Source organism: Lysinibacillus sp. NPDC093712 (genome assembly GCF_050280025.1).
In the GTDB taxonomy this organism is placed as follows: domain Bacteria; phylum Bacillota; class Bacilli; order Bacillales_A; family Planococcaceae; genus Lysinibacillus.
The window spans coordinates 1,133,247-1,190,917 of sequence record NZ_JBNNUU010000001.1 but is presented as its reverse complement, the minus strand read 5'-3'; the positions used below and the strand labels follow the sequence as shown (position 1 = coordinate 1,190,917).

Below are 57,671 nucleotides of genomic sequence, written 5' to 3'. Positions count from 1 at the left end.
AAAGATGCCAAACTATTCATTGGTGGCGATTATGTAGACGCCTTATCAGGTGAAACTTTCGATACGATTAATCCCGCTACAAATGAAATATTAGCATCAGTAGCAAATGGCGGACAAGAAGATGCAAAGCGCGCAATAGAAGTTGCACATAAAACATTTGCTAGTGGTGTATGGAGCAAGATGCCTGTTGAGGAACGCTCGCGGATTTTATGCAACATGGCTGATTTAATAATGAAGAATGTTGAAAAACTTGCCTATGTCGAAACGTTAGACGTAGGTAAGCCAATACGGGAGAGTCTTGAATTTGATATTCCGCGAGCGGCTGCTAACTTTCGTTTCTTCGCTGAGATGGCGAAATATATGACGCACGAGCATTATGATCAAAGCAAGCATTTTTCATATGTGCAATATGCCCCAGTCGGTGTGACAAGCTTAATTATTCCGTGGAACTTGCCGTTTATGCAAATGACGTGGAAGGCATCTGCTGCTCTTGCTGTAGGTAATACCGTTGTAATCAAGCCTGCTTCTTATACACCGCTAAGTGCCATCATGCTTGGAGAAATAGCGAACGAGGCGGGATTACCTCCAGGTGTGCTAAATATTTTGACAGGTCCAGGTGGTATTGTAGGAACAGAAATGGCGACAAACCCTGCTGTGAGGAGAATCTCCTTCGTGGGTGAATCAAATACAGGAAAAACGGTTATGCGTAATGCTGCTCAAAATTTAATCCCAGTTTCGTTAGAGCTTGGTGGGAAATCAGCTAATATTGTGTTTGAAGATGCTGATTTAGAAGAAGCAGTAGCAGGATCAATCGAAGCCATTTATCGCAATCAAGGAGAAATTTGCTTAGCAGGCTCCCGAATTTTAGTGCAAGAAAGTATTTATGATCTTTTTTTAGATAAATTCGTGGCTGCTGTGAAACAAATTAAAGTCGGAAACCCGCTCGATATGACAACAGATATGGGTGCTTTAGTTTCTAAGGGCCATTTAAAGCTCGTAGATGAGTATGTGAGAATTGGTCTAGCTGAAGGGGCGAAACTAGCTTACGGCGGTAAGGCTGTCGCTTCACTACCTGTAGGGAACTTCTATGAGCCGACTGTTTTGTACGATGTCAATAATCGTATGCGCGTTGCTCAAGAGGAAATATTTGGTCCTGTTCCTGTCATTATTCCATTTAAAACAGAAGAAGAAGCTATTCAGATAGCGAACGATTCTATTTATGGATTAGCAGGGGTCGTATGGACGAATGATTTACGGAGAGGACAGCGTGTGACAGCCCAAATTCATGCGGGCTTATTATGGGTGAATTGCTGGTATGTGCGGGATTTAAGAACCCCATTTGGTGGAGCTAAAGCTAGTGGTATTGGGCGCGAAGGCGGTCGTCATAGCTTTGAGTTCTATAGTGAAACAAAAACAATTACCGTAAAAAAATAAGGAATGAATAGACAAACAAAAGTTGGTATAGCACCCGCCTTTTGTTTGTTTTACTAAGGAGAGTGAATGGTGGTGTCAGAGAAAATTAAGCAATATGCCACACAATTACTGACAGCTGAAAAAACAATGCAAAGCATAGTTCCTTTAACAGAATCGGATGCAACCTTAAGCATAAAGGATGCTTATGAAATACAGCTTGAAACAGTAAAAATGAAGCTGGACGAAGGTCGACACGTAGTTGGTAAAAAGGTTGGTTTAACAAGCGAAGCTATGCAAAAAATGCTCCATGTAAACGAGCCAGATTATGGTCATTTATTAGATGATATGGTGTTTGAAAATGAAGCGATTGTAAAAGTCACTAGCATGCTCTCCCCAAAAATTGAGGCGGAAATTGGTTTCGTACTAGGAGAGGATTTAATAGGACCGAATGTAACCTTCCTCGATGTCATGATGGCTACTGACTACATCGTGCCGACAATTGAAGTAATTGATAGCAGAGTAGAGGATTGGCGCATTACATTAATTGATACAGTAGCTGATAATGGCTCGTCTGCAAAGGTCATCGTCGGGCATGAAAAGGCGAAGGTAAATGAAGTTGATTTACGGACAGCAAGTATGGCACTTTACAAAAATGGGGAGCTACTCGCGACAGGGGCAGGGGCTGCTGCACTGGGACACCCGGCACACGCTATTGCTTGGTTGGCAAATAAATTACATGAGTTTGGCATTACACTTAAAAAGGGCGAGCTTATTTTACCTGGCGCTTTATCTGCGGCAGTTGCAGTAAATGCTGGAGATAGTATTGAAGCAAAATTTGGGGGCATCGGTACAGTAACGGTTCACTTTGAATAATGTGAAAGGAGAGAAGGATATGGGCAAAATCAAAGCGGCTATACTAGGCACAGGAAACATAGGCACTGATTTGCTTTATAAATTAGAGCGCAGTGAAGTGATTGAAGTTGTGGCGATGATTGGCATAGATTCACAATCAGAAGGTTTGAAGCGTGCAGCAGAGAAAGGGTATTCGACATATTCAAATGGCATCGAAGCTATCGTTGCCAACCCTAACATGGCGACTATAGTGTTTGACGCCACATCAGCAAAAGCTCACGTACGCCATGCGAAAGTATTGAAGGAGCTCGGGATTTTAGCGATTGATTTAACCCCAGCAGCAAGAGGACCGTTCTTTTGTCCGGCAGTGGGGACTACGGAAAACTTACTCGATTTACACAATGTCAATATGATTACGTGTGGTGGCCAGGCGACGATTCCAATCGTCTATGCGGTCAACCAAGTTGCAGATGTACTATATGGGGAAATTGTGGCAACTATTTCAAGCTTAAGTGCAGGTCCGGGGACGAGGGAAAATATTGACGAGTTTACGATTACGACGCGCCGTGGAATCGAAGAAGTAGGTGGAGCAAATACTGGAAAAGCGCTCATTATTTTAAATCCGGCAGACCCACCTATCCTTATGCGAGACACGATTTATTGTGAAGTGAAAAATATGAAAGAAGAGGAAATTCGCGACTCTATTTATACAATGGTAGAGAAAGTGAAGGCATATGTGCCAGGCTATCGTCTAAGACAGGAGCCATTATTTGATGGCAATCGTGTAACAATCTTTATAGAAGTAGAAGGTGCTGGAGATTATTTCCCACCATATGCAGGGAATTTAGATATTATGACAGCTGCTGCGACACGTGTTGCGGAAGATTTTGCGCGGGCCATGTTAGAGAGAACGACATTAGAGGCGCATTAAGAAAGGGGGCAGAATACATGAATTCGCAAGTTAATAAACCAATTCGATTAACAGAAGTGTGCCTCCGAGATGGCAGTCATGTCGTGGCACATCAATTTACAGAGCAGCAAGTACGAGATGTTGTGAGAGGGTTAGATGATGCAGGTATGCATTATATAGAAGTAAGTCACGGAGATGGCCTTGGAGGATCCACTTTGCAGTATGGCAAATCACTCGTTAATGAGATGAAGCTCATTGAAGCAGCTGTTGCTGCATGTACTAAGTCAAAAGTTGCTGTGCTGTTAATACCAGGGATCGGAACTGTACACGAATTGAAGCAGGCAAATGACTTAGGTGCTCGCTTAGTGCGTGCTGCTACACATGTAACAGAGGCGGATGTGTCAGCACAACATATGAGCAAGGCACGCGAGCTAGGGATGGAGACAGTCGGTTTTTTAATGATGGCTCATTCTGCATCTGTGGAAAAGTTAGTGGAGCAAGCGAAGAAAATGGAAAGCTACGGTGCTGAAGCGGTCTATATAACAGATTCTGCTGGCGCATTGCTGCCGCATGAGGTGCGTGAGCGTGTGCACGCTTTACGACAATCGTTGCAAATAGAAGTAGGATTCCACGCTCATAACAATTTATCTATGGCAGTGGCGAACACGGTCGTTGCTATAGAGGAAGGAGCGACACGTATTGACGGGAGTGTGCGCTGTTTAGGAGCAGGTGCAGGGAATACTCAGACAGAAGTGCTATTAGCTGTGCTAGAGCGCATGGGAATCGATGTAAGTATTGATTTATATAAAATGATGGATGTCGCAGAAAATATTGTAGGCCCTCTCTTGCCAGGCTCGCAAGAAATTCGAAAGGGGAGCTTAGTGTTAGGGTATGCAGGAGTGTACTCAAGCTTCCTGCTTCATGCAGAGCGTGCGGGGAAGAAATTTGGTCTTGATCCACGCGATATACTTATTGAATTAGGTAAGCAAAAAGTAGTAGGTGGTCAGGAGGACATGATTATCGATGTCGCTGCTGAGCTCGCAAAAAAAAGGGGAATTGAGGTGTGAAAATGACGGTACAAATAAATCAGCAAAAAATGGTTGATTATTTATATGAGGCAGAGCGTGATGTAAAGGAAGTCATCAAGCTGACAGACGATTACTCACAGTTGACGATACAGGAGGCTTATCGTATACAGGATGCTTTACTAGCGCGCAAGCTAGAGGAGAATGGCACGAAGCAAGTAGGCGTGAAGCTAGGTTTAACGAGTAAAGCAAAGCAGCGGATGATGGGCGTCAATGAAGCGATTTATGGCTATTTACATAGTGATATGCTCGCACTAGAATGGGAAGCGATTGAATTTTCACAGCTCATTCATCCGAAAGTTGAGCCTGAGATTGCCTTTTTGTTAGGTGAGGACTTGGCGGGGGAGGCGGTTACAGAGGCGGATGTTGTAAAGGCAACGAAATACGTCGCACCTGCCCTTGAGGTAATAGATAGCCGTTATAAAGATTTTCGCTTTACATTAGCAGATGTTATCGCAGATAATTGTTCCTCGGCGAAATTTATTGTTGGTAGTAAGTGGGTTTCACCTCACATGCTTGATTTGGGGCAAATCGGCATGGTACTAAGTAAAAACAGCGCTGTTGAGCAAACAGGCTCAAGCGCTGCGGTATTAGGGCATCCTGCTACTGCCATTGTGTGGGCAGTGAAAGAATTAGCCAAGGTAGGAAAAGGCTTTAAAAAAGGCGATATTATTTTAAGTGGTGCGATGTCTGAGGCGATTTCTTTTCAGCCAGGGGATACAGTTGTAGCAAATTTCGATGTGCTTGGCAGTGTGACATTATCATGTAATTAAAGGTCAGTGCTTCTTTCTATTCAATTGGAAAAGACGATTGCAACCTCCTTTACTTTAAATGAGAGCATCTGGAAATGGAGTTTTATTTCCAGGTGCTCTTTTAACGGTTTATGAAAGGCAGAAAGGTAGCATTTAATAGGTGCATCCTTATACTAGAATAGAAGATGTAAGAAAAGAGTGGCACAGCACATAGGGAGTGTACATATGTTGAATGGGAATATATTTTTCCAATTTTCATTATCGTCATATTTTTCATTGTTATAGGCGCAATTATTAGTAGTATTTTCCCGTCTATTAAAAAGAAATAAAGATAATGAGTGTCAAGCATAGCAATCAAGAAATGAACCGTCTCTTTGACTATGAGAAGGACGGTCCATTTTTTATTTGGGAATGGACCTTTTACTAGAAGTAAAAGACCAGGATTCATTCGAGGATTACTTTGCTTACGTTTCGAATTTAAATAGTAATGAACCTAAATATAAATTAATTGTATTTTTGCAGCATTTCCCTGCACATAAAAAAGATTTCAAATTTAACTTTGGCAATCTATTTTTAATAACCCGTTACCAATTCTTATTAAGAATAAAACCAACCATTAAGCAAATGACCTTGCAACTAAAATTTATCGTGAGATTTATTATCTTACCAGTTTTTGTGTACATATTTTATAACAGATAATTAAACCAGGTAAGCATAGAAGAATGGCTGTAGCTTTTGGTGAAGATCAGCAACAGGTAATTGTTGCTTCTGGCGTAAAAGCTGAATATAAAAATGGGGAAATATATGTTCAAGGGCCTGGGTGACTATTTATCGTTTCAGGTATCTCTGCAATCATTTATAATCGAAAAAAGTCGAATTTTGTACCATTCTTCTCTATAATGAAAAGTAACGCCTGTTATACTAGAAAGGATGCTTTTTATGACACGTATTTTAGCCATTAGTGATATACATGGGGAATTAGAACTTTTAGAAGAATTATTAATAAAGGTAAAGTTCGATGCTACACAAGATAAACTATTTTTGCTAGGGGATTATATTGATCGGGGACCTGCTTCATGTGGTGTGTTGAATATAGTTGCTGAGCTACAAGCCACTGGGGCCCGTGTGCTACTGGGAAATCATGAGGCACTTATGCTAAAAGCATGTCGTTCAGGGACTCCAAAAGCTTGGAATCATTGGGCTGCACTCAATGGCGGGGATGCGACACTTGCTAGCTATGGCTATCATATGGAAGATTTTGAAGATGCTATTCTCACAAATACTTTACCTAGTTACATTCAAACATTACCGAAGCTCGAAGAACATTTACAGCTTATAGAAACTTTTGAAACGTATATAGAGTTAGAAGATGCAATTTTTGTCCATGGTGGTGTTGTGCCGGGCGTAGCGTTAGCGGACACAGACCCCTTACGACTTTTATGGATTCGAGAGGAATTTCATACTGGTTATAAAGGCGAGAAAACGGTGATTTTTGGGCATACACAAACATATGAGTTACATCAAGACCCAACAAATTACGATGTTTATTTTGGTGACAATAATATTATTGGCATTGATGGCGGTGCTGTATTTGGAGGGCGACTTCACGCACTCGAATGGCCGAATCGTCAAATTATATCTGTTGAAAGTAAAAATCCAACAAGCTTAGAATAACTTGTTGGATTTTCTTTTCGGTTTTACCTATATAACAGTTAACTTATAAACATGAAAGTGGCTATTCAGAAAAGCTGTTGTATAAAATACATTCAATACTCTGAAAAAGTAGGGTGAGTAAAATCAATACGTTTAATGGACTTATACTGAGCTACAAACTTAGAAAGAGAATTAAATGTTGAGAAAATTGAATTTTAAAGCACAGCGCTGCCCTCTAATGCTAATGGGCGCACAAAGCAATAAAAAACTACCATTATTTTATAGGTGGTTTTTATGTATGATTTAATTACATGCTGCAATTAAATCATAGTAGATTTGTATCTATCTTATTTACTCTTATTTAATTTGTTGATTTCCAACATAACGAAGTCCATCTTTACTTTGCGTTATTCGTTCTACAAAATTTAAGTCATCTTCTCAATTCGATACTATCATAACTTAGAGCAGATGATTCCCTCACTAATTTAATTCTCCTTTAATTTACAATTCGAAATTTTATTCCTACCGTCAAGTTAGAAATCCACTTGAGCATTTTACCTATATATCTCAGCAATGTTAATAAGAATGTATATCGGATTGACAACCCTTTTTCTTTATGTTAACTTTACCAACATACCAATCATCCTACAAATTTAAGGAGGCGTAATTATGATTCAAAAAACAAACCGAATGAACCTAGTAGAACAGGTTGCTTCTCAAATAGAGCAGTTAATTGAATCGGGAAGCTGGCAAGTAGGGGAAAGAATTCCTCCTGAAATGGAATTGATGGAAAAGTTTGATGTCAGCCGTAATACACTTCGCGAAGCAATTCGTGCCTTAGTACATGCAGGATTACTTGAAACGAAACAAGGCAGTGGAACAACCGTACGCTCTGCCAATTCTCTTGGAGCAGCAATTAAACGTTATGTAAAAAAATCAGCGTTGCTTGAAATCCTTGATGTGCGCTTAGCTTTAGAAAAACAGGCTGCCCAGTTGGCTGCTGAACATAGGACGGAAGCGGATTTAGCAAAACTTGAATCATATATTCAAGATTCGCTTCAAGCTGCTGAAAATAGTAATCGAGAACAATTTATAGAGTTAGATATTCGTTTTCATAAAGCCGTTGTAGTGGCTTCTAACAATCAGCTCTTAATTGATTTATACGAGCCACTTTTAGATATCATCTATTCGTTTGTGGAAGATTTACTGACAATGAATGCGCCTTTTAACTTTGAAGAAGAACTTCACATGGAGTTATATACAGCCATTCGTAGTCAGGATAAAGTAGCTGCTACAACCTATGTTGAAAACTATATGGAGGCATTAAGAAAAGTAATTGTTAAATTGATGGAGGAATAACAACATGAATAAGGAAGCCATATCATCCACAGTAAATAAAAATACAAGAAATAGTTGGTTATTACTTATTGGTATAATCTTAGTGGGATCTAATTTAAGAGTGCCTTTAACTTCTGCTGGGTCACTTATACCTTTGATACGAGATGATTTTGGTATCAGCAATGCTCTTATAGGAACAATTACAACCGTGCCTTTACTTGCCTTTGCACTGCTTTCACCGTTTGCTCCAAAAATAGCAAATCGGATTGGCATGGAATTAACGATTACTTTAGCCCTTATATTACTTATAATTGGTATTGCAGTTCGCTCATTTTCAGGAATTTTCGCTTTATTTTCTGGTACTATTTTAATTGGGGTTGCAATTGCAATGGGTAATGTACTTATTCCAGGGATTGTAAAAATGAATTTTCCACTAAAAATAGGTTTGATGACTGGAATATACGCTATATTTATGAATCTATTCGGTGCGCTTGGTTCTGGGGTAAGTGTCCCTATGGCTTCTATTGGTAATTTTGGATGGCAAGGTGCACTTGGCATATGGGGATTGTTGACAATCATATCTTTATTGCTGTGGCTACCACAACTTAGTAAACGACAAAAAGGTGAGAAAGTACAAGTTAATGTAAAAAACAAAAAAGGTAGTTTGTGGCGTTCTCCACTCGCTTGGAAGATAACAATATTTATGGGTGGACAATCACTAATGTTTTATACTTTAATCACATGGTTACCAGATATTTTAAATATGAAAGGGTATAACTCAAATACTGCTGGTTGGATGGTTTTTCTAATGCAATTTGCACTCATCCCTGTAACGTTCATTGTCCCAGTACTAGCGGAAAAAATGAAAAATCAAGTTGGTCTAAGTATTACAACAACAATCTTATTTATCATTGGATTTGCAGGGCTATTGCAAGGAAATTCTGTGCTAGTTCCTTTCTGCGCTATCCTTCTTGGAATTGCAGGGGGGAGTGCCTTCAGCCTATCCATGATGTTCTTCACACTAAGAACAAGTGATGGAAAAGAAGCAGCAGAAATGTCAGGAATGGCTCAGTCTTTCGGATACCTTTTAGCGGCAGTTGGACCAGTGTTGGTTGGCACACTGCATGATATAACAGATGGATGGTCAATCCCTCTTATTTTGCTCATTTTTATTTCGTGCGTTCTGTTAATTGTTGGTATTGGAGCAGGTAAAGAAGGATATGTTACAAATGATATAGATCAACATCATACTATGGTGAAGTAGTATTCCTGACACGAATGTTTGGTGTTGGAATTAGCTGTGAAATTATTGCCAATAAATTATAAAAAAGAACAATGATTTTTTCCATTTGAAAATAATAGTTTAATTGACTCGGGTATATCATAATTTTTCTATGGATAGAAAGGAGTATGTATTTTGGTCAAATTAATCATTAAAATACTTATTACGCTATTTGGTGCGATTGTAATTATGACAGACTTAAAAGAAAATACCACATGGTTATTTAGCTTTTTGATCGTACTCGCTTTGTATATGATTTTCGAAGGATTTTTTTCTAAAAAGAAAAATCTGCAATGATATTTATAGTGAACTTAAAAAGGTGTAGGATTTGATTTATAAATGTTTTAAAAGCCTTCCACATAATCTGTGGAGGGCTTTTCTTATATAAATAGGAAGAAGTGAAAGAGAAACAGACATATTATCGTATTAGTCGCTTATTTTGTTGGCTGGTTTGACCATTATTTTAAAACTTGGAGCTATGGCTTTTTATTATTGAAATTTACTTAATGTTGACTAGACATGTTTGCATGATACCCCGGGAATAAGAGATTTTTAATGGGATTTTGGTTTTTTACTTTAAAGGAATTAATAATAAATTACATATTGGATAGCTTAACAATAGTATCAATTAATTTTAACAACGAGGAGGATTTCGATTGGCTGATTACAATAACCTTAATAGCCCAAAATTTAAAAGAAAATCGAAACCAAAGTTGAAAAAAGAAGAAATTACTGTTGTTGACACGAGTTCCGCCCGAAAGGCTGTTATAGCAACTGCTGTTGGTAATGGAATGGAATGGTTTGATTTTGGAATTTACTCTTATTTAGCTGCTACAATTGGACAAGTATTTTTTCCTGAAGTAAGTGGTCCTATGCAATTAGTATTTTCTTTTGCGACGTTTGCTGTTGCCTTCATTGCTCGACCTATTGGAGGAATTTTCTTTGGGATGCTTGGGGACCGTTTAGGCCGTAAAAAAGTCTTAGCTATTACCTTAGTTATGATGGCGCTGGCGACCTTGAGTATTGGCTTGATTCCAGCTCATTCATCCATAGGGTATACTGCCACAGTACTTTTACTCATTGCACGTTTAGTTCAAGGATTTTCATCGGGTGGAGAATATTCGGGTGCTATGACGTTTATTGCTGAGTCCACGCCAGATAAGAAAAGAGGGTTTATGTCAAGTGGTCTTGAGGTTGGAACCTTAGTTGGCTATATTGCAGGAGCTGGTCTTGTTACTTTACTTACTTATATTTTAGGGGAGGAAACAATGTTAGATTGGGGTTGGCGAATTCCATTTTTCTTATCAGCCCCTATAGGTTTAATTGGCTTTTATTTGCGAAATAATTTAGAAGAAACACCTGCTTTTGAAGCAATGAAAGAAAAAAAATCAGAAGATGATAATCATATATCTGTAAAAAATATTTTACAATTTCATTGGAGAGCAATAGTTGTCGGAATGTTTGTTGTTTTCTTTTACATTGTTGTAAACTATATCGTTTTATCTTATATGCCATCTCATTTAACTGCTGTTCTTGGATATGGAGAAGCAGAAGGGCTTTTATTAATTGTCATTGTAATGGTTATTATGATTCCAATTGTTCTATTAATGGGGTATTTTAGTGACCGCATAGGAGCGAAAAAGATTATTCAAGGGGGGTTAATCGGGCTAATCTTTTTAAGTATACCTTCGTTTAATTTGATTGCTAGCGGAAACACATTACATGTATTTTGGGGGTTATTGATTCTAGCAGTATTTTCCGCTTCTTTTCAGGGAACAATGCCAGCACTATTGCCCTCCCTATTTTTTACAAATGTACGGAATGGGGCTTTGGCGATTACATTTAATATTTCTGCGTCATTGTTCGGTGGTACAACACCTTTACTTGTATCATGGTTAATTAGCAAAACGATGAATGAAATGGTACCTGCCTACTATGTCATATTTGCATCTGTTGTCGGTATTATTGTTGTTTCCATCTTTCTAAAAGATACTTCAGGCATGGCACTTCGAGGTTCACCACCAGCTGTTGAAGAGAAAGCTGAAATAAAAGAGATTTTAGAAGATCCCGAAGAAGCATTATGGTGGCATGAAGAAAAGAAAGTAATAGAAGAGCGTATTGAAGATCGTTTGGAAGATGGAAAGTGAAATTGGGAAACATATTGGATGTTTGTAGAGGCTGTTATTAAGAGTAGCTGATATAGCAAGGGTTATAACATGGCTAAAATAAGAAAAAGCAACCGACCAAAAGCGACCATTTTATAAAATGGCATTAAAGAAGTCGATTGCTTTTTTCTTTACATTTAATCTTTCGGTTAAGCATCAGAAAATTTATTGTCTAGGTGGAATTGCTTATAAGTTCTTCTATTAAGTCTTCGACATTTCTATGCTCGAAAATTGTTACCTAACTTGTTTCCAAGTGCAAAGTAATGACGGAAATTATAAATAAGTGGGCTCCATTTATTTGGATCTATATGATTTTCTTCAATAATAATTTCCGTATGTGCATGTACGTGTACTGCTTGTGTTTCGACAATGGCAAAATGAGGAGAATAGTCTGGGATACGTATGTGTTTAACCTTTGCCTCAATTTGAATGGGACATTCCATAATACGAGTAGGTTTTACAAATGTAGCCTTAATAGGCGTTAATCCACTAATATCATATTTCTCTTTTTTATAAGTATAGCCATTATGCTTTTTATATTCTGGAACTGGATTTTTCCCTGTAAAAGGGGCTAACTGTTCAACATTCTCCCAAAGTGAGGGGTCTGGTATATTAATGACACATTCAGGATGTCGTTCTAAATTTTCAATTGCCTTCCCACCAAGGCCAATACCTAATACAATATAGTCTCCTAATGCCCAAGAAGATGATAAAGGGCTAATATTCACTGTTCCATCCTCATTCAAAGTACTTAGTAAAATTACAGGGAATCCATAATATAAAATTTTAGGATTAATAATTTTTGTATGTTGGATGGGCTTTTGCTTTATTACTTTCATTTTCATTCCTCCCACTAATTATTCTTATTTTCAAAATTCATTGTAAAATATTAATATTTCGAGTTGTATCGAAGTGTCGATTACCTATAAAATTTTTTTTAACATTAAAGAGCTAAAAAATAACTAGAAATATATTACAATAAAAGTGTGATATGCCACTATAAAGGAGAATGACAATGCCTATTTATAATAAGTTAGTACGAGATCAGATTTTAGAAATTATTGAAGCAGATGGTTTAAAGTATAGTGCAAGAATTTTAGAACCACAGGAGCTTCTAGTAGAAGTAAAAGCAAAAATATTGGAAGAAGCGAAAGAGTTTCATGGGGCAAATAACGTTCAGGACAGTGTTGAAGAATTAGCCGATCTTTTAGAACTAATACATACAGCTATCAATGCGTTAGGTGTAAGTTATGAAGATTTAGAAGCGATTCGTAAGCAGAAGAAGGCTAAACGTGGTGGCTTTGAAAAGGCAATTTATTTAATTGATGTAGAGGATAGATGAAAATTGGAACTATTTGTCTAACCAAAACGTCTAAATGCTAATTAAATGGAAATTGTAAGCGTGAAGAGGGGGTTTTATAGTGATTGGTTTACTTAATGTTGGCAGTCTAGTGATTGGTCTCATTGCATGGCTACTTCCTGTCGTTGGACTTATGCAATCTAAAAACAACGACTTTAAAATATGGGGATTGCTTTCTAGTTTGAGTTTGAGTGCTTGTGCTATTTCTCTTATTTTTCAATTGTACTATCAATACCATCTCGTTAATATTGAGGATTGGAGTGCGCTTATGGACACTACAGGAGGTGTCATTTTTGCTGCATCAGTTCTTCTTGGCGTAACTGTTATTTTGAATATTTTAACGCTAATTGTATTTCGTAAAAGACTGCAAACTGCTAGCTAAATGTGCGAAAGGGGTGATTGGATGGTAAAAACCTTCGACACTGTTGTTAATTTTTGTTTTAGCAGTCGATTTGCTTATTTTTTAATTAAGTATTAATCATTATTATTTTGCATTTCTTAAATATTCAGGAATACCAATTCCAACAATAATAACGGTCATTGCTATTTTTTTGTTCGTTAGATCTTTTAAAATTAGTACTCTAGATGTACTCGGAATAGATAATGTCCAATGGTTAAAGGGGATAGGGGTTATTTTTAATTCAAATTATGCCAAAACAAAAGTGGGTTTTTTGGATATTAATTTCATTGAAAACAAAGGAAAGCGATTGTGTAAATAAGGGCAATCGCTACTTTTACAATCATCGCATATATATATACTAAGTGCATGAAAGTGGCACATTAACTTGCTTATTAAAAGTCTTCCACTTCTATAAGATGTGCATGAAAGCCATTTATGCATTGAACCTGAGAAGGTTGAGCACAGCGAAATTGATTGAAGGGAGCAGAAACGATGAAAAAATCGTATACGAAGTTTGAAAAGATAAGGATTGTTTTTGGTGTTGTACTTTTACTGCTTGTACTACTTGGCTTTAGATATGCTCATCTTAAGAATATCGCTATGACAATAGTAGCTATAATAATGCTAGTGACTAAAATACAAGATATAAAAAAAGGCAAAAAAACAATCTCGGACTATTTGCTACTTGGTTTATGGATATTATTAACCATCGCAATGTTCCTAACCACTGTTATGGAAATTATTAATTCTTAGGTTATAGAGTACAATCCTTCACTTACATCAGAAGTAAGAAAGGATAGTGTTCATTTTTTTGGAGAAAATATAGCAAAATATAATTTAGGAGCGATAAAAATGACGAAAAATATACTGCTTTCATTGTTTTTCGTAAGTATTTTCCTATATGGAACAATTAATGAATCAGTTTATGCAAATTTGAATGATCGTCCTCAACCGTTAGAGCAATTTCTTCCTCAAATAGGATACAAAACAATTGAAGCTGCAATTAAAGATTCAAGAACTTAAACTGCCACTTCGGGTTCCACCAATAACCTTTACACATCAGTTCGGAAGGTTTAATTCTGCTCATCATTTAGAAATAACGATGATAAGTGATGAATGTCCTCAAAACCATTGTTGTAAATGAAAAACAAAAAGTGGCTATAGCAATTTGGCAACTGTACATTGGTGATAGCTATTTAGTGGATGTCCTAAAATGGAATGGCGAAAAGTTAGTTTATGATGAAGCTTCCTATTTGAAATACTATCCGAAAATCGAAAAATTTTATCACGATAAAATTTCACAACTGGATGCTTGGTTTTATTGGTATTGCCTCGCAGATGCCCAAATGAAAGCAAAAAAATAGATGAGGCTTATCGTTCTATCCAAAAGGGAATTGAATTAGCTAAAAAATCTGCTGTGCAAGAAGCAGTCCAATACTTTGATGATTTAATAAAAAAGTTAATGAACAAGAAAAAATAATCGACTCATTCTAAAGCGCGTACGATAGATGGAACGCGTCTCTTTTTTGCAAATGAATCAAAATGTTCAATGGGGAGTCCCAAATTTTATGCATTTGTAAGCATGACAATCTTGCGCGAGGGATAGCGATAGCCATTAATTGCGATTTTTTTTAGAATAAAACGCGAACCAAATAAAATACAAAGTGGTAACAGCTGAAAGACCTAATGAAGCATATCGATTTTGTTCATAAGGCAAAATTATAAAAAGTACTATGGCAATAATTATTGCGGGAAAAACCGTGTAAAACCAAACCCTTACCGCTTTATTTTTAAATGAGACTTCAAACCTCTCCATACAATCACCCCTTCAAAATTATTGCTTCCCAAATTCCCCGATTTTATTAAGATAAAAAAGGACAGCTACTATAATGAAAAATCTAAGCCATTATAAGTGGACGGTCAGTAAATCATCACATCTTATCGTTAGATGAATAATACATGTATACTAAATGCTATTCACTAGCCATATTGAAAACAATACTATAAGAAATATTGAGTCTTGCATATACCCACGATTCAAAGATTTTATCTATGTCCATTTTCGTTTCTTCGTTATTCATCTTTTCGTCAATTCCTAATTGTGCAAAAGTAAATGTCTCTTGTATTTTTTCTTCATATTTAGTATTTACTGCAGAAGTGACTGTTCTGCTCATTTTGAATATCCTCCATTATGTATGTAATTACACTGGACTTACTTCTAGCCAATCAGTCTTAAACGCAAGTCCAGTATAAAAAGTAGAATCATTGTTTTACCATTTCGCTCTTCAAGGCTTCTTCATTACTATTTTGTTTCTTTTGGATACATAAAATAATAAGTGCTTGTACAGTCATTGCAAGGACGATAAAAATTAAATGCGTATTTTGATAGAACCATTTTGAAATGAAATAAAATATAGGTGCCGATGATAAATAGGAGATATATTGATTTTTAGTTGCAATAAAAATGATTGTTGCGATACAAGAAGTAACCAATAAAAGTTCTACTATAACACCGATTGAACTACTGTCTAGATAGAATTGTAAATCGTTCACATAGGACATGCCAGGTTCACCTCACTTTGTTATAAATAAACATTTACAAAAATTGTAACATAATAAAATGATACGTGGAAGTTAATTGGTAAAATACAAGTGAGTAAAATATATGTCATCAGCCCTGATTGTAAGACTTCATTAGATTTCACCTTTTCACCATGCCTAGTTGACCAAATTTCTACTTTGTCCTCTTCTGAAATAGATAACTGTATATAATGATGAATTGGAGAATTTCATGAGAATGCACCAAGTTATTGTTACACTCAATAAAATCCAAACCTCTAGCTATAGAGATTTGGACGGATGTTATATACGGATTTTCACAATTCACTATGGGAGCTTTAATTATGTAAATGGGTTAGATGCGTAGCTAAAGATATTTGACAATCAATGCTTGTATTTTATTTTAAATATTTTTTTATATGTTTTAATTCGGCTATTAAATAATCGATTTGCTTTTGCATATTTTCTGTCTGTTTTGTTTGATTCGGTAAGTCTTGGGAACTTTGGTTGCTTGCCTTTTTTAATGATTCTAAAGTGAGCCCCGCGGCAATTGTTTGAATGCCATCTCCTAATGTAGAAATGGATGTCCCTATATAGGCAAGCTTTGCAGCGTAAATATCGAGTGAATCCGTAGATTGGTTTGAATTGTTTTGATTGTTGTTCATTGTAAAGCCCTCCCTAATTCCTTTTAATTCTCGGTCATCTTATACCTATCTTATGCGCCCGAGACAAAAAAGGGGAATGGATATCATGTTTTCATGAGACATTCTGTTAAATAGTATTCGGAAGGGCATTAAAAAGAGCAACACTTGCCGATGATTTTGGTTCATGTCATTTCGAAAAAAATGATGTTCTGTAACAAAACCATCTTTTGAAATGACGCAAAAACAAATCAAAAAGGTGAGAAGCAATAGCTTTAGGCGTTTTACGTAATAGAGTGGATATAAAAACACAACTGAACTTGGCAATAGCGCATACTATAGAATTAAGCATCATTTCATATGGATATTACTAATGGCCAGTGACGAGACTAGCGCAATAAGTTAAACAAAAATGCTCGTTATTTGAAGCGATTACAATGTAAGTAGTCGGTTTTCTAATGAGTCACTATAAAGATATGAAACGTATTTTAATAGGAGGGGGGGTAATCGCGTGGTATCAATAAGACAAAAATTAGTATCAGCAAATCAAGCAGCCATGATTACGAATGGGAAAAACAATGCGAAAAAATATATTGTTGTCCATGAAACCGATAATACGAGCGTAGGAGCAGATGCAGATGCCCATGCTCGACTACAAATTAATGGTAATAGCAGAGCGGCAAGCTGGCATTGGCAAGTAGATGATCATGAGGCAGTACAATCTTTTGAGCACTATTGGGAATGCTGGGGAGCGGGAACTTATATAGGAAATACGCAAGGAATTCAGGTTGAAATATGTGTAAATAGTGATGGCAATTTTAATAAGGCTGTAGAAAATGCAGCAGCTTTAATAGCAAAAATAATGAAAGATGAAAATATATCAATCCAAAATGTCGTTCAGCATCATTATTTCAGTGGCAAAAACTGTCCGAGAAATATACGTGCGGGGAAAGTCTCCTGGACTAATTTTTTGAAAATGATAACAAATATTGATACGCCACAGCCCGAAAAACCGCCAACCGAGTCAATGAAGTACCGTATCATCACTGGAACATATAGCAATCGAAGTGCAGCTGTCAGCGTAGTGGATGTAATGCAGAAGCGTTTTGGCTGGGTTGCTTATATTGAACAGGATGGCGCGCAATATCGTGTGAAGACAGGAACATTTACAGGGTTATCTGCTGCCAAAAGTGCAGAAATTAAAATAAAAACAGCTAAATTAGCACTAGTAACATATATTGTAGAAGCTTAATTACTATAAAACAAAATCTATGAGTATTTTAGTTGACTGCATATAAGAAATGAGTAGAATAGAAAAGCAGTACTATTATATACTTTAAACTTAGCAGCTAAGAGCATTGATGTGCCTCAGGAAGGTATCTGAGGCGCTTTTTATTTATAAATTGTAAATAGAAAGCTTTTGTAGAAATGCTGTTCTATTCATAGAAAATTGTCTAGGAAAAACGACCTTTTTAATGTGCAATTTTGTGAAGTTAATAGAGGGACAAGAGCTGTCATGAAATTTTGACACGCTTTTTCTTTTCGTCTCCTCTATAACCTGTTAAGATGGTAATAGTGTGACAACAAGTTAGTGTATATGAGAGTGGTGACAATCAAGATGGATGAACAGAAAAAAGATGGTTTAGAACAACAGCAAGAGCAAACACAGCAAGTAGAGGTAAAACCAGCGGGACAATTTATTCAGATGAAACCGTTTAAATTTATTATGCTGATGTTCTTTACAATCTTAATTACCGCAGGCTTAACAATTTTTGCGTTAACATTCGGTGAAAAGAAAGTAGTAGAAGTAAAAGTTCCGATAGAACGTGCGGAATTTACAAAATTATACGAAGCATTTGATATGCTAAAAGACAAATACTACAAAGATATTGATGATGAAAAAGTAGTGGATGGTGCTATTAACGGCATGTTTGATGCATTAGAAGATCCATATTCTGATTTCATGGTGAAAGATGAAGCAGAACAGTTTAACTCTGGATTATCTTCAAGCTTCCAGGGAATCGGCGCTGAAATTCAAGAACGTAATGGTTTCATTACTGTTGTGTCACCTATTAAAAATTCACCTGCTGAAAAAGCGGGATTATTACCTAAAGACATAATTTTAACTGTTGACGGCAAAAGTATACAAGGATTTAGCGCTTCTGAAGCAGTTGCACTAATTCGTGGTGAAAAAGGTACTCCTGTTAAGCTAACAGTGAAACGCGGAGAAAATGCTGAACCAATTCAAATGACGATTGTTCGGGATGAAATTCCTGTTGAAACGGTATATGGTGAAATGCTAGATGGAGATATTGCGCATATTCAAATTACATCGTTTAGTGAACAAACAGCAAAAGAGCTAGAAAAAATGCTTGCTGAATACGAAGGAAAAGGCATGAAAGGGATTGTCCTTGATTTACGCCAAAATCCTGGTGGGTATTTAAATGCAGCAGTTGAAATTTCTAATTTATTTGTGCCCGAAGGTAAACCGATTGTGCAAGTGCAACAAAAAGACGAAGAGCCTGAAATTACGAATGCTGCAGCAGGGAAAAAATACAATTTACCTGTAACTGTATTAGTTGATAATGGGAGTGCTTCTGCATCAGAAATTTTAGCAGCTGCTTTGAAAGAGTCAGTTGGTGCAAAAATTGTTGGTGAAACGTCTTTCGGTAAAGGTACTGTACAAAATGTTACGCCGTTAAAAGATGGTTCGAATTTAAAATTTACTACTGGTAAATGGTTAACACCAAACGGTAACTGGATCAATGAAAAAGGTATTGAACCAGATGTAAAAGTTGCTTATCCTGCATATGCTTCTTTACCAATTATAGATCCAACGATTGAAATGAAAGACGGCTTGCAATCAGACGCAATAAAAGTGGCTGAAGAAATGCTAGAGGTGCTAGGATATGAGCCTGGTAAAGCTGACGGTATCTTTGACCAGTATACAGAGCGTGCGGTGAAAAAACTGCAAGCTGACAATAAGCTTGAAGAAACAGGTATTTTATCGAACGAAACAACGTATGCATTAATGGATGCGTTACGTGCAAAAATGAAATCAGAAGATCCTCAACTTTTAAAAGCAAAAGAACTGATTTCTGATGCAAAAGATAAAACTGAGAAAAAAACAAACTAACACAGTAGCTGTCGCAGAAGTCGTCTCGTACGGCCTATGCGACGGCTTTTTTTATAGGAGGAATGATTGTGAAGGACGTATATTTATTTAGTGGGTTTCTAGGAAGCGGTAAGACTTCTATGCTGACAGATGTAATTCGTCAACTAAAAGAAAAGGGATTAAAGCCAGCTGTTATTATGAATGAGCTTGGTAAGCTGCCATTTGACTCACAAGCAGTGGAGGAGGATGTTCCTCTTAAAGAGATGCTAGAAGGCTGTATTTGTTGTTCAGGTGCTGAAAAAACAGAGGCTCAAATTCAATCTCTACTATTAGATAGTGAATTTGATGTTCTAATTATCGAAACTACTGGAGCTGCTCATCCTGTAGAAGCATTGGATGCTGTCTATTCGCCCATTTTTGCCGAGCAGTTAAATGTAAAGGGTATTGTCACAGTTGCAGACTCAAAGCTATGGTTAAATCGTGAGACATTAACACCACAAGTTCGTACATTATTTATGGAACAAATTCGCCATGCCCATTTATTATTGGCCAACAAAACGGATTTACTTAGCGAAGCGGAACAAGCTAAGGTAGTCTATGAGCTACAAGGTTTTAATCCACATGCATTTATTTTGCAAACTACAAATGGACGTGTACCATTACATTTACTTGAAAGTTTAACGGCTACTGTACAAATCGATAAACAAAATATTATTAAAGCACCTATATCATCAATGCATTTAGGCTCTCGTTTAGTGGAGTTCGACGGTGTTCACTTTACACAGGAGCAATTTGAGGATTGGGTTAGAACTTTGCCAGATTCGGTTTATCGGATGAAAGGGTACGTTCCAATCGAAGGTGTTAAAAATCCAATGCTGTTTCAATATGCCTATGGAATGGTACAATGGCTTCCAGAATACATTAAAATGCCCGCAAAGCTTGTTTTAATAGGTGAAAATATTGGGCGTGTTAATGTAATTGGTATTGATTAAATTGAGCTAAAAATAGGTTTTAAGCGTATTTCTGCGCGTGCACTTACTAGATAGCGTCAAGCTATCCAGTAGGACCGAGCAGAATTTTTTTATTTTATCTCAGATTTTTTAAAATTTTATTCCTTCATTTAATGGATTACTACAGTAATATATTGTTCTTTTTAAAAAAACATAGTCTATAAATCGCTTCATTTTGAGTATTGTCAACCCTATATAAAACGTAAGTATTTCATAGCATGGTGAAACTTGCTAAAAATTATAGCAAAAAAACCTCAGTTTAACGTAAACTACTTTTCTGTTGGAGAAGCTAGCAGATGTTGGGAAGATTTTTAATAGAAACGTACTTTACGATAGGTTGCAGAGAGGAGAGATTGCAAAATGAAAAAAACACTTACTGCAATTTGTGCAACATTTCTTTTAGCAGCTCCAATTCAGTTGGCTTCTGCTGCTTCTAATACTACAGAGGGGAACACAGCAAATCAGACTACAAACTGCAAAGTTTACTATTATAATAATTGGTCAAATCACAAGTGGGATGTAACTAAACCACATACGACAACACCATCTAAAGATACTCAAACAAATCAACAAACAAATCAACAAAATAATACAACAACGACACCACCGACTACTTCTACACCGACGACAACAACATCGGATGTGAATGCTTTTGAACAAGAGGTAGTAAAATTAACGAATGCTGAGCGTACAAAAGCTGGTTTAAAAGCATTACAAACAGATGATAAATTAATGGCGGCTGCTCGAGAAAAATCTCAAGATATGCAATCGAAAAAGTATTTCTCACATACGAGCCCAACTTTCGGTTCACCATTTGATCGTATGAAAGCTTTAGGTATTACTTATAAGAGTGCTGGCGAAAATATCGCTCAAGGTCAACGTACACCTCAAGAGGTAGTACAAGCTTGGATGGATTCACCAGGTCACCGCGCTAATATTTTAAATGCTAATTACACACATATTGGTGTTGGTTATGTGAAGTCTGGAAACTACTGGACACAACAATTTATTCAAAAATAATAATGTGAATGTTTACTAGAAACAACGAAAATATAGGATGTCCAATAAGTCTATAAGACTTATTTGGGCGTCTTTTTATTTTGAAAAGAACAGATACTGAACAATTGAAAAGAGAGCATAGCAGTTTGAGAAAAGCCTTTTTTGCCTATACTTCTAAGTATAGGAGGCGTTTTATGGAAAAAGTGGAATTAATGATGAAAAGCTTACAAAAAGCATTTAATCATTCATCTGATTTTACAGTGAGACAAGTAGACTGGCGAGAAGGAACGTCTGCTATTTTATGCTTTTATTCCTCGCTCGTAGATGCAAAAGAAGTGCAAAGAGTACTCGATACTATTTATGCACGTTTAGATACAAACAAGCCCTTTTGGAGTGAAACGTTAATAACCACACTTGAGCCATTTTCTCTACCACTAGCAATTGAGCACATTTGTAATGGCGAAACACTAATTGTTATACCTGAAACTGGTGAAATGCTTTCTCTTACTGTTGTGAACCAGATACAACGAAACCCTGACGAGCCAAATAATGAGCATGTTCTCCGAGGATCACATGAGGGGCTTGTTGAAAGCCTCGAAACAAATCTAGCATTATTACGGAAACGAATTCATAATCCAGCGCTTGTAGTTAAATCTTTTTCAATCGGTAAAGAGACAAATACGAAAGCGTATTACTTATATATTGATGGGGTCATAAAGCCTGAAACTTTGAATGAGATTGAAAAACGTATTGATGCCATTAACATTGAATATTTTTATAGTGTTGGCCAATTAAGTGATGAGTTAGAGGATTCTGTTTGGTCGCATTTTCCACAATTGCTAAATACGGAGAGACCTGATCGCGTTGTAGCTAATTTAGTAGAAGGTAAAGTCGTATTGTTAACGAATATATCCCCAACTGCCTTAATAGCACCTGTAACGTTTTTTTCCTTTTATCAATCGCCTGACGATTATAATGGTCGTGTGTTGGTTGGTTCCTTTTATCGAATAGTCCGGTTAATGTCTTTTCTTGCAGCTGTTTTCTTACCTGCTTTTTATATTGCTATTATTAGTTTTCACTTTGAAGTACTTCCTTTAGAGTTGAGTAATCAAGTAAAGAGTGACGTAAATGAAATACCTTATCGACCGTTAATAGAGGCTCTTATTTTAGAAATTATTATGGAGCTCATTCGAGAATCCAGTATACGATTGCCACAATCAGTAGGTCAGACGATAGGCATCGTGGGAGGATTAGTAATAGGGGATGCTATTGTAAGTGCTGGCTTAGTATCAAATTTAATGGTGATAGTAGTCGCTTTAACTGCAATTTCAAGCTATGTAGTGCCTTCCGTAGAGCTAAATACATCAATTCGTATGCTTCGATTTCCATTTATGTTGCTCGCCTCATTATTTGGTTTTTTCGGTATTGTCATTGGCGTTGTTGTGTTATTGATTCACTTGATTAATTTAAGTTCTTTAAAACAACCATACTTTTCACCAATTGTGCCATTTCAGCCAAAGGAATTATACAAAGTGTTTGTACGAGGACCGTATTTCAAACCAACTGTCCAAGTCACAACTTTTAGTCCACCGAAGGATAACAGTGTAAAGAATGGTGATACACCTTGAATTTTTCCCTATCTAAAGGACAATTTTTTTTACTATTATTTTTTATTGAAACAGGAATTATATATATATCTTTTCAAACGCCATTAATTAGTGAAAGTAGAAATATGGCTTGGGTGCTATTTATCGTAGCAGCAATATGGCATTATTTTTTATTAATCTTTTTTGAACGTTATTATCGTTATTTTTATTTGAATACATTTTTTCAATGGATATATAAAATTTACTGGTTTTTAATGATCGCGTCATTTATAGCCTATATGGAATTTGTATTAGCTTCATGGGTTTTACCTCAAACACCCGAATGGATTGTCATCTTTTTTATTGTGGCACTTTCGTTATATGCCAATTTAAGTCGACCAGAAACAGTAATTAATATTGGTGTGATGCTTATTCCACTCGTATTTATTTTTATCATTTTTTTAATGCTAGCGGTACCAGATCTCACTTGGACAAACTTATTTCCACTTGATTTTACAAATAAAAAAGAAATTATTCAGGGCTTTATTCATGGTGCATTTGCATTTATGGGCGCAGAAATGTTTTTAATATTTCGTCCCTTTTTACAAAAGGAGTTAACTTTAAAGGGCAAGCCGATATTCATATATCAGCTTGTAATTTTTGTATTTTATTTAATCTCAGTGCTTTTTTCTCAAATGTTTTTTACTATTGAGGAAATTAAACTAGTACCAGAGCCGATCATTTATATTTTAAAATCGCAAGAAGTGACATTTGTGAAGCGACTTGATATTTTCTTTGTGTATATTTGGTTATCTTGGTCAATCGTTACTGTAATGATTGTGAATTTTACCTTTAGAGTCATTCATTTTGTAAAAGAAAGAAACCGACCTAAGTTGCAAATTATTGTTTATCATGTGTTGCTAGCGATTGTCCCGCTTTTTTTTGTTAAATTTAGAGTGATTGAATTTATGAAAAGTTCCTTCTATTATATATTTTTAATTTTCACTTTTCTTTTGCCTATACTCATTATTTTTTGGAATAAATGGAGGGGGAAAGAGTGCATCGAAAAGGGATAATATTACTGTTGATTGTATTCCTCGCTGGTTGTTGGGATGAACGGTTATATAAAAACTCATCAGTTGTGTCACTCGTTGGAGTTGAAGGGAAAGTGGGTGAATATAAAGGATATTATGCTTACCCTAAGTTAATCGATAATAAAAGCAAAATAATGGTAATAGAAGCGGAAGGTATTTCTCCACGCGATATCCGAAATAAAGCGGACATGAAAGTGGAACAAACATTAGATTTGTCTGAATTAGCGACACTCCTCATTTCAAGTGATACTGTAAATGAACCTCTTTATGACATTTTAGATATTTATTTTCGTGATCCTCAAAATCCGATATCTATTAAAGTTGCGTTGACTGAAGGGGATGTAAAGCCTTTTATTGAGCTAACAAAGGAAGTAACAGACAATGCAGGGGGGTACTATCAGCGCTTTATTGAAAGTGCTGAGAAAAATACAATTTACCCCAAACTTGATTTACAAATGATTGGCTCGACGCTGTTTGATGATGCAATAGATATTTCAATTCCCTATATAAAAATGAACGAAGAAAAAAATATAGCAGATGCAGCAGGGGTTGCTTTGTTTTCTGGTCAGGTATTTACAGGGGAAATCTTAAATCCTAAACAATCGTTAAGTATGCTTTTATTAATGGATGAAGCAAGTCAACATGCACGTATTGAATATATGATGAATTTAAATGATAAGGAAATACCTGTCACTTCAGAGGTCATTCATTTAAAAAGAAAGTGGACAATCAACGAAGACATGAAAAAAATAATGATGGACTATGAAATCGATTTAGAAATTGATGAGTTTTCAAAGGATCATTTGTATAAGAAAGAAACATTGCAAACGCTAGAGGATAATTTCCAACAAAGAATTCAAGCTGACTTTGAGGAAGTGCTTCAAATACTACAAGAACAGAAGTCAGATACTTTAGGGATAGGTCGATATATTCGTGCCTATCATCCAAAAATGTTTAAGAACGACTGGCACGAGCTATTTGCTTCACTTACATTAGAGCCAAAAGTGAAAGTTTCGATTATTCGGACAGGGATTCTCCGATAGTAAGGACTTTAGTTTTTTGAGACAGAAAACAACGCAAAAATGTTCATATTCAACATTTTTGCGTTGTATTTATCGTAAAACGAATCTTTTTTGTACGAGCAGTAGGCGTATTAATAATGTAATAGCTCCAGCAGATAGACCAGCTACAAGCCCAAGCCAATATCCAACTGGCCCGAAGTCAGTATAGTTAGCTAGTAAATAACCTGTAGGTAATCCGATAATCCAATAGGAAATAATTGCCATAATGAATGTTATTGTGACATCTTTGTATCCTCTTAAAGCTCCTTGTACTGGAGCCTGAATAGAATCTGATAGCTGGAAAATGGCAGCAAATACTAAAAATTGTTGTGCATACTTTAAAACTAACTGATCCGTTGAATACAATGTCGCGATTTGTTCGCGTAGTAAGTAAAGAATACAAGCTGAAAAAAAGCTAAATACAATGGCGGTCCCAACGCATAAATAACTATAAATTTTTGCATCTTCTTGTCGACCAGCGCCAATTTCGAAACCTACTAAAATCGTAACACCCATTGAAATACTAAGAGGAACCATATATAACAACGATGTAAAGTTAATTGCTATTTGATGTGCAGCAATAATTTCAGTACTAAAGCTACTCATCATCATCGTTACGGCAGAAAATATACTTGTTTCCGCAAATAAGGAGATGCCGATTGGCACACCAATAACTAAAATCTCTTTCCAACTTAGCCATTCCAGCTTAGGCCATTCTCGGAATATATGAAAGTGTTCAAAAGGCACCCGCTTGGCTACTATCCAAACGGTAATAAAGAAAATTAACCAGTAAGTAATAGCGGTAGCAACACCGGCACCAATACCACCAAGCTCCGGCGCACCGAACTTGCCGAAAATGAAAATGTAATTTAATAAAATATTAATAGGTGTTGCAAGTAGCGTTATAATCATTGTTACACGTGTTTGACCTAACGCATCGATAAAGCATCGTAGGACAAAAAATAAAAAAAGTGGTATAAGTCCAACGCACATTGCATGAATATAGGATTTGGCAATGTTATGTACTGCTTCTTCTAATTGCATATTTCCAAGTATCCAATCGAGTCCGACAAATAATAAAATAAATATTATGGCAGAAAGAACAAGAGCCACATATAAGCCTTGCTGAACAGCCTTTTTTGCAGCATGTTCTTTCTTTGCTCCAACGAGTTGGGACACAATCGGCGTTATCGCTAATAGAATACCAGAAAGTCCCGTATAAATAGGCATCCAAATGGATGAGCCTATTGAAACCCCAGCTAAATCGGCTGTTCCGTAGCGGCTAGACATTAAAATATCGAAAAAAGAGATAAGATAAATAGCTACTTGGGTGACTAAAATCGGCACAATGATTTTTAAAATTAAAGCATACTTTTGTTTTAACGTTTTAGTTTTATCCATAGTGAGTAACTTCCTTTATAAGCATAATGAATTAGTATAGCATAGAGTAGACATAATATGACTGAAAAATTAAAAGCTTCATCTATATCTTTTCTTTCGCATATAGTAAAATAAGAGACTGTAAACAAAAAGTAGCGGTTGGCTACAATGGCTTTTAAGGAATAGGAGAATTTACGTGAAACAACTAACAATCATTTTAACCGGTGGTGGGACAGCAGGCCATGTATCACTTAACCAAGCGATATTACCTTCTTTACTTGAACTAGGTTATGATGTCCACTATATTGGTTCAGAGCAAGGTATTGAAAAAGAATTAATAGGCGAGGCATTTCCTAAAGTCCCTTTCTATGGGATAGCAAGCGGGAAATTGCGTCGTTATTTCTCTATGAAAAACTTTACAGATCCTTTTAAAGTACTTGCTGGAATCATGCAAGCGTTTAGTATTATAAAAAAAGTGAAGCCAGAGGTCATCTTTTCAAAAGGTGGTTTTGTCTCTGTACCTGTAGTTATGGCAGCTAAATTGGCTGGTGTACCAGTCGTTATACATGAATCCGATGTTACGCCTGGCTTGGCAAATAAAATTGCCCTACCTTTTGCTTCTCATATCTTCACTATTTTTGAAGAAACGCTGCAGCATTTACCAAATGAAAAAGCAACATGTACTGGTTCCATTATTCGTGAAGAATTATTTAACGGTTACAAAGCAAAAGGTCTTTCGTTCTGTGGTTTTACAGCAGCTAAACCCGTTCTTTTAGTTATGGGTGGAAGCCTTGGCTCTGTAGTGTTAAATGACGCATTACGCCATAATCTACCTGAGTTACTTCAAACATTCCAAGTCATTCATTTATGTGGAAAAGGGAATAAAGATGAAAGCTTAGAGTCAATGCCTGGCTACAAACAATTTGACTACGTGACAACTGAATTACCTGATTTGCTGCATGCAGCCGATTTTGTCGTTTCACGTGCAGGATCTAATTCTATTTTTGAATTTTTAGCACTTCATAAACCAATGTTATTAATTCCTCTTTCTGCACAAAAAAGTCGTGGCGATCAAATTTTAAATGCAAACTTATTCAAAAAACAAGGATATGCTGAAGTTTTGCAAGAAGAGGAACTAACGAAGGATTCTTTCATAAAATCAGTATATACATTAACAGAGCGAAAATCCGAAATGACAGCTACGATGGAAAAAACCCAAAGACCGAAAACGCCAGATGAAATGGCGAAGTTAATAGTACAATATAAAAAATAAAAAGCAATGTGTGCTGTTATGATAAACAGTACACATTGCTTTTTTGATTGTTTCTATTACATTGCTTGTTCTTCGCCTTCTTGTGTTTGATTGGCAGTTGTCAGATAGAACAAGTCACGTGGAATTTTATATAAATTGAATTGTGCCTCGCCACTATTAACTTGTGCTAATAATGTAGGGTGACTATCATTTGCACTAACAACATAAGGTAACTTTAATGCGGCACGTTGTGATTTAATATTTTCTACTCGAATACGAAGGAAAACCGTATTGAAATTATAATCAAAAAATAATTCATTTAAAAAAAGCATTTTTGCCTTTTGGTTGTAACCTTGCCCTTGATAGGGGAGTCCTATCCACGTTCCGAGGAAGCCCGCACCGTCCTCAACATCATGAATGCTAATGGTGCCGATTGGTTGCCCCCAATCGTCGGTAATTGTCCTTGAGATAGCGAGCCCTCTCGCTTCTTCTTCGATTAGTTGCTTGGTCATAAACCAGTATTCATCCGCCGATTTGGCTTTTTGACGGACGAAGGGAAAAACAGATGGATGCGATAATAGCTCATAAAGCTCTGTACATTCATGTAGGTCTCGATGTTTAAGCATACGAAACGCCTCCTTTACAAGGGTAGTCAAAACAATTCCGTTAAAGCATAAAGAATAAAACTAAAATTCGTACTGGAATTAAAAACCCAAAGAACTAGACGTTATAACTATGATATCCATAATCTCCCGCAGTCTTACTGATTTTGCGACCATACCGAAAAATGGCTAGTTTTATTGATATAATATAACAAGTCTACTGCTTGGTGCAATCAATTTGCTCTTTTAAACAAAAATTAAGTTTAATTGTCAGTTAATTCAGAATAATAGAGAAAAAACACCATTTGCTTTCTTATGTTATATATGGATAAAAAGTCTATTATAGTATTATATTACATCAAAATGGCGAAAATGGTATTACCTTAGTATCGTTTTCTTGATTTTTTAGTAAAATATCATCAAATTTTTCTCCAAAAAGGATAGAATCTTTCTTAATTCAAGAAAGTTAAACGAATGTAAATATGGTATAATATTAGTGTAATTTTTATGTTATAAATAAATACCATTTATAACGAATTTATATATATGTGACTTTATAATGGAGAGTGACATTATGGAATATCTTTTAAGCGAAAAACTTTTCAATCAACTATTTATTGGAGAAGATTTCGTCTATTTAATGAAAAAAGTAGGAGACGATTATCAATATGTTCGCTTAAATCAGGCTGCCCAAGTTCTGGTGTCTACTAATGCCCTTGGGAAAATGCTGTCAGCTGTTACTTCTCGTCGGAATTTTGTCATTATTCAAGAAAATTATCACCGAGCTATTGAACAGCATCAACAAATCGATTATGTGGATTATGCTTATGTTAAATCAGAAGTTAGAAAATATGAGACCTCTGTCCGGCCGATAAAAGACGGGGATGATTATTATATTTTAGCTATTACAAAAGAAATCTTATATGACAGAAGTATTGAAGATAAATTTTTATTTATGCGATCAATGTTTGATCATGCTTATTTTTCAACAGTCATTTTATCTGCAGAAGGTACTATATATGAAGTAAATACAAGCTTCATAGAAGATTTTAATTTAGATAATGAGATGGTGAAACATCAGCCATTCATTGACTTACCTATTATCCCTCATGAGGAAATTGAGAAAATACAAATCTATTTACAAAGGGCTGCAATGGGCGAAAATATTGGTGAAAAGCTGATTAAGCTTCATACATTGGATAAACAGGAGCGCATGTATTTAGTATCATTGTCACCAGTAATGCAAGGTGATAATTCCTTTGCTATTTTTCTTATCATGCAAGATTTTACACAATTTACAGAGCAAAAGGCAGAGTTGCGTTCAAAAACCCATGGTCTTGAAGTATTTAAGGCGGCTTTAAATTTCGCAACTTCTATTGCTATTTTAGATAACGAAGGCACGATTATGGAAGTGAATGATTTATTTTTAAATGCTTCGGGATTTACAGCTGAAGAGCTAATTGGTCAACCTTATAATCTTATCGAGCCACGTAATAATAAAAAAGGAGTTTTTCAAACAATCAACGAATCCCTTGTATTAGGGGAGGTTTGGAGAGGGGAGCTGTGCTATCGCACCAAATATCATGCAGACTATTGGGTAGAGGCAGCCATTGTGCCATTGAAAAATGAATTTGGCAAAGTGGAACAATATTTATCCATTAACTATGATATTACGGACAAGAAGAGAATGTTAACGGAATTGAAAAATATTGAGCGTACTTTCCGTTTAATTACTGAAAATACAAATGATTTAATTGTCATCATCAATGAGGATGGCATTATTATTTATGCTTCACCGTCTTATAGGATGTATTTAGGTTATGAGATTGTTGAATTACAGGGACAGTTTTACAATAGTATAATCGAGGAGCAAAGTAAGCCAGCGTGGCAAGCGTTTCTAAATGATTTTACAGCAAAGTCGGACACACAGTTTGAACTTTTGCTTAAGTCAAAGGATGGTACGCCTGTTTGGACTGAAGGAAATGTAACGGTAGTGCATGATACAGAACGCGAAACGATTTCCCAAATAATAATGGTTTCACGTGAAATTACTCATCGAAAAGAACGAGAAAATGATTTGCTATATCTAGCCTATCACGATAGCCTAACGCAGTTACCGAATCGAAGGTTTTTATTGAAAGAATTCCCTAAACTACTTTCGGACGCACATGCAAAAGACACTTGTATTGCAATGCTTTATATTGATGGAGATGACTTTAAGGATGTAAATGATCGATATGGGCATGATATGGGTGATGATTTTATCCGAAATTTCGGTAATGTGCTTATAACATCTATACGTAGTCATGATTTAGTCATCCGAATGGGCGGAGATGAATTTATCATTATTTTAACAGGTTTAACGCGGAATCCAGAAGAGAGACAAGTTCAGATAATGCATATTATTCACCGTATTCGCAATGAATTGAAAAATGGATGGACTATAGAAAAGTATTTCTTTGCACCTACTGCATCTATTGGGATTGCTTATTTTCCTGACCATGCAACAACTCTTGAGTCGCTAATGGAACTAGCAGACCAAGCTTTATATAAAGCGAAGGAATGCGGAAAAAATAATTTATTTATTACTGGACCACTTTAAAAAAAGTCTGTACAAACGAGTATTTACTTGTGGTACAGGCTTTTTAATTGATGTTATGCTAGTACTATAATAAAGATGATGTTTATATTTTGAAATTAGAAGGTGATCAGATGCCTAAAAAAATACTTTTAGTAGAAGATGAGAAGCATATTGCCCGATTTGTAGAACTAGAGTTACAACATGAGGGCTATAACGTAAACGTTGCCTTTGATGGGCGAGAAGGGCTAGCATTTGCCACAACTGAAAATTATGATGTGCTATTACTCGATGTTATGCTACCTGGTATTAACGGAATTGAAATTTGTCGTAGGGTACGTACACAATCTCAGGTACCCATTATTTTACTTACCGCTAGAGACGCAGTAATGGATAGAGTTGCTGGTTTAGATGCTGGGGCTGATGATTACATAGTGAAGCCATTTGCAATCGAAGAATTGCTTGCACGTATACGAACTATTTTGCGCCGTGTAGAGCCTAACGAAAAAATAGGAGGGGACACACTTCAATTTCGAGATATTGAAATTGACATTGATGCATATGAGGTATTGGTTCAGGGTAAAAAACTTGAACTGACTAAAACCGAATACGATTTGTTAAAGCTATTAATGGAACAAAAAAATCGTGTATGTACACGAGAGCTAATTCTAACTTCTGTTTGGGGATATGATGCAGATATCGAGACAAATGTCGTTGATGTATATATTCGCCATTTACGGACAAAACTACCCGGTGATTCAAATGCCTATATTGAGACTGTTCGTGGAGTAGGATACGTGATGCGCGAATGAAAAAAATAAAAGAATACTTAAGTAATCTATCATTACAAAGAAAGTGGATGTTAACATCTAGTGCAGTTATTTTTATAAGCTATGCGATTATTTGTATAGTCGTATATGTATCACTGCATACTTGGCTTTTAAATGATGAAGGAAGTAAAGTGAAACGAACAAGAGATGATGTCGTTTCATTCCTAGAGTCACAAGGGCCAAACATTTCGATACAACAACTTCAGCAAAATACGGGATTATTAAAATCAATAGTCGATCGTGACCAAACTGTCCGACTATTTAATAATGATGGTATTGAAATTTTACGTATTAATAATGCCTCACAAGCTGCACCGCTTTCTTCTATAGGGTCAATTGTCCAGACGACCATTGACAAAAAAGATGCGTATGTTGTGAACGAACCGTTACAACTTGGTTTTTTTCAAGTATATATACAAGTGATACATCCATTAACACGATTTGAATCATTAATGCGTTATTTGTTGACTGCTATGCTTATTGCAGGAGTTGGCGCATTATTACTTTCAGGTTCAATTGGGTATTATTTAGCAAATTATTTAACGAAGCCACTTCATGCATTACGTGCATCAATGAAAACAGTAATGGATCAAGGTTTTAATGAACCAATTCAGCTATCCTATACATCAAATGATGAAATTGGCGATTTGTTAAAAATGTACAATGCAATGATGAATGAACTGCAAATATCATTTGCTCAACAGCAACAATTTGTCGCAGATGCTTCCCATGAATTACGGACACCGATTCAGGCGATAGAGGGACATCTCTCATTATTGAAACGCTGGGGCAAAGACGATCCTGCTATTCTAGAAGAGTCTATAGACACATCACTAACGGAAATTACACGAATGCGTAAAATGATTGAAGAGTTACTGGAGCTTGCACGACGGGAAGAAAAAGATGAGATGAGTGAAGCGAATCCAATAGATGTAATTGAAAGTGTGATAGAAGAAATGGTGCTATTATACCCAACAGCAAAAATAAAGTTGTCGAAAAATGGTGAAATAGGGGCGGTGTTTATAACATCTAATGCACTTAGTCAAATAGTTCGCAACATAGTAGAAAATGCGATTCGTTATTGTGAAAAAGTTCCGGAAGTAAATATTTCCCTTTCGATACAGGAAGATGAAATGCAAATTCAAATCGCTGATAACGGTATTGGTATAGCTGAAAATAATTTGCCATATATTTTTGATCGTTTTTATCGTGTTGATGAGGCAAGAAATCGCCAAATTGGCGGTACAGGCTTAGGTCTCAGTATCTCTAAAATGTTACTTGAAAAATACAACGCTTCGGTAGAAGTCAAGAGTGAAGAAAATGTTGGAACCGTTTTCTTGTTGAGGATACCGCTAAAATATTAAAGAAAATGCGCGGTTTATTTAAGTTTTTTAGCCTTCGGGAAAAAAATTGCTTAATTTGCTAAAAAGTGTTGTATTTTTTGTGAAGAGTAGTAAGATTGAGATGGAAAAAACGTTCTTTAAAATATGGATAACTTGTGTCAAACATCCTTTAAAAGAACGGGATAATATTATATAATTAATTGTAATTTAATTAATGGAACTGCCGATAGGCAAAATTTGGAGGTCATTTTTCATGTCGAACAACGTTACAACTGTAAGTTCTCCATGGTCAGCTTTCTCTGGTCCTAACCTAGGATATGTGATGGAGCAATACGACTTATTCTTACAGTCTCCTGAAGAAGTGGAACCGGAGTTAGTATCATTATTCCAACAATTTGGTGCACCAGTAGAAGTAGAAGGTGAAGTAGCTGTAGTAAGTGGTTCAGCAGCTCCTGCTGGCGATTATAAAAAGGTATTGGCAGCTGTTAAATTAGCTGATGTAATTCGTTCTAAAGGGCATTTAGCTGCCGATATTTATCCTTTAAAAAATCGTGCACTTCAAACAGCACAAATTGAAGAAAGTGCGTTCAACTTAAGTCCTGCGGATTTAGCAGAAATACCTGCTGCTATCTTCTTCAAAGATGTGCCAGCGGGCGTGAAAAATGGTAAGGATGCTATTGACTATTTGAAATCTGTCTATACAGATAAAGTAGCTTTTGAATATGAGCATGTTGTGGCAACTGAAGAACGTGAATGGATTCAAGCACAAATCGAATCTGGTTCTTTAAAACAAGCACTAACTTCAGATGAGAAAAAAGCGTTATTAGATCGTTTAACACGTGTTGAAAACTTTGAAAAATTTATTCACAAAACATTTGTTGGTCAAAAACGTTTCTCTGGAGAAGGTTTAGATACTCAAATTGTCCTTTTTGATGAAATTTTAAAAACAGTAGAAGCAAACAATGTTGAAAATGTTCGTATAGGAATGGCACACCGTGGTCGTCTAAATGTACTAACACATATTTTAAATAAACCATATGACATGATGTTCTCAGATTTTGCACATGTTTCAAACGATTTATTTATGCCAGAGCATGGTCGACTTGAAATTACAAAAGGTTGGACTGGCGACGTGAAATACCACATGGGTGCTTCATATACTCGTGAATCAGGCATGAACGTAAAACTAGCATATAACCCTTCTCACTTAGAAGTTGGAAACCCAGTTGTGCTAGGTTCTACTCGTGCAACACAAGATGATACATCAAAACCAGGGCAAGCTGTGCATAATCCGGCTAAAGGCTTAGGTATTCTTGTACATGGTGATGCGGCATTCCCTGGTCAAGGTATTGTTACAGAAGTGTTAAACTATTCGAAAACAGAAGGTTTCTCAACAGGTGGGACAATTCATATTATTGCCAATAACATGATTGGTTTCACTACAGAGCTTCAAGACTCACGTTCATCTGTCTATTCTTCTGACCCTGCAAAAGGTTATGAAGTACCAGTTGTTCATGTGAACGCAGACAGCCCAGAAGCTGTTTCTCAAGTAGGGCGTTTTGCAGCAAACTACCGACAAAAATTCGGTAAAGATATTGTTGTTGACTTAATTGGTTACCGTCGACATGGTCATAATGAAACAGATGACCCAACTGTAACAAATCCAGAAACATACAAACTTGTTGCGAAACATGAGACAATTCGTGCATTATACGGTGCGCAATTAGTAGCAGAAGGTTTAGTTACTGCTGATGAAGTTGCGGCACTTGATTCAGCTATTTATGCTGAGATGCAAGTTGCTTACGATCACGTAAAAGAAATGGCAGAAAAAGATGAACATAAACATTTAGAAATGCCAGAAGAATTGAAAATTAATTTCCCACAAGTCGAAACAGCAGTAGGTGCTGAGCGTTTAGAAACGATTAACGAAGAACTACTTGTGTTTGAACAAAACTTCGAGCCACAAAAGAAATTAGGCAAAATTTTAGAAAAACGTCGTGATGCATTTGCATCTGCAAAAATTGATTGGGGTCATGCTGAAACATTAGCATACGCAACAATTATTCAAGATGGCACTCCAGTACGATTTACTGGTCAAGATGCTCAACGTGGTACTTTCTCACAACGTCATTTAGTGTTACATGACAAAAATAATGGTAACGTATTTACACCACTTCACCACATTTCTGGTGCAAGCGCTTCATTTACAGTACACAACTCACCATTGACAGAAGCTGGGGTTGTTGGCTTTGAATACGGTTACAATTTAGAAAAAGGTAACGTACTTTCAGTATGGGAAGCGCAATTTGGTGACTTCGCGAACATGGCTCAAGTGATGTTTGATAACTTCATTTCAGGGGCACGCTCTAAGTGGGGTCAAAAATCTGGCTTCGTCATTCTTTTACCTCATGGTTATGAAGGGCAAGGTCCTGAACACTCTTCAAGCCGTATGGAGCGTTATTTACAAATGTCTGCTGAAAATAACTGGTTTGTTGCAAACTGCTCAAATGCAGGAAACTACTACCACTTATTGCGTCGTCAAGCAGCATTGTTAGAAACAGAAGGTGTGCGTCCGTTAGTCGTTGTATCACCAAAATCTTTACTTCGTCATCCATTAGCTGCAGCAAATGCTGAACAGTTAGCAAATGGCTCATTCCAAGAAGTAATAGAGCAACCAGGTTTAGGTTCAAAAACTAAATCTGTTGAACGAATTGTATTAGGTACTGGTAAAGTAATGATTGACTTAGCAGACCGCGTGAAAGATGGAGAAGGTTTCGATCACTTACACATTGTTCGTGTAGAGCAACTTTACCCATTCCCAACAGCGCAAGTTGCTGATATTATTGCTAAGTATCCTAACGCTAAAGAAATCGTATGGGTACAAGAAGAACCTAAAAACCAAGGTACTTGGAATTACGCATTGGAAACATTATATGAACTATCTGAAGGCAAAAAGCTTCGTTATGTAGGCCGTCCTGCAATGAGCTCAACTTCAGAAGGTGATGCAGATTCTCATAAAGCAGCTCAATCAGCTCTAATTGAAGAAGCAGTTGCTGAAACGGTAAAAGTAAACTAAAGATATTATTATTACTGGAAGCTGGGCTACATACCTAAGGCAGTAGCCCATTTATGTGCATGATACGCATGCACGTTAATCAAAGGAGGAAATGAAAGTGGCTGAAATTAAAGTCCCTGAATTAGCAGAATCGATTACAGAAGGTAGTATTGCACAGTGGGTTAAAAAAGTGGGAGACCGCGTGGAAAAAGGTGAATTCATCGTTGAGCTTGAAACAGATAAAGTAAATGCTGAAATCATTTCTGAAGAAGCTGGGGTGTTAACACAAATTTTAGCTGAAGAAGGCGATACTGTTCTTGTAGGTCAAGTAATCGCAGTGGTAGAAGCGGGCGAAGGGGCAGCACCTGCACCTGCAGCAGCAGCACCAGTTGCGGAAGCTCCAACACCAGCGGCTCCTCAAGCAGTAGCTGCACCAACACCAGCAGCACCAGTTGTGGAAGAAACTTCTGGCGAGCGTGTAATTGCATCTCCTGCAGCACGTAAACTTGCTCGTGAAAAAGGTATTGATCTTGCAGCTGTATCTCCAGTTGATCCACAAGGTCGCGTACGTGTACAAGACGTTGCAGCTCACGGTACAGCACCTGTAGCAGCACCTCAAGCAACACCAGCAGCTCCAAAAGCAGTAGTAGCTGTTGATGAGTCACGTGTTACAGTTGAAAAAATGAGCCGTCGTCGTCAAACAATTGCTAAACGTTTATTAGAAGTTAAGCAATCGACTGCTATGCTTACAACATTCAATGAAGTAGATATGACAAATGTTATGGCATTACGTTCTCGTAAAAAAGATCAATTCTTTGAGTCTACTGGCTCTAAGCTTGGTTTCATGTCATTCTTCACAAAAGCTGTAGTTGCGTCGCTTAAAAAATACCCTTATGTGAATGCTCAAATCGTTGGCGATGAAATTCACTTAAATAACTTCTTTGATATTGGTGTAGCTGTATCAACTGAAGAAGGTTTAGTAGTACCAGTTGTACGCGATGCTGACCGTAAAAACTTTGCTGAAATTGAAGATTCAATTGCAGACTTAGCTAAAAAAGCACGCGATAAAAAACTAGGTTTAGCTGATCTTCAAGGTGGTTCATTTACAATTACAAATGGCGGTGTATTCGGTTCATTAATGTCAACACCTATTATGAACGGCACACAAGCTGCTATTTTAGGAATGCACTCAATTAAAAAACGCCCTGTAGAAGTAAATGGCGAAGTAGAAATTCGTCCTATGATGTATTTAGCATTATCTTACGACCATCGTATTATCGATGGTAAAGATTCTGTAGGCTTCCTTAAAACTGTTAAAGAGTTACTTGAAAATCCAGAAGATTTATTATTAAATTCTTAATCCGATAAATTAAGTGTTCAAACCCTGCAAACTTAACTGTTTAGCAGGGTTTTTTCATTTTAGATTGATTTCCGCTATAATGGAATTTCCTTGATGGTCTAAATGGCCTTTATTTGACAGAAAAATCGATTCTTATGGTTTATAAATCTTGTTTTTTTATAATAAAAATTTGTGAAATGATGGCAAACATAGTTAATGTTATTCTACTTTATTTATGGATTTTAGAAGGATTATAGGTTAATTTTGTAATTAGTCAGAAAAATGATAAAATTATCTTGACGACTATGCTAGCTTTATAGTAATATTTATATATTAATTAAATAAACAAACCTCACTTTTGTTTTTTGTGAGGTAGAGGCGCGGTATTTATTAGTCCATTGCTGAGTTTAAGCAAGCGAAGACGTAATGGAGAAGGAAATATCGCCGAAGTATAAAAGGAGCTCGTACTTTTATGCTGGGTCTGCAGTGAATAAGTGCAGGACTGTCCTAGTAAATTAAATTCCAGTTTACTAGGTTGTGCTATCTCGGAAACATGGAAATTATAGTGAGGATTTGGGCAACTGTCAATAAAAGGTAAGACCTAAGTTCAAAACTTAGGTCTTTTTTTGTACAGTTGCTTTATTTTTTTTACAGAAAAGGGGAGTTTTAGATGAAAAGAAAATGGTTGTTATTTATGTTAACAGCAATGACAGCAATCGTGTTAGCGGCTTGTGGCTCTGGTGACAAGGATGAAAAGACAACAGGTGATGGTTCAAAGGAAGAAACTGGTGGAGAATTCCGCATTGGGATGGAAGCAGGTTATCCTCCTTTTAACTGGACTCAGCAAGATGATGCAAACGGAGCAGTAAAAATTGCCGATAATGCAGAGTATGCAGGCGGTTATGATGTACAAATGGCAAAAAAAATCGCTGAAGGTTTAGGTAAAAAATTAGTAGTTGTAAAAATGGAATGGGATGGTTTAGTACCTGCGCTTCAGTCAAAAAAAATCGATGCGATTGTAGCAGGAATGTCTCCAACAGAAGAACGTAAACAAACAATCGATTTCACTGAAAACTACTATACTTCTGATTTTGTAATGGTAATTAAAAAAGGTAGCAAGTATGAAAAGGCAAAATCAATTCAAGATTTCTCAGGTGCAAAAGTTACATCTCAGCTAAATACATCTAACTATAATGTTATCGATCAAATTAAAGGTGTAGAAAAGCAAACAGCGATGGAAAACTTCTCTGCAATGCGTGTAGCTCTAGAAGCTGGCAAAATTGATGGCTATGTAGCTGAACGTCCAGAAGGTATTTCGGCAGCAGCAGCTAATGACAAATTCACATTTGTATCTTTTGAAGAAGGATTTGATACAGATATTTCAAATACTTCAATTGCAGTTGGTTTACGTAAAGGTGATGCTAGTCTAGATAAAATCAATGAAATCTTAAAAGGTATTTCAGAAGATGATCGCCAAAAAATTATGGAAGAAGCTATTCTTCAACAACCTGCAGCTCAGTAATACAAAAAGAGATAGGGTTGTCCTTAACGAAAAAACAGCATACCGGCAATTTCAAGTATGCTGTTTTTTTCCAAGTGAAAATTCACCTACAAATTATGAAAAGAGAAGTTGATTTTTACTAATTGAAAGTCGTGACATTTTGCTAAAAGCGACTGGGACAGCCTTTATCATATTTAATTTGTTCAGAGAGGCAGTCATTCTGAATAAAGTCATGTCTAAGAAGTGTGTCACATATTTTGAATAAAGCAAATTAATTCAAATGAAGAGATGATTTCACAAAAGGCATAATTGATATAAAGCAACAACACGTTGTTAGGAGGAACATCATGAGTTTAGAATGGATCATTTCTATTATAGAAAACAACTGGCAAATGTTTTTACGAGGAGCGTATTATACGTTACTCATTTCAACAATCAGTACAATTATTGGTGCATTCATCGGATTTTTTATTGGGATTATGCATACCATTCCAGTTCGTAAAAAAAGTATAAAACATTATTTATTAAAATGTATTAATTTTATACTGACATGCTATGTTGAATTTTTCCGTGGTACACCAATGATTGTACAGGCAATGGTAGTATTTTACGGGCTAGATATTGCTTTTGGCATCGATATGCACTTTATTACAGCTGGTATTTTAGTCGTTTCACTGAATACTGGGGCATATATGGCGGAAATCGTACGCGGTGGGATTGTCTCAATCGATAAAGGGCAATACGAGGCTGCTTCTGCGATTGGCATGGGACATGTGCAAATTATGATGAATGTCGTTTTACCACAAGTTGCACGTAACATTTTACCAGCAACAGGTAACCAATTAATTATGAATATTAAAGATACTGCCGTTTTAAGTGTAATTGGTGTAACGGAATTATTTTTCCAAACGAAATCGATTTCGGGTAACAACTTCCGTTATTTCGAATCTTTCTTTGTCGCATGTGTGCTTTACTTCATTATGACATTTACGGCTTCAAGAATTTTGCTATATGTAGAAAAACGTCTTGACGGTCCGGATGCATATCAAAAAGAACTGAAAGAAATTGACTAGGGGGAACGAACAAATGGCAATCATTCATATAGAACATTTAAGTAAATCATTTGGTCGTAACCAAGTATTAAAAGATGTGAATTTTAAAGTAGAAAAAGGAGAGGTTGTATGTCTAATCGGTTCATCAGGATCCGGCAAGTCAACACTCCTTCGTTGCATTAATTTACTTGAAACACCAAATGGTGGGGAAATTATTTATAAAGGGGAAAATATTTTACACGCAAAACATAACGTTCAAGCTTATCGTACACATTTAGGAATGGTTTTCCAACAGTTTAATTTGTTTAACAATCATAATGTGCTAAAAAATTGTACAGTTGGACAGGTGAAAGTGTTAAAGCGATCAAAAGAAGAAGCTGAAAAAACAGCTTTAAAATATCTTAAAATCGTCGGGATGGATCAATATGTTAATGCAAAGCCTCGTCAACTTTCTGGTGGTCAAAAGCAACGTGTAGCCATTGCTCGTGCATTATCTATGAACCCAGATGTAATGCTTTTCGATGAGCCAACATCCGCGCTAGATCCAGAAATGGTTGGGGAAGTGTTAAAAGTAATGCGTGAGCTAGCAGATGCCGGAAATACGATGCTGATCGTTACACACGAAATGGAGTTTGCGAAGGAAGTTGCAGACCGTGTTGTGTTTATGGATAAAGGTGTAATTGTTGAGGAGGGGCCCCCTTCAAAGGTGCTAGTAGACCCGGAACACGAACGTACAAAAGAATTTTTAAAACGAACGCTGAAGTAAGTTTTATAGTATTTCAATTATTTTCATATGTTTGTATAAAATAATGCCTAAAAAAGTGAGTCCGAAGCGAAGGACTCACTTTTGCTTATCGTATCCGCACGCAGCGGAAGTCAACAGCTTTTGCAATCATGTTAATAAAATGGAATTTATTTATTGATATGTTCAGTTGATTGGAGCGGAGGGCGACGACTCCTGCGGGAACGCACAATACGTAAGACGCAACAATCCGCGCGCTAGCGAGGGTTGCGGCTTACGGTGTGCCCGCGGAAAGCGTCCGCACGTAGCGGAAATCAACGGCAATAGACAACTATACTTATTTTCTAGAATTCCATTCTGCATATAAAATGAAGCAAATGGCAAATACGACAGCGATGATAAAAAACCATTGTGGAACTCCACCGAAACTCATAACAACACCTCGAGTATAGATTTTATAGTATGAAATATGCAAACAATTCGTTATTAAGGACAAAATATAGACTTCTATAGTTTTTTCTCCACAAAAGAGCCAAAATCGTATAAAATAAACAATAGATGTTAGCTAATGGCTAGTAAAGAGAGGTAGAGAATTTATGTTACATTTAAAATGGAAAGATGCACCAACACTTCGTACAGTTACTTGCAAACATACGAACGCATCTAAATATTTAGTATCAAACGTATTAACAGTTGGGAAAGAATATGAAGTGAAAAATGAAACAGAAGAGTTCGTTTTCATTATTGACAACACTGGTAATATTGGTGGTTACTATAAAGAGTATTTCGCATAATAAGATAAAGGGGTGTCTCACATAATTGCTGAGACACCCCTTTATATAATTTAGCGCCCCATAATATTATTCCATCGTTTTTGATTGTTTCATGCCAGCTACATCCTGTTGTAGATGTTGTTTTTCCTTTTCGGTAGCTGTATGTAAAGCAAAAACATCTTGAATGGCCATTTTAAGCTCATGCTGTGTTTCTTTAAATTTCGATACTTGTTGTTCAAAAGATGGGCTTGTAAATCGTTCATTTGTGCGTGCTAGTCGTTCTTCTAGCTGTGCATAATGATGGTCCATATTCATTGAAAGCATCATTGCTAATTGGTTTTTCCAAAGAGGTATAAGTGTGACAATTGAAAACTCGATTTTCTCAGCAAGTGTTTGATTTGCTTGTTGTATCATGCGTATTTGAGGTGCTGTTTGTAATGCTACCTGTTGTGATACTTGTAAATCATATATACGTTGATCAAGACGTTCAAGTTGCGCCGTGAAATCATTGAGCTGTTGAATAGCGAGCGGTTGTTTAGTCGTTTGTACGATACTGACTTTTGAAGGTAGCTCAACTTCAATAGCCTGGTGTTTTTTCATCTGACCAGCCGCAATGGCAGTTGCTAATTCTTCAAAAAATCCTCGATTGTGTGTATATAATTGCTCTAGTAATTCAACGTCTCTTATTAGCTGGAGCTGTGCACGTTCGAGTTGGACGCCTATTCGTTCAACCTGAATACTAATGCGTTCAAACTCAGTAAGGGTTTGTTTTACAGTTGGTTCTGTTTTACCGAACATTTTTTTAAAGAAGGAAGGTTTTCTTGGCTCTAGTGCAGCAGGGTCTACACGGTCTAATGTTTGCATTAATGAATCAAGCATCTGTCCAATTTTTGTGACATCCTTATCCTTCACTTGTGCAAGCATGCGATCTGCAAATTGAGAGACGGCGCGTTGAGAGTCTTGGCCTAAAGATAACACTGATTCAAAATTAGTTAGGTCAATTTGACTTGCATATAAAAGTGCTCGACTTTGAGCAAGAGGTGATAGCGTTTCATAGGTAGTCATTGCCTCTTGATTTGACGATTCTAAATAGGTTTGTACAAGAGGTGAGATTCCTGGCAACGATCCTAATGGAGAGATAGAATCTCTGTTAGCTGTCATTTTTCATCGCCTCGCCATTCCAGTTGTTCTTTCTTTCTTAAGTTGGAACGGTTCGCGAATTCAATTTCCATTTGAAGATGATCGATATCATTTGAAAGTGCATCTTTCAAGTCAATTTGAAATGTAGAATTTAAATCCGACAACGTTTCGCGCGTTTTTGATAATGTCACTTGGATTTCTTTATCTTTGACAGGTTGCTTTGACAGCATTGTATATTTATCAGTCAATTCAACTGCAGAAGGGAGGTGCGCATAAAAAAACGGCTCCACATTGTAAAACTTTTGCGGATCAGTTTTTACAATTTTAACGATATTTTTTGAAATACGAGTCATTTCAAGTAATTGTTTAAAAGCAGAAACTGAACGTACGCGTAAATAGTTTTGACTTAATGTTTGAATATGCTTGTTTGCTGTTGAAAGCTGTAATTCTATATGTTTGTACTCATCCTTCGAAATACCTGCTATGTGCATAACTTTCCTTTTTTGATTCTGTTTTAGCAACGCTGTACTCGTTGCATATGTTCCAGCAAACAATAAACCACCAAGGAAGTATCCTGGATTTGCTGCAAACGCTGTAATAGAAACAGTTGATAGAGAAATTAAAAGGCTAGCGGTATGTCTAGAGAAAAACTGTCCTATACTGAGCATAGTTTCTTCCTCCTTGCTTTTCAGTATGTCTATCTTTTAATACGTAATAATCGACATAAAGTTTCAATAATAATAATAGTGCTTTCATTAATTTTACTGCTGTTTGCTAAGTTTCTCAATGAATACACCTGCGCAAAAGCTCCAAACTTGCCTAATGGTGTACTTATAACCTTTATAGTATGTTCGATTTATAAAAAGACCATTACCAATAGTCCGTTAATCTTAAGTTTTTCTTGCGTTTAAAGGGAAGTAGAAAAAAAGAAGCCAGACTTAAACAATGTCCGACTCCATACGTACATAACCTTTTAAATCGTCGTAAAGTTCTAAAGTAAATGAGTTAGAGTCTGCCTGAGGGCTAACACCCTTTTGAACAAATAGTAGAAATTCGTCAATTGCTTTTTTTGAGCCTTCTACTTCTACTTCAATTTGTTCTTGTGCATTTAACTTGCAATACCCTTTTAAACCAAGCTCAATGGCTTTTTGTTTAATAAAAAAGCGATAGCCAGTCCCGTAAACATCTCCGAAAAATTTAATCAGCGCTCTTTTGTTCACGCTAAAACCTCCCAAAAGTAGTAGAGGGATAATCCCTCCAACTTACTGCATAACACGTTCTTTTTCCAAATAAGTAATTAAGTTATTAATAAAGAATAGAACTCGCTCAGAGGCTTCATCCACCTCTTTCAAATGGTCCTCAGCTTTTTTAATATTACCAGCTTTAAAGGCTTCTGCAGCCAGTTTGGCAGATTGGTGTACTCGTAAGTGATATCCATCTAAATCACGATAATCCTGTAAATGGCCAAAGCGTTCAACAGTACGGGAAGCAGTATACCATTTACCTAGGCGACATTCTGTATGTGAAGATACATCACTTGGCTGTACTTCTTCTAAACCAAGGAACATATTATAAATACGCCATTTCCATAAGATATGATCAGCTTTCGAAAGCTGTAATAGGGCAATTGAAGAAAGTTGGACATTATTATTCGAAATAATGTCATTACGGAAACGATTAATCTCTTTTCCTAATAAGTGAATATCGCTTGATGTATTAGTACTATAGTTGCGAATATCATCTTGAAGGTTAGAAATTTCAATCATTCGGGCAGATACTTCATCAATTGCGGCAGCTTGCTCCTGCGAAATAGCAGCGGTATTTGTAACATCAAGATTAATGCCTTCAATTGCAGAGACAATGGAATTTAATAAAGGTAACGATTCTTTTGCCTCAATTGTTGCTTCTTTAATAATAGAAGTTGTTTCTGTAATAGAGTGCGACACATCGTTTGAATAACTTTTTAGATGGTGAACATTAGTAGAAACCTCACTAAGAGCATTAACGGTGCCTTCAGCCAGCTTACGTACTTCTTGTGCAACAACTGCGAACCCTTTACCATGTTCACCAGCACGAGCAGCTTCAATCGAAGCATTCAATGCTAGTAAATTTGTTTGATCTGCAATTTGGTTTATTAAAGTTACAACGTGTTCAATATCATTTACACGTTTTTGCAATTCAGTAAACGAGTCAACGATTGTAGTAAATGTTTCTTCTGTTTTGAAAATTTCTGATAAAGCATGTTCAATCGCATTTTTTCCTTTAACGGCATGGTCAACTGATTCTGTTGTTTTCTCTGATATATGAGAAGACATTCGGGCTACTTCATTGATCGATGCGGCAATTTCCTCAGTTGCAGCTGTAGATGATTGGATTTCTTCATTTTGCTTGTCTAAGCTATATACTAAATCTTTCATGTACATAATTTTCGCATTGACATCCATTAGAGAAGAAATTTCAGAGACAACGTTTTCAACAATTCGCTCTGTTAAAACTTCTACAAGTAATTCTTGGTCCACATTGACTGCTGATTGGAAAGATTTCATATACTCAAAAGCTTTGTTTGGTTTTAAACCAAAGTTATGTAAAATATATGTCGTAATATAAAAGGCAAATTGATTGAAAATAACGATTAATTTACCAGGCTCATATTGGTTTTTTCGAAACAAATTAAAAAACTTTACTGTTTCATCTACATATTCATCATCACGAGTAGCTAAAAAGAATTGAGTTAAATATCGATTTATATTTTCCTCGCTAATCGTTTGTTGGGAGGAGGGAGAAACCTCACTTAAATAATTATTAAATATTGCGTTCATAGAAGGCGTAATATCTTTCAATTTATAAAAGAGTGCTTTTAAATTTTCTTCATCTTGTAAATTAAAGTGATTAAAAGCTAATGTCTTATTGAATCGGCCTGTTGCACTTAAATTAGTACCACGCTTTAATAATTCGTCTAGTTCGGCCTTAGGTCGAATACTTGAAAACATAACAAAAACCTCCAAAATAATAATGAATAATAAGGTAATAATAGCATATTGCAGGGTGTTTTAATAGACATTTCAGTAGCGTTTGCTAAAATTAGAATATCTTATTACAGCAAGGAATGTGGCAAATATGTATACAATACTTTACATGAAAGCTGATTATGAGCCTTGGTGGAAATTTGAAGGCTGGGAGGCTTTTATTCAAACGAAAGAAACGTTTGAAACACAAGAACAATTTGAGCAAGCATTACAACGGAAATTAAATCATTTCCGATCAGCATATGAACATGAGGCGAGTAAGGAGGGTGGATATTGGGCATTTTGGTCTGAAGATGAAAGCTTTTACTGCGAGGCATGTGATGATGATGCACAAGTATATCATGGAATAATTGCTTATAAAGAGGAAAGTTAAATAAATTTTTCAAATTAATTAAAAAAACATTTTCTTTATTTGACAAAATTATGAATGGTGGTATACTTAACTTAACAATTTAATTGCTTCACCGGCAACATGGATTCACATATTACAAAAAGTGATCGCGTTAGTTCGGTACTCTTTGTAATATGTGAATTTTTTTAATTCGTTGAAGAAATTACATATTGTTCACTTTTATTTTTTTGGAGGTTTTTTTACATGAAACAAGGTACAGTAAAATGGTTTAACTCAGAAAAAGGTTTTGGATTCATCGAAGTTGAAGGCGAAAACGACGTATTCGTACACTTCTCAGCTATCCAAGGCGAAGGTTTCAAAACACTTGACGAAGGTCAAAAAGTGGAATTCGAAGTTGTAGATGGCAACCGCGGACCACAAGCTGCTAACGTAACTAAACTTTAATTCTCAGTAATTAAAATAACTTTCGTTAAAAAAAGCACCCTATATATAGGGTGCTTTTTTTCTGTACTTTCCAGAAAATGCTGGTATTTTACTATTGACTACTATATATCAACTCTTTTTTACCGACAGTTACGATTAATTATTTGAATTTTGGGTAATAGGTAAAGAGAGCAGGAGGAGGAAAATCAATGGAGAACGCCCGAAACATTCCTAATGAGCAGGAGCAAAAAGATTTTTATCAAAAATTGCGAAAAAAATTGGAACAATTTCTTGTATCAAAGACGGGGATGAAGCACAAATATGCTGATTATTTGTTGTTCGTTCCTGATATTTTTCATTTATTAATTAAGATAGTAGCAGATCCTGCTATCGACTCGAAAAGTAAGTCATTAATTGGTGCTACAATTGCTTATTTTATTTTCCCAATGGATTTTCTACCAGAAGGTATATTTGGCTTTGGAGGCTATCTCGATGATATTATGCTGGCCACTTTTGTCCTCAATATGACAATCAATAAATTAGGGCCAGAAATAATCGAAAAACATTGGACAGGGGATGAAAAATTACTTGAGCTATTACAGAAAATCACTGAAACGAGCAATCAATACTTAAGTAAAATACCTGTAAAATCAATATTTACTAAATATATAAAAAATAAATCCAAATAATATTATTATGTAAACGGCTTTACTACTAACATGTAAACCCCCAAACATTAAGAATGGGGGTTTTGTTGTAATAATCGTGCTATTAAATAAACATTCCAAAACTTGAACCTATTGTGGATTTTTTGTGAAATAAAATTATAGTTTGACCTTAACTTCGGTCCCGTCTTGCGCTTTAACATCTACAAGTATAATGCCTTTATAATTTTTGAATTCATTGACAATAGGTTTAAGTGTTTCTTTATCTATAAGTGGGATAGTAAAGTCTATTTTTTTTCTATCGAAATGCTCTTTTGTCCATTTGTTTGCAATTTGCTGAACAAACTTTGAAAATAAAATAGAAATAAGGATATTTAAAATTACATATGGAATTGGAATAGTAAAATTAAAGCCTTTTGTTTTTACTTTTACCTGCATCATAAGTAAATCACTACTCAATAATGACTGAAACGGTATCCCCGTTTGCAGATTTAATATCAACAATTTGGCCATCTAATTCATTTTCGATTGCTTCAATTATAAGGTTGATATCTATATCTTTAACGTATTTTTCCGATTGGGGGATACTAGCTGCGATGCTGTGACCAGCCAATAATACTACTTTGACAAGTTTTATTGGTAAATTGACCATTACGTTATCATTTTCGGATGATACAACACGAACTTTTAATGTTTTATCTAAATATTTCGTTGTTTTTTCTAAAAAAGTATTTCCTGTATCTTCCTTGTCTTTTAATGCTTGAATAAGTTCTGATCCCTTCTCTGCATCAAGCTTTCCTTCTTGTATCATTGTTAACACTCTTGCAATTTCCTCTTTCATTATAAGTTCCTCCCTATTCTTCTTTTAAGAGCTTTATGGCTTCTTCTGGTGTGATTTCACCATTTTCCAACATAGTGACAATTTTTTTCTCGTCCACTTCATTTTTCTTCTTTTGTACATATCCAAGCGATGAGATGATTTCTGTTAACTTACCTCGAACAGTAGGGTACGAAATCCCTAATTCTTTTTCAACTTCTTTAATATTCCCTCTACATGTTAAAAACACTTCCACAAAATGAAGTTGATCTTTTGATAGAGAGGCGAGCTTTGATAATTCAAATTCATTTTCAATCGTCGTGTGACAATGAGAACAATGGAGCTTGGTAATTTTTAATGTTTTATTACAGACAGGACAATTCGTAATTACTTTATAAGCCATATTGAAATTCCTTTCTTTAATTTAATTCGATTATACAACAAGGTATTAAGAAAATAAATAATAAAATTTAATTTATTTAATTTAATTATTAATAATTTTAATTTAAAGTTTAAGATAATTAATTATACCTTTAAAAATCGTGTAGTTATTGCTTAAGAAATTTTGGGAAACTTTTATATATGGGACCAGGGAGAAGAAAATAAAATTGACTGGACACCAAGTAGTGTCCTATAATTAAGGTCACCAATTGGTGTCCTATTTTAGGAGAGGATGATTTTGAACGATAAAGGTCAAGAACGTGATGTTTATGTAGCAGTCGCTGACCCAACAAGACGGAAATTGCTACGTTTGCTATCAGAAGTAGAAGAATTACCTCTTCACGAATTAACAGCACAATTTCAAATGGGTCGGACTGCTGTTTCTAAACATTTGGCTATACTAAAAGAAGCTGGTTTAGTTACAGATCGTAAAGTTGGTAGAGAAACAAGATATCGATTAAATGCGGCTCCTTTAAGTGAAATTAAAGATTGGGTAAGCCATTACGAGAAGTTTTGGAAAGAGAAAGCGTTACTTTTAAAAAATTTATTAGAGGAGGAATGAAAATGGCAGAATTGTCATTAGATTTTCAGTTCACAAGTTCAATCGAGAAAGTATGGAATGCATTAACGGATTCAGAAACACTTGCAAAATGGATAATGGAAAATGATTTTAAACCAGTTGTAGGACACCGTTTCCAGTTTCGTACACAGCCGACAGAATGGTGGAATGGAATTATTGATGGGGAAGTACTAATAGTTGAAGAACCATACAAATTATCTTATACGTTCGCAAGCGGTGAAGAGCATACGGTAACATGGACATTAAAAGAATTAGAAGATGGGAAGGTAAATCTTCATCTTGAGCAAACTGGTATTTCAAGTGCTCAAGCAGTAGAAGGCGCAAGATATGGCTGGTTAAATTGGTTTAACGGTTTTGAAAAAGTGTTAGAGGAAATATAAAACTAACCTCAATTCCTGTGTATTGCATGAAGTTAATGTATAAAAAAGCAAACGGCTAAATATGGAACAAAGCCGTTTGCTTTTTTTAATAATTTTTTGTGCTGACCATTACCTTCACTAACATCAAGATGAAGTTGCTGACTTGGAAAATAGAGAGGAAATTACGATGAAAATAAATCATTTAAAAGTAAATAATATTAACAATTTAAATGCTCTAATCCCAGTAAATCAATCGCTAGGTATTGCTGGTTTGTCTGGGTCTGGTAAAACAACATTTTGTCAAACAATTGGCGAAGAATCGAAAAAACGACTTGTATCCTTATTGCCTAAGGCTGAATATCAGTATTTATTTCCTAATATTATGGAAACGAACTTCAGTGCGATTAATATGGAAGACTTGCCACTTGTTCTTTTTCTAGGTAGATCATCCATTTCCTCCAATCCACGTTCAACTATTGGCACTCATACTGGCGTCTTTACAGAAATCCGTGTAACGCTAGCAGAAAAATATCAACTTTCTCCAGAGGTTTTTTCTTTTAACAATGTATTAGGATGGTGTCCTGATTGTAAAGGTCGCGGGACAACTAAAAATGTTGAATGTAAAGAGTGTAAGGGCAAGCGTTTTAATCAAGAAGTTGAACAATATAAATTGGCTTTAATGGATACAGAGCTCAGTATTTCCGATATCAATGACTTAAGCATGGAAACCATTCTCTCACAAGCAGAAGTTTTAAGTATTAGTGAAGGGAAACAACAAATCCTTCAAAATATTATCAATATGAATGTAGGCTATTTAACATTAAATCGAATAATGGGAACATTGTCAGGTGGAGAGTTAACACGCTTATACTTGGCCGAATTTATGGCGACTAGTGAAAATACCGTTATTATTATCGATGAAATTTCTGTTGGCCTAGATCACCAAACATTACTGACAATTTTAAAAGAAATCGAGCAATTAGGCTGTAAAAATCAAATTTGGCTCATTGATCATTCGGATACAGTGCTTGACATAACAGATGAGCAACTATTTTTTGGACCAGGTAGTGGAAAATATGGAGGGAAAATTGTTGAACAATCTCCACGTCCTAAACCAATTATTTGGGAACGAAATGAGGCAATACCGGAAGAATACTACTCATTTCATGATCTTTACTGTCGTAATATTCAAATGAATCATATTGATATTCCTAAAAATAGACTTGTCACCTTTACCGGAGAGTCTGGATGTGGTAAATCGACACTCGTAAATGTATGTCTGGCCAGTGATTTTCAAAAACGATACCCTAAAGATAAGTTAGTCATAGTTGGGCAAGATCGCAACCAATCGATTACGAGTCGTTCAACTGTTGCAACGTTTCTTGATATTAAAAGGAAGCTTACAAAATATAGTGACGATATTGATGATATTTTTCAGCGCTCCATTGAAGATATTATTGAGGAGTTGCCTACAGAGGATATTGCTTTTAAACGCCTAAGTTTATTGATTAAATTAGGACTTGGTTATTTGACGTTGGAGAGAAAAACACAAACATTATCGACAGGAGAATTTCAATGTGTCCATCTTGTTTCGGAGCTATTTGCTAATACAAGAAATCCTCATACACTTTTTATTTTTGACGAGCCTTCAAAAGGATTATCACAAAATATTTTAAACCAATTCATTGATAGTATAAGGGGAATATTACAAGATGCATCTGTCTCCATTATTATGATTGAACATAATCCATATATGCTAGAAAGCTCTGATTTTATCGTTGATTTCGGTAAACGACAGCTAGCGCCTGTTACGCATCTTGATGTTGTCAGTTATGATGACTATCAACATAAACAAAGCCATGCAGAGACAAAGAGCGACTTGCATATAGCTTCATCCATTAATCAACAATATGGTATTGATTATGAAAAAGAGAATCCTATTGCTTATTTTAAACATGCAGAAAACATCTATAAAGGTGGTATTTTAAAAAGTTTATCTTCAATGGCTCGTTTAATTTATGGTGAATATGAATCTGAAACAATTGCTCCTGTGATTGCAATTGATTTAGAACGACACTTATATAGTCAGTATACGTTTCTCTATGAAATTGGTGGATTAATAAACCTTATTGTGGCAGCACATCCTTCAAACAAGAATACAAGTAGCTTCGATTTTTATTCGCAACATAATCATTGTCCTTGTTGCTCGGGGCGTCGTGTAATTGATAAGTTTGATTTTGATATTGTTATTCAAGATAAAAATGCGTCATTTTGGGATGGTTTATTGCACCCTGATGTGATGGCCATTTTGAAATTTTATAAATTCGATAAATTACAATTCATCTTTAATGAAATTAATAATGAGCTTGGTCAGGATATTAGTAAAAGTTTTAACGACATGTCGGTAGAAGAAAAGCATACTTTTTTATATGGTTATTGGGAAAAATCATTTTATGATAAAGTAGGCAAGGCATCAAGGACATGGGAAGGTTTTAATCATATAATCGGTAACTATATCGTTATTTCAAAATCCATAATAAAAGAGCAAATTAAAGAGTCGAAAACAAAAATAACATGTCCAATTTGTCAAGGAACCGTACTAAACCATCGTAAAAAGCTAAAATTTGGCGATACAGATATTCGGGAGATTATTCAACTGCCTATAGACGAAGTGATGAAAATCGTTGGGAAATTACCCGCATTAGAAAAAATGAAAGCTATCGTTGGTGGTAATACGGTATTGACAGAAGATGTATCTCTTTTACCAAGAGAAACACAAGTCGCATTGAAAATGTTAGAATTAGAACTCGCAAGCTTTGCAAATTATGAAATGGTTTTACAAAACGCGCTGCCATTTTGGGACAATATTCGTGGGAATATTGAAACTATTAGCATGCAAAATCGAATGACCATTTGTGATTTTACCAACATTACCGAGACGAGAGAAACCATTATTGATAAGTATTTCACCAATGGCAAATACAAAAAACTAACCTATGTCTATGAAGCATTCGGTTACAAAAAAATTGTGACATCCATTAATAAAATAAAGGCAAGTCATCCATGTCCATTTTGTAAAGGGAAGAAAGTAATTTCGGAAGATGGTCTTCATGATGGCGTATATAAATTATCGGTACCTTGTGTGAGTTGTTATGCAAGTGGCATCAATGATGAAGGGCGCCAGCAAGCCGTTGAAGGTATAGATGTGCAAACATGGCTAACTGGAATTGTAAGTGATGTAGTAGCGGAAAGTACACATGCCGTTGCAAATATCCCAATTTTTAATCGCATTCGAGAATTGAACAAACGAGATATGATGGCGATATACGAGTGCCTCGAGCAAAATAATTAAACTTTTTAGTTATATGTCAGCAAGCCCAGCAACTAGTTTTTCATCGCTAGCTGCTGGGCTTTCATTGCCGGTAGTTAATCTAATTTTACTTCATCATTCCGATAAAGAGAGGAAGCAACACTTCCATAGAAGGAGTGGGCTATTTAACATTGTCACTTTGTGTATGCTCATATTGTAGGATGTGCTCTTCTAACACATGTACAGGAATAAATAATCCTACTCGTCCATATGGATCCTTTTTCATCGTGGCAAAAATAATGCCGATTACCTCACCATCACTATTTAAAACAGGGCTACCACTATTGCCTTTATACACAGGTGCTTGCATCATCATGACCGGTTCCTGCCAATCGTCAACGTAAGTTTCTTTAAGTAATGTACCTTTATTAGCAATACCAGTGAAGGATAGTGGGTTACCTATGAAATAAACAGACTCATCCTCTCGGTAACTAGGGTTCTTTGCAAGAGTTAGCGAGGGTAGATTGGTACTAGTAACTTGCAAAAGTGCTAAATCAACTTCAGGAAAGCTTTGTAGTAACTGAGCTTCCATAAGCCCTTGTTCAGGAAATACAACGGACAAAGTGAGGGCGTTTTCTACTACATGGGCATTCGTTACAATTAGACCTTCAGGCGAAATAACAAAGCCTGTACCTTTACTGGAGCCTGTAGAAACCTCTACAATCGCCTTTTTATACGTTTGAATATCTTCTTGTTGCGATAATTGACTTGAGACCTTTATAAATTCAATAGCAGGAATGGAGTAAATTTGAAAAATAAGCGCAAACGTATTAAAAAATAGTACAAACGCCATAACCCACATAATCCATTTCATAATCGGCTTTTGTTTCTTAGACTTTTTACCATGGAGAAGTCGTTCTCTTTCCTCAGCTAGCGCTTTTTGTTGCTCTGCCAGTACAAGTTCTATAAACTCCTCTTCCGTTAGTTCTTCCTCAGTAGTGTGCTTATGTATGTCGCTCATGAATGCTACCTCCTTACTTAAGAAAAAGGCGCCATGTAAGACGCCTATTCAGACATTTCATTCAATTTTTTGCAAAGTGGACGTAATGATAAATGATTCTCCGTTATTTGTTATCATTTCGTCTTTTGTACGGATTAGTCCCACACCTTTGGCAAAATATTTAGATGTCGTAATGTTGTCCTTTGTTTTAATAAGTTCAATGACATCGTGGAAAGTGGTTAAGCTCGTGGGCATAGAAGCAGTAGTCGAAAGTATTTCCCACCCATTAAAACGGCTTCCAACTTCCAAAGGCTGTTGTAAAATGATTTCAATCACCGGAAAAGTTGCTATATCGTGTGTTGTTGGCAATGTTGGCGCTTCGTCTACTGGTTCCCTATAGACAAGTTCTATAGCAGAATTCGTAATTCGATAGATTTTTAACAATGTGACACCACCATTATTTTCTACTTGTGCGATTGACGTTTCATCGATGTAGGTCGTTTGAAGTGTGTAACTAGCAAACTCGTTCCCTTCACCTTGAAAATAAGCAGTTGTTCCATCCGGTGGGAAATAGGAAGCGAGAAGACTACTGAATGGTTGATTAGTTGCTTGTTCTTTATCGTTTTGCTCATCAGTATTAGTCGAATGGCTAGGCTGTGGATTGGTACTCGGATTGGTTGTACAGCCGACAAGTATTATTGCTAGAGAAAATAAGAATAAGATTCGAATACTATCAAACTCCTTTAGCAATTTTCTTTAAGTATACGTGAAAGGACTCCTATATACGAATATTAAGAGAACCAGCTTTCTAACAACAAAATGCGTTTATTCGTTGCATCTACTTTAACACGTAAGCCGATTGGCAATGGATGCAGTGGATGTGTGTGACAACAATCCACCTCAGCCAAAATTGGTATAGGATTCCCGTCCAGCTGTTCTACTAAAACATCATAAGGTTTTCGTCCAGTTCCTTCATCATCATACTGCTCATGCTTACCTAAAATAATCGCTGCAATTTTGTCGAAGTAGCCATGTAACTTTAACATAGCAAAGTTTTTTTCCACGACAGCAATTGTTTTGGATGTATCCTCTAATAATAAAATATCGTCTTCTTGAATTTGAGGGAAGTAGGGGGTTCCTATAAAGCCATACATCGTATTGATATTGCCTCCAATTAAACGACCTTCGGCACTACCTTGTTGAACAGTTATCCAATAGTTATCATGTTGCGTTTTTTCTTCTGTTTTTTCAAGCCAATTGACTCGGTCATCTGTCCAAATAGGGGGAATCGATACTTCATATGGTATAGGTACAGTTTGCATAAAGAGATCGATGAAATATTGTTCTGTGTAATTCACAAATGGTGGGAATTCACCAAATGTAGATGCAACAGAGGGTCCGTAAAATACTGGTACGCCGGTTTTAGCATAGATGGCAAGGAGAATTGCTGTCACATCCGATAAACCAACTAGTATTTTGGGAGATTGTTGAATCGCTTTATAATCTATATAAGGCAACATACTATTTGCATTTGTGCCACCCATTGTAGGTAAAATCATTTTCACTGTAGGGTCGTGTAATAGGTCATTGAGCTCCTGGGCGCGCTCCTTAGGTGTGCCAGAACGATAAATATCATTCATGCCAGTTAATGAACCTTCTTTAATTGTAAAGCCAAGTGCCTGTAACCGTGCCTTTCCTCGCTCATATCGGGCGCGGGCAATAACTGAAGCTGGTTTTGAAGGCGAGTAAATGCCAATTGTATCGCCTTTTTTTAATGGGGAAAACATAAAATACCTCTTTCTATTAGTTTAAGTTGTAGCCCATTATACATGATTTAACAAAAATATGGGCAAAGTCTTTAACTTGAGGAAAGAGAGGTAAAAATCAACTGAAATTTAGAACAATCGAAGTAAAGAGGAAAATAAATAATATTTTTATGTAAACTTAATAATAGAAACTTGCGATACAATTAGGATTTTACTATGATAAGAAGGAGTTAAAATTTGGGGGGCGATAATATGTATCGACAAGTAGACGATTTTCTAAGTGAATGGACGATTGCAGCAGAAGGAACTACTAAAGTACTGAAAGCAATGACTGATGAAACACTAGATCAAAGCATTGTTGAAGGTCATAATTCACTTGGCTGGTTAGGCTGGCATTTAGTTGGCGCGGCAGGCTATTTTAGCTATTTAGTAGGGTTAAAGGTGCCAATGATTCGACAAGAAGATCCTGTTCCATCTACAGCAGCTGAAATTGTAGCGACATATGAAAAGACAGCTAATAGTATTAAAGAGGAAGCTGCCAAGCTTTCAAATGAAGACTTACTGGAGGAAGTGAACGGTTTTAACGGACCAATCCTTCGAGGTGTATTATTACGTGCACTAATTGACCACCAAACACACCATCGTGGACAAATGACAGTATTATTACGTCAAGCTGGCTTACCAGTACCAGGTGTACTTGGACCAACGAAAGAAATGCAAAAATAGTATCAGGCGGCAAATACATGATGGATGTATTTGCCGTTTTTTTAAATGTTTATAATTAAAATACCTCCCCCAAGCGAGTGGGGGAGGTTTTATTTAAGAATGGATTAGTTTAAGCCTTGGCTATCTTTCCACTCTAAAAACTCATCATATGTTAATTGTTTGTCTAAAATTGAACCATCTTCACGGATTTCAATGACACGGTTGGCAATCGTTTGAATGAACTGATGGTCATGAGAAGTGAAAATCATGGCACCTTTGAAGCGGATTAAGCCTTCATTTAGTGCTTGGATTGATTCAAGATCAAGGTGGTTTGTTGGTTCATCTAGTAAAATGACATTAGCTGTTGCTAGCATCATTTTTGAAAGCATACAACGCACTTTTTCTCCCCCAGATAATACAGAAGGGGATTTTTTTACTTCTTCACCAGAGAATAGCATACGACCTAAGAAACCGCGTAGGAAGCTTTCTGTTTCATCGTCAGGTGAATATTGACGAAGCCATTCTACTAATGATTTTTCTGAACCTTCAAAGTATTTATCATGATCGTTTTCGAAATAGCTTTGAGATGTTGTAACACCCCATTTAAATGTACCAGCATCAGCTTCTTTATCTTCCATTAAGATATCAAGGAGAGCTGTTTTAGCCATAGGGCTACCAAGTAACACGATTTTATCGTCTTTATTCATTGAGAAACGAATGTCTTTAAATAACGTTTGACCGTCTTGACTTGCTGTAAGACCATCAACTGTTAATACATCATTACCGATTTCGCGACCGATTTGGAAGTTGATGAATGGATATTTACGGCTAGAAGGTCGAATGTCATCAAGCTCGATTTTATCCAACATTTTTTTACGTGATGTTGCTTGTTTTGACTTTGACGCATTGGCAGAGAAACGAGCGATAAACGCTTGTAATTCTTTAATTTTCTCTTCTTTTTTAGAATTTTGGTCTTGCGCCATTTTTTGCGCTAATTGAGAAGATTCATACCAGAAATCATAGTTACCCACATATAATTGGATTTTTGAGAAATCAAGATCCGCGATATGTGTACATACTTTGTTTAAGAAGTGACGGTCATGGGATACGACGATTACTGTATTTTCAAAGTTAATTAAGAATTCTTCTAACCATTGAATCGCTTTTAAGTCAAGGTGGTTGGTAGGCTCATCCAGTAATAATACATCTGGTTGACCGAATAATGCTTGTGCTAATAATACTTTGACTTTGTCAGAACCTTCAAGATCCCCCATTAACATATAGTGAAGATCATCTGAGATGCCTAAACCGTTTAATAATGTTGCTGCTTCTGATTCAGCTTCCCAACCGTTTAGCTCCGCAAAT

55 protein-coding genes, 2 pseudogenes and 1 riboswitch (2 of these 58 cut by a window edge) are annotated in these 57,671 nt (G+C 36.1%); of the genes and pseudogenes, 40 read left to right on the top strand and 17 right to left on the bottom strand.

All coding sequences use genetic code 11. The features are described from left to right. The 10 genes from ACQKNX_RS06190 to ACQKNX_RS06145 all read left to right on the top strand — a co-directional run. Positions 1-1,434, top strand: partial view of an aldehyde dehydrogenase gene (locus ACQKNX_RS06190; protein WP_427428070.1) — the 3' portion only. Its footprint begins 36 nt before the window's first position; only the last 1,434 of its 1,470 coding nucleotides appear in the window; the start codon falls outside the window, past its left edge; its stop codon occupies positions 1,432-1,434. 126 nt (positions 1,435-1,560) lie between these two features. Continuing rightward, the gene (locus tag ACQKNX_RS06185; RefSeq protein WP_427428268.1) at positions 1,561-2,286 is read left to right on the top strand and encodes a 2-keto-4-pentenoate hydratase; all 726 of its coding nucleotides are present in this window, start codon (positions 1,561-1,563) and stop codon (positions 2,284-2,286) included. Between the two features lie 19 nt (positions 2,287-2,305). Continuing rightward, the gene (locus ACQKNX_RS06180) at positions 2,306-3,196 is read left to right on the top strand and encodes an acetaldehyde dehydrogenase (acetylating) (RefSeq protein WP_427428069.1); all 891 of its coding nucleotides are present in this window, start codon (positions 2,306-2,308) and stop codon (positions 3,194-3,196) included. A 17-nt stretch (positions 3,197-3,213) separates the two neighbouring features. Continuing rightward, positions 3,214-4,242: a 4-hydroxy-2-oxovalerate aldolase gene (gene dmpG, locus ACQKNX_RS06175; RefSeq protein WP_427428068.1), complete on the top strand. Its 1,029-nt coding sequence runs from the start codon at positions 3,214-3,216 to the stop codon at positions 4,240-4,242. A gap of 2 nt (positions 4,243-4,244) precedes the next feature. Continuing rightward, a complete protein-coding gene (locus ACQKNX_RS06170; protein ID WP_427428067.1) occupies positions 4,245-5,033 on the top strand; it encodes a 2-keto-4-pentenoate hydratase in 789 nt (262 codons plus the stop codon). 918 nt (positions 5,034-5,951) lie between these two features. Further along, positions 5,952-6,686, top strand: a complete 735-nt coding sequence (locus tag ACQKNX_RS06165) for a metallophosphoesterase (RefSeq protein WP_427428066.1) — start codon at positions 5,952-5,954, stop codon at positions 6,684-6,686. Positions 6,687-7,334: 648 nt separating this feature from the next. Beyond that, a complete protein-coding gene (locus ACQKNX_RS06160) occupies positions 7,335-8,024 on the top strand; it encodes a FadR/GntR family transcriptional regulator (RefSeq protein WP_427428065.1) in 690 nt (229 codons plus the stop codon). 4 nt (positions 8,025-8,028) lie between these two features. Next, positions 8,029-9,267 carry a CynX/NimT family MFS transporter gene (locus ACQKNX_RS06155; RefSeq protein ID WP_427428064.1) on the top strand — a complete coding sequence of 413 codons (1,239 nt, stop codon included), beginning with the start codon at positions 8,029-8,031 and terminating at the stop codon, positions 9,265-9,267. A 153-nt stretch (positions 9,268-9,420) separates the two neighbouring features. Next, the gene (locus tag ACQKNX_RS06150) at positions 9,421-9,582 is read left to right on the top strand and encodes a hypothetical protein (protein ID WP_427428063.1); all 162 of its coding nucleotides are present in this window, start codon (positions 9,421-9,423) and stop codon (positions 9,580-9,582) included. 359 nt (positions 9,583-9,941) lie between these two features. Beyond that, positions 9,942-11,432: an MFS transporter gene (locus tag ACQKNX_RS06145; protein ID WP_427428062.1), complete on the top strand. Its 1,491-nt coding sequence runs from the start codon at positions 9,942-9,944 to the stop codon at positions 11,430-11,432. Positions 11,433-11,668: 236 nt separating this feature from the next. On the opposite strand, the gene ACQKNX_RS06140 is transcribed toward ACQKNX_RS06145, so the two are convergent. Further along, positions 11,669-12,289 carry a flavin reductase family protein gene (locus ACQKNX_RS06140; RefSeq protein WP_427428061.1) on the bottom strand — a complete coding sequence of 207 codons (621 nt, stop codon included), beginning with the start codon at positions 12,287-12,289 and terminating at the stop codon, positions 11,669-11,671. Positions 12,290-12,465: 176 nt separating this feature from the next. On the opposite strand from ACQKNX_RS06140, the gene ACQKNX_RS06135 reads away from it, so the two are divergent. The 5 genes from ACQKNX_RS06135 to ACQKNX_RS06115 all read left to right on the top strand — a co-directional run bounded on the left by ACQKNX_RS06135 (position 12,466) and on the right by ACQKNX_RS06115 (position 14,574). After that, positions 12,466-12,792 carry a nucleoside triphosphate pyrophosphohydrolase gene (locus ACQKNX_RS06135; RefSeq protein ID WP_427428060.1) on the top strand — a complete coding sequence of 109 codons (327 nt, stop codon included), beginning with the start codon at positions 12,466-12,468 and terminating at the stop codon, positions 12,790-12,792. Between the two features lie 79 nt (positions 12,793-12,871). Next, on the top strand, positions 12,872-13,192 hold the full coding sequence (locus tag ACQKNX_RS06130) for a hypothetical protein (RefSeq protein WP_427428059.1): 321 nt from the start codon (positions 12,872-12,874) through the stop codon (positions 13,190-13,192). Between the two features lie 510 nt (positions 13,193-13,702). Then, the gene (locus ACQKNX_RS06125) at positions 13,703-13,963 is read left to right on the top strand and encodes a hypothetical protein (RefSeq protein ID WP_427428058.1); all 261 of its coding nucleotides are present in this window, start codon (positions 13,703-13,705) and stop codon (positions 13,961-13,963) included. Positions 13,964-14,062: 99 nt separating this feature from the next. Beyond that, positions 14,063-14,233, top strand: a complete 171-nt coding sequence (locus ACQKNX_RS06120; protein WP_427428057.1) for a hypothetical protein — start codon at positions 14,063-14,065, stop codon at positions 14,231-14,233. 89 nt (positions 14,234-14,322) lie between these two features. Further along, complete coding sequence (locus ACQKNX_RS06115) at positions 14,323-14,574, top strand: hypothetical protein (RefSeq protein ID WP_427428056.1); 252 nt, start codon at positions 14,323-14,325, stop codon at positions 14,572-14,574. Positions 14,575-15,183: 609 nt separating this feature from the next. On the opposite strand, the gene ACQKNX_RS06110 is transcribed toward ACQKNX_RS06115, so the two are convergent. The 3 genes from ACQKNX_RS06110 to ACQKNX_RS06100 all read right to left on the bottom strand — a co-directional run bounded on the left by ACQKNX_RS06110 (position 15,184) and on the right by ACQKNX_RS06100 (position 16,434). Then, positions 15,184-15,384, bottom strand: coding sequence for a hypothetical protein (locus ACQKNX_RS06110; protein ID WP_427428055.1), 201 nt, complete (start codon positions 15,382-15,384; stop codon positions 15,184-15,186). A gap of 88 nt (positions 15,385-15,472) precedes the next feature. Then, entirely contained in the window at positions 15,473-15,772 is a 300-nt protein-coding gene (locus ACQKNX_RS06105) for a hypothetical protein (RefSeq protein ID WP_427428054.1), read from the bottom strand. 395 nt (positions 15,773-16,167) lie between these two features. After that, positions 16,168-16,434 (bottom strand): translation initiation factor 2, encoded by a 267-nt coding sequence (locus tag ACQKNX_RS06100; RefSeq protein WP_340824483.1) that lies wholly within the window; start codon positions 16,432-16,434, stop codon positions 16,168-16,170. Between the two features lie 487 nt (positions 16,435-16,921). Between ACQKNX_RS06100 and ACQKNX_RS06095 the strand changes: the two genes are divergently transcribed. The 7 genes from ACQKNX_RS06095 to ACQKNX_RS06065 all read left to right on the top strand — a co-directional run bounded on the left by ACQKNX_RS06095 (position 16,922) and on the right by ACQKNX_RS06065 (position 25,257). Further along, positions 16,922-17,662 (top strand): N-acetylmuramoyl-L-alanine amidase, encoded by a 741-nt coding sequence (locus tag ACQKNX_RS06095; protein ID WP_427428053.1) that lies wholly within the window; start codon positions 16,922-16,924, stop codon positions 17,660-17,662. A gap of 366 nt (positions 17,663-18,028) precedes the next feature. Next, on the top strand, positions 18,029-19,546 hold the full coding sequence (locus tag ACQKNX_RS06090; RefSeq protein ID WP_427428052.1) for a S41 family peptidase: 1,518 nt from the start codon (positions 18,029-18,031) through the stop codon (positions 19,544-19,546). Between the two features lie 68 nt (positions 19,547-19,614). Continuing rightward, complete coding sequence (locus ACQKNX_RS06085) at positions 19,615-20,517, top strand: CobW family GTP-binding protein (protein ID WP_427428051.1); 903 nt, start codon at positions 19,615-19,617, stop codon at positions 20,515-20,517. A 378-nt stretch (positions 20,518-20,895) separates the two neighbouring features. Then, a complete protein-coding gene (locus tag ACQKNX_RS06080; RefSeq protein WP_427428050.1) occupies positions 20,896-21,555 on the top strand; it encodes a CAP domain-containing protein in 660 nt (219 codons plus the stop codon). Between the two features lie 173 nt (positions 21,556-21,728). Beyond that, positions 21,729-23,162: a spore germination protein gene (locus tag ACQKNX_RS06075; RefSeq protein WP_427428049.1), complete on the top strand. Its 1,434-nt coding sequence runs from the start codon at positions 21,729-21,731 to the stop codon at positions 23,160-23,162. After that, positions 23,159-24,196 carry a GerAB/ArcD/ProY family transporter gene (locus ACQKNX_RS06070; protein WP_427428048.1) on the top strand — a complete coding sequence of 346 codons (1,038 nt, stop codon included), beginning with the start codon at positions 23,159-23,161 and terminating at the stop codon, positions 24,194-24,196. Before ACQKNX_RS06075 ends, ACQKNX_RS06070 begins: the two co-directional genes overlap by 4 nt. After that, complete coding sequence (locus ACQKNX_RS06065; protein WP_427428047.1) at positions 24,178-25,257, top strand: Ger(x)C family spore germination protein; 1,080 nt, start codon at positions 24,178-24,180, stop codon at positions 25,255-25,257. The genes ACQKNX_RS06070 and ACQKNX_RS06065 overlap by 19 nt, the downstream gene beginning before the upstream one ends. A gap of 69 nt (positions 25,258-25,326) precedes the next feature. Here ACQKNX_RS06065 and ACQKNX_RS06060 read toward each other — a convergent pair whose 3' ends face one another. Continuing rightward, positions 25,327-26,676, bottom strand: coding sequence for an MATE family efflux transporter (locus ACQKNX_RS06060; protein ID WP_427428046.1), 1,350 nt, complete (start codon positions 26,674-26,676; stop codon positions 25,327-25,329). Positions 26,677-26,851: 175 nt separating this feature from the next. On the opposite strand from ACQKNX_RS06060, the gene ACQKNX_RS06055 reads away from it, so the two are divergent. Further along, positions 26,852-27,928, top strand: a complete 1,077-nt coding sequence (locus ACQKNX_RS06055) for an undecaprenyldiphospho-muramoylpentapeptide beta-N-acetylglucosaminyltransferase (RefSeq protein ID WP_427428045.1) — start codon at positions 26,852-26,854, stop codon at positions 27,926-27,928. A gap of 56 nt (positions 27,929-27,984) precedes the next feature. Here the strand turns inward: ACQKNX_RS06055 and ACQKNX_RS06050 are convergent, their stop codons facing one another. Further along, positions 27,985-28,533: a GNAT family N-acetyltransferase gene (locus ACQKNX_RS06050; RefSeq protein WP_401011777.1), complete on the bottom strand. Its 549-nt coding sequence runs from the start codon at positions 28,531-28,533 to the stop codon at positions 27,985-27,987. A 550-nt stretch (positions 28,534-29,083) separates the two neighbouring features. Here ACQKNX_RS06050 and ACQKNX_RS06045 point away from each other — a divergent pair. From ACQKNX_RS06045 to ACQKNX_RS06005, 9 genes are all read left to right on the top strand, one after another. After that, positions 29,084-31,111 carry a diguanylate cyclase domain-containing protein gene (locus ACQKNX_RS06045; protein ID WP_427428044.1) on the top strand — a complete coding sequence of 676 codons (2,028 nt, stop codon included), beginning with the start codon at positions 29,084-29,086 and terminating at the stop codon, positions 31,109-31,111. Between the two features lie 110 nt (positions 31,112-31,221). After that, positions 31,222-31,899, top strand: a complete 678-nt coding sequence (locus ACQKNX_RS06040) for a response regulator transcription factor (RefSeq protein ID WP_427428043.1) — start codon at positions 31,222-31,224, stop codon at positions 31,897-31,899. Next, complete coding sequence (locus tag ACQKNX_RS06035; RefSeq protein WP_427428042.1) at positions 31,896-33,281, top strand: sensor histidine kinase; 1,386 nt, start codon at positions 31,896-31,898, stop codon at positions 33,279-33,281. The genes ACQKNX_RS06040 and ACQKNX_RS06035 overlap by 4 nt, the downstream gene beginning before the upstream one ends. 232 nt (positions 33,282-33,513) lie before the next feature. Beyond that, a complete protein-coding gene (locus tag ACQKNX_RS06030) occupies positions 33,514-36,336 on the top strand; it encodes a 2-oxoglutarate dehydrogenase E1 component (protein WP_427428041.1) in 2,823 nt (940 codons plus the stop codon). A gap of 97 nt (positions 36,337-36,433) precedes the next feature. After that, entirely contained in the window at positions 36,434-37,675 is a 1,242-nt protein-coding gene (gene odhB, locus ACQKNX_RS06025; RefSeq protein WP_427428040.1) for a 2-oxoglutarate dehydrogenase complex dihydrolipoyllysine-residue succinyltransferase, read from the top strand. 344 nt (positions 37,676-38,019) lie between these two features. Continuing rightward, positions 38,020-38,205: riboswitch (Lysine riboswitch) on the top strand. 119 nt (positions 38,206-38,324) lie between these two features. After that, complete coding sequence (locus tag ACQKNX_RS06020; protein WP_427428039.1) at positions 38,325-39,176, top strand: transporter substrate-binding domain-containing protein; 852 nt, start codon at positions 38,325-38,327, stop codon at positions 39,174-39,176. Between the two features lie 326 nt (positions 39,177-39,502). Next, a complete protein-coding gene (locus tag ACQKNX_RS06015) occupies positions 39,503-40,228 on the top strand; it encodes an amino acid ABC transporter permease (RefSeq protein WP_427428038.1) in 726 nt (241 codons plus the stop codon). Between the two features lie 13 nt (positions 40,229-40,241). Then, a complete protein-coding gene (locus tag ACQKNX_RS06010) occupies positions 40,242-40,973 on the top strand; it encodes an amino acid ABC transporter ATP-binding protein (protein WP_427428037.1) in 732 nt (243 codons plus the stop codon). A gap of 572 nt (positions 40,974-41,545) precedes the next feature. Further along, complete coding sequence (locus ACQKNX_RS06005; RefSeq protein WP_340824510.1) at positions 41,546-41,743, top strand: DUF6501 family protein; 198 nt, start codon at positions 41,546-41,548, stop codon at positions 41,741-41,743. A 66-nt stretch (positions 41,744-41,809) separates the two neighbouring features. Here ACQKNX_RS06005 and ACQKNX_RS06000 read toward each other — a convergent pair whose 3' ends face one another. From ACQKNX_RS06000 to ACQKNX_RS05985, 4 genes are all read right to left on the bottom strand, one after another. Continuing rightward, positions 41,810-42,883 (bottom strand): toxic anion resistance protein, encoded by a 1,074-nt coding sequence (locus ACQKNX_RS06000; RefSeq protein ID WP_427428036.1) that lies wholly within the window; start codon positions 42,881-42,883, stop codon positions 41,810-41,812. Next, positions 42,880-43,530 carry a 5-bromo-4-chloroindolyl phosphate hydrolysis family protein gene (locus tag ACQKNX_RS05995; protein WP_427428035.1) on the bottom strand — a complete coding sequence of 217 codons (651 nt, stop codon included), beginning with the start codon at positions 43,528-43,530 and terminating at the stop codon, positions 42,880-42,882. Before ACQKNX_RS05995 ends, ACQKNX_RS06000 begins: the two co-directional genes overlap by 4 nt. Before the next feature lie 270 nt (positions 43,531-43,800). Next, the gene (locus ACQKNX_RS05990; protein ID WP_340824515.1) at positions 43,801-44,082 is read right to left on the bottom strand and encodes an acylphosphatase; all 282 of its coding nucleotides are present in this window, start codon (positions 44,080-44,082) and stop codon (positions 43,801-43,803) included. Between the two features lie 42 nt (positions 44,083-44,124). Continuing rightward, complete coding sequence (locus ACQKNX_RS05985; RefSeq protein WP_427428034.1) at positions 44,125-45,852, bottom strand: methyl-accepting chemotaxis protein; 1,728 nt, start codon at positions 45,850-45,852, stop codon at positions 44,125-44,127. A gap of 127 nt (positions 45,853-45,979) precedes the next feature. On the opposite strand from ACQKNX_RS05985, the gene ACQKNX_RS05980 reads away from it, so the two are divergent. The 3 genes from ACQKNX_RS05980 (at position 45,980) to ACQKNX_RS05970 (ending at position 47,352) form a co-directional block, all read left to right on the top strand. After that, on the top strand, positions 45,980-46,261 hold the full coding sequence (locus tag ACQKNX_RS05980) for a DUF1033 family protein (RefSeq protein ID WP_427428033.1): 282 nt from the start codon (positions 45,980-45,982) through the stop codon (positions 46,259-46,261). Positions 46,262-46,483: 222 nt separating this feature from the next. Continuing rightward, positions 46,484-46,684, top strand: a complete 201-nt coding sequence (locus tag ACQKNX_RS05975; protein WP_004230088.1) for a cold-shock protein — start codon at positions 46,484-46,486, stop codon at positions 46,682-46,684. Between the two features lie 188 nt (positions 46,685-46,872). Further along, positions 46,873-47,352, top strand: coding sequence for a YkvA family protein (locus tag ACQKNX_RS05970; protein ID WP_427428032.1), 480 nt, complete (start codon positions 46,873-46,875; stop codon positions 47,350-47,352). 135 nt (positions 47,353-47,487) lie between these two features. On the opposite strand, the gene ACQKNX_RS05965 is transcribed toward ACQKNX_RS05970, so the two are convergent. From ACQKNX_RS05965 to ACQKNX_RS05955, 3 genes are read right to left on the bottom strand one after another with little or no spacing between them, the layout of a single operon-like run. Beyond that, positions 47,488-47,769 carry a hypothetical protein gene (locus ACQKNX_RS05965; protein ID WP_427428031.1) on the bottom strand — a complete coding sequence of 94 codons (282 nt, stop codon included), beginning with the start codon at positions 47,767-47,769 and terminating at the stop codon, positions 47,488-47,490. Positions 47,770-47,779: 10 nt separating this feature from the next. Beyond that, positions 47,780-48,169 (bottom strand): SHOCT-like domain-containing protein, encoded by a 390-nt coding sequence (locus ACQKNX_RS05960; protein WP_427428030.1) that lies wholly within the window; start codon positions 48,167-48,169, stop codon positions 47,780-47,782. Positions 48,170-48,182: 13 nt separating this feature from the next. Further along, on the bottom strand, positions 48,183-48,548 hold the full coding sequence (locus ACQKNX_RS05955; RefSeq protein ID WP_337981186.1) for a DUF2089 domain-containing protein: 366 nt from the start codon (positions 48,546-48,548) through the stop codon (positions 48,183-48,185). A 276-nt stretch (positions 48,549-48,824) separates the two neighbouring features. Between ACQKNX_RS05955 and ACQKNX_RS05950 the strand changes: the two genes are divergently transcribed. The 4 genes and pseudogenes from ACQKNX_RS05950 to ACQKNX_RS05935 form a co-directional block, all read left to right on the top strand. Next, a complete protein-coding gene (locus tag ACQKNX_RS05950) occupies positions 48,825-49,148 on the top strand; it encodes an ArsR/SmtB family transcription factor (protein WP_427428029.1) in 324 nt (107 codons plus the stop codon). Next, the gene (locus ACQKNX_RS05945) at positions 49,145-49,546 is read left to right on the top strand and encodes an SRPBCC family protein (protein ID WP_427428028.1); all 402 of its coding nucleotides are present in this window, start codon (positions 49,145-49,147) and stop codon (positions 49,544-49,546) included. The genes ACQKNX_RS05950 and ACQKNX_RS05945 overlap by 4 nt, the downstream gene beginning before the upstream one ends. 166 nt (positions 49,547-49,712) lie before the next feature. Then, positions 49,713-51,369, top strand: a pseudogene (locus ACQKNX_RS05940) (ATP-binding cassette domain-containing protein); the annotation flags it as partial. A gap of 77 nt (positions 51,370-51,446) precedes the next feature. Next, a pseudogene (locus tag ACQKNX_RS05935) lies at positions 51,447-52,877 on the top strand (excinuclease ABC subunit UvrA); the annotation flags it as partial. A gap of 139 nt (positions 52,878-53,016) precedes the next feature. Here ACQKNX_RS05935 and ACQKNX_RS05930 read toward each other — a convergent pair. The 3 genes from ACQKNX_RS05930 to ACQKNX_RS05920 are packed head-to-tail and all read right to left on the bottom strand — an operon-like array spanning position 53,017 to position 55,622. After that, entirely contained in the window at positions 53,017-53,856 is an 840-nt protein-coding gene (locus tag ACQKNX_RS05930; RefSeq protein ID WP_427428027.1) for a S1 family peptidase, read from the bottom strand. 57 nt (positions 53,857-53,913) lie between these two features. Further along, on the bottom strand, positions 53,914-54,585 hold the full coding sequence (locus tag ACQKNX_RS05925; RefSeq protein ID WP_427428026.1) for a hypothetical protein: 672 nt from the start codon (positions 54,583-54,585) through the stop codon (positions 53,914-53,916). A 41-nt stretch (positions 54,586-54,626) separates the two neighbouring features. Beyond that, positions 54,627-55,622, bottom strand: coding sequence for a S66 family peptidase (locus ACQKNX_RS05920; protein WP_427428025.1), 996 nt, complete (start codon positions 55,620-55,622; stop codon positions 54,627-54,629). A 231-nt stretch (positions 55,623-55,853) separates the two neighbouring features. On the opposite strand from ACQKNX_RS05920, the gene ACQKNX_RS05915 reads away from it, so the two are divergent. Next, a complete protein-coding gene (locus ACQKNX_RS05915) occupies positions 55,854-56,327 on the top strand; it encodes a DinB family protein (RefSeq protein WP_427428024.1) in 474 nt (157 codons plus the stop codon). Positions 56,328-56,431: 104 nt separating this feature from the next. Here ACQKNX_RS05915 and ACQKNX_RS05910 read toward each other — a convergent pair whose 3' ends face one another. Continuing rightward, positions 56,432-57,671, bottom strand: the 3' portion of a protein-coding gene (locus ACQKNX_RS05910) for an ABC-F family ATP-binding cassette domain-containing protein (RefSeq protein WP_427428023.1). It continues 365 nt past the right edge of the window; only the last 1,240 of its 1,605 coding nucleotides appear in the window; the start codon falls outside the window, past its right edge — the gene reads right to left on this strand; it ends in the stop codon at positions 56,432-56,434.

Excerpts from the sequence above, each read along its gene's own strand:
- ACQKNX_RS06185 (WP_427428268.1), top strand. The coding sequence starts at position 1,561 with ATGCAAAGCATAGTTCCTTTAACAGAATCGGATGCAACCTTAAGCATA.
- ACQKNX_RS06180 (WP_427428069.1), top strand. The coding sequence starts at position 2,306 with ATGGGCAAAATCAAAGCGGCTATACTAGGCACAGGAAACATAGGCACT.
- dmpG (WP_427428068.1), top strand. The coding sequence starts at position 3,214 with ATGAATTCGCAAGTTAATAAACCAATTCGATTAACAGAAGTGTGCCTC.
- ACQKNX_RS06170 (WP_427428067.1), top strand. The coding sequence starts at position 4,245 with ATGACGGTACAAATAAATCAGCAAAAAATGGTTGATTATTTATATGAG.
- ACQKNX_RS06165 (WP_427428066.1), top strand. The coding sequence starts at position 5,952 with ATGACACGTATTTTAGCCATTAGTGATATACATGGGGAATTAGAACTT.
- ACQKNX_RS06160 (WP_427428065.1), top strand. The coding sequence starts at position 7,335 with ATGATTCAAAAAACAAACCGAATGAACCTAGTAGAACAGGTTGCTTCT.
- ACQKNX_RS06155 (WP_427428064.1), top strand. The coding sequence starts at position 8,029 with ATGAATAAGGAAGCCATATCATCCACAGTAAATAAAAATACAAGAAAT.
- ACQKNX_RS06140 (WP_427428061.1), bottom strand. The coding sequence starts at position 12,289 with ATGAAAGTAATAAAGCAAAAGCCCATCCAACATACAAAAATTATTAAT.
- ACQKNX_RS06135 (WP_427428060.1), top strand. The coding sequence starts at position 12,466 with ATGCCTATTTATAATAAGTTAGTACGAGATCAGATTTTAGAAATTATT.
- ACQKNX_RS06125 (WP_427428058.1), top strand. The coding sequence starts at position 13,703 with ATGAAAAAATCGTATACGAAGTTTGAAAAGATAAGGATTGTTTTTGGT.
- ACQKNX_RS06120 (WP_427428057.1), top strand. The coding sequence starts at position 14,063 with ATGACGAAAAATATACTGCTTTCATTGTTTTTCGTAAGTATTTTCCTA.
- ACQKNX_RS06115 (WP_427428056.1), top strand. The coding sequence starts at position 14,323 with ATGAATGTCCTCAAAACCATTGTTGTAAATGAAAAACAAAAAGTGGCT.
- ACQKNX_RS06110 (WP_427428055.1), bottom strand. The coding sequence starts at position 15,384 with ATGAGCAGAACAGTCACTTCTGCAGTAAATACTAAATATGAAGAAAAA.
- ACQKNX_RS06105 (WP_427428054.1), bottom strand. The coding sequence starts at position 15,772 with ATGTCCTATGTGAACGATTTACAATTCTATCTAGACAGTAGTTCAATC.
- ACQKNX_RS06100 (WP_340824483.1), bottom strand. The coding sequence starts at position 16,434 with ATGAACAACAATCAAAACAATTCAAACCAATCTACGGATTCACTCGAT.
- ACQKNX_RS06090 (WP_427428052.1), top strand. The coding sequence starts at position 18,029 with ATGGATGAACAGAAAAAAGATGGTTTAGAACAACAGCAAGAGCAAACA.
- ACQKNX_RS06080 (WP_427428050.1), top strand. The coding sequence starts at position 20,896 with ATGAAAAAAACACTTACTGCAATTTGTGCAACATTTCTTTTAGCAGCT.
- ACQKNX_RS06075 (WP_427428049.1), top strand. The coding sequence starts at position 21,729 with ATGGAAAAAGTGGAATTAATGATGAAAAGCTTACAAAAAGCATTTAAT.
- ACQKNX_RS06060 (WP_427428046.1), bottom strand. The coding sequence starts at position 26,676 with ATGGATAAAACTAAAACGTTAAAACAAAAGTATGCTTTAATTTTAAAA.
- ACQKNX_RS06050 (WP_401011777.1), bottom strand. The coding sequence starts at position 28,533 with ATGCTTAAACATCGAGACCTACATGAATGTACAGAGCTTTATGAGCTA.
- ACQKNX_RS06045 (WP_427428044.1), top strand. The coding sequence starts at position 29,084 with ATGGAATATCTTTTAAGCGAAAAACTTTTCAATCAACTATTTATTGGA.
- ACQKNX_RS06040 (WP_427428043.1), top strand. The coding sequence starts at position 31,222 with ATGCCTAAAAAAATACTTTTAGTAGAAGATGAGAAGCATATTGCCCGA.
- ACQKNX_RS06035 (WP_427428042.1), top strand. The coding sequence starts at position 31,896 with ATGAAAAAAATAAAAGAATACTTAAGTAATCTATCATTACAAAGAAAG.
- ACQKNX_RS06030 (WP_427428041.1), top strand. The coding sequence starts at position 33,514 with ATGTCGAACAACGTTACAACTGTAAGTTCTCCATGGTCAGCTTTCTCT.
- ACQKNX_RS06020 (WP_427428039.1), top strand. The coding sequence starts at position 38,325 with ATGAAAAGAAAATGGTTGTTATTTATGTTAACAGCAATGACAGCAATC.
- ACQKNX_RS06015 (WP_427428038.1), top strand. The coding sequence starts at position 39,503 with ATGAGTTTAGAATGGATCATTTCTATTATAGAAAACAACTGGCAAATG.
- ACQKNX_RS06010 (WP_427428037.1), top strand. The coding sequence starts at position 40,242 with ATGGCAATCATTCATATAGAACATTTAAGTAAATCATTTGGTCGTAAC.
- ACQKNX_RS06005 (WP_340824510.1), top strand. The coding sequence starts at position 41,546 with ATGTTACATTTAAAATGGAAAGATGCACCAACACTTCGTACAGTTACT.
- ACQKNX_RS06000 (WP_427428036.1), bottom strand. The coding sequence starts at position 42,883 with ATGACAGCTAACAGAGATTCTATCTCTCCATTAGGATCGTTGCCAGGA.
- ACQKNX_RS05995 (WP_427428035.1), bottom strand. The coding sequence starts at position 43,530 with ATGCTCAGTATAGGACAGTTTTTCTCTAGACATACCGCTAGCCTTTTA.
- ACQKNX_RS05985 (WP_427428034.1), bottom strand. The coding sequence starts at position 45,852 with ATGTTTTCAAGTATTCGACCTAAGGCCGAACTAGACGAATTATTAAAG.
- ACQKNX_RS05980 (WP_427428033.1), top strand. The coding sequence starts at position 45,980 with ATGTATACAATACTTTACATGAAAGCTGATTATGAGCCTTGGTGGAAA.
- ACQKNX_RS05975 (WP_004230088.1), top strand. The coding sequence starts at position 46,484 with ATGAAACAAGGTACAGTAAAATGGTTTAACTCAGAAAAAGGTTTTGGA.
- ACQKNX_RS05970 (WP_427428032.1), top strand. The coding sequence starts at position 46,873 with ATGGAGAACGCCCGAAACATTCCTAATGAGCAGGAGCAAAAAGATTTT.
- ACQKNX_RS05965 (WP_427428031.1), bottom strand. The coding sequence starts at position 47,769 with ATGATGCAGGTAAAAGTAAAAACAAAAGGCTTTAATTTTACTATTCCA.
- ACQKNX_RS05960 (WP_427428030.1), bottom strand. The coding sequence starts at position 48,169 with ATGAAAGAGGAAATTGCAAGAGTGTTAACAATGATACAAGAAGGAAAG.
- ACQKNX_RS05955 (WP_337981186.1), bottom strand. The coding sequence starts at position 48,548 with ATGGCTTATAAAGTAATTACGAATTGTCCTGTCTGTAATAAAACATTA.
- ACQKNX_RS05945 (WP_427428028.1), top strand. The coding sequence starts at position 49,145 with ATGAAAATGGCAGAATTGTCATTAGATTTTCAGTTCACAAGTTCAATC.
- ACQKNX_RS05930 (WP_427428027.1), bottom strand. The coding sequence starts at position 53,856 with ATGAGCGACATACATAAGCACACTACTGAGGAAGAACTAACGGAAGAG.
- ACQKNX_RS05920 (WP_427428025.1), bottom strand. The coding sequence starts at position 55,622 with ATGTTTTCCCCATTAAAAAAAGGCGATACAATTGGCATTTACTCGCCT.
- ACQKNX_RS05915 (WP_427428024.1), top strand. The coding sequence starts at position 55,854 with ATGTATCGACAAGTAGACGATTTTCTAAGTGAATGGACGATTGCAGCA.